Consider the following 46843-nt stretch of genomic DNA (forward strand, 5'->3'; position numbering starts at 1 on the left):
TTCGCCTCGGTGATGGGCACCGGCATCGTGGCCATCGCCGGCGCCACCCTGCCCGTCCACGTGGTCGGGTTGCGCGCGTGGGTACGGGCCACGGTGGGGTGACGTAGCCAGTGACCGCCCACCAGGACGATCAGCGCGACGAGCAGGACGGCGGCGATCACCCAGACCACTTGGGCGAATGCGCGCAACCCGACCACGTGGACGGGCAGGGTGGCGCCGGCGATGGCCACGATGCCGGTGCCCATCACCGAGGCGAACCAGTTGGGTCCGATGTTGCCCAGAACCTCGACCCGGGTCTGCGGCGACGGCGCGCCGTCCGGGTTTGCAGTGGCCATAGCTGAGAAACCCTACTGCGCGTGGCCGACCCGGGCGGGCATGCCGCTTACACTCCAACGGTGATGCATCCGGCACCCACGGCGAAGCAAGGATTGAACAAAGCCGCGGTGAGGGTCGGGATAGCCGTGCTGGTGGTGCTCGCCGTCCTGGCCGCACCGATCAAACAACGATGCGGGGCGCCGGGCCTCTCGTGCGCGACGGCGGTGGACCCCCAAGGCAACATCCACTACTACTACGAGGTGGAGCCGCTGGGCGTGTACCTCGCCGAGGTCATGACCGGCACGAACATCACCATCTTCTACGAATCCGGCGACGACCTCGTCAAAGCCCGCTAGCCGCAGTACCAGCTCGGTAACGACTTCGAGTCGGTCTGGGCGGCGGTGTGACCTAGTCGAGACCACCGCGCGACGCTTCAACTAGAAAGCGCTGGTCAGGCGAAGATTGGGTCGGAAAATTCGTGCCCGGGCGGCCGGCCGGGGCCCGGTTCGCGGGCGTTCTCGATTGGGGGCTTCACAGCAAGCTAACGCATACTTGACACCATGCTTGAAGCGACATCGCCGCAAACCGCCGGTGCGGTGCCTGGTGATGCGCTGGGTGTGGGCAGAGGTTTGTGATGGCCCGCTCGGGCGGCGCCCACCGCCGCCACCGAGCCGTCCGTCAGCACTCCCGTTTCCGCAGGGGGCTGACGCGCACCCTGGGCGCGCTGATCTCGGTGGCCGCGGTGGGGTTGACCGGGGCGGGTTACTACGTCGCGCACGGCGCGCTCGGCGGGATCACCGTCTCGAACGCTTTGCAGCCCGACGACCCGCGGTCCAGCGGCGACGACATGAACATCCTTCTGATCGGGCTGGACTCGCGTAAGGATCAGGACGGCAACGACCTACCCTGGTCGATCTTGAAGCACCTCCACGCAGGCGATTCCGACGACGGCGGCTACAACACCAACACGCTGATCCTCGTGCACGTCAGTGCCGACAACAAAGTGGTCGCCTTCTCCATCCCCCGCGACGACTGGGTGGCCTTCAACGGGGTCCCCGGATACAACCACATCAAGATCAAGGAGGCGTACGGCCTCACCAAGCAGTACGTCGCAAACAAGCTCGCCAACCAGGGCACCAGCAGCCAAAAGGAACTCGAGACCAAGGGCCGTGAAGCCGGCCGGGCGGCGACGCTGCGCGCGGTGCGCAGCCTGACCGGCGTTCCCATCGACTACTTCGCCGAGGTCAACCTGGCCGGGTTCTACGACCTGGCCCAGACGCTCGGCGGGGTGGAGGTCTGCCTCAACCATCCGGTCTACGACTCGTACTCCGGCGCGGACTTCCCGGCCGGGCGGCAGACGCTGGACGCCTCCCAGGCCCTGTCCTTCGTCCGGCAGCGCCACGGCCTGGAAAACGGGGACCTGGACCGCACCCACCGCCAACAGGCGTTCATCTCGTCGGTCATGCAGGAGTTGCAGGCCGCCGGCACCTTCACCAACCTGGACAAGCTCAAGAGCCTGATGGCGGTGGCGCGCAAGGATGTGGTGCTGTCGGCCGGTTGGGACGAGGAGATGATCCAGCGGCTCGGCTCGCTTGCCTCTAGCGGCCAGGTCGAGTTCCGGACGCTGCCGGTGGTGCGGTACGACAACATCGACGGCCAGGACGTCAACATCATCGACCCGGCCGCGATCAAGGCCGAGGTGGCGACGGCCATCGGCGCCTCGCCTGCCACCACTACGCCCGCCACCACGGCCGCCAAGCCCAGCCCGTCGACCGTCGTCGACGTGATCAATGCCGGCAGCTTGAGCGGGCTCGCGACCGAGGTATCCCACGCGCTGCAGAACCACGGCTACACCACCGGTCAGACCCGCGACCGCAACTCGGGCGAACCGACCGCGAGCACCGTCGCCTACGGCGTCGGGGCCGAGACCGACGCGCGCAACGTGGCCAAGCTGCTCGGCCTCGACGCGCCCAGTCAGCCCGATCCCAACGTCCAGCCCGGACACATTCGGGTGACCGTCGATACGAACTTCTCGGTGTCGACGGTGGACGACGGCACGTCGGACGAAACGTCAAGCACCACAACGTCCAGCAAGGCCAAGCCGTATTACTACAACGGCACCACCACGACCTACCCGACGCCCGATCAGGGGAAGCCGATCAACGGCGGCGGCGTGCCCTGCGTTAACTAGCGGCGATCGCAAGCGCGGCGAAGCCGGGCGCGGCGGGTCGCCGCCATCTGCTAGCGGCGATCGCAAGCGCGGCGAAGCCGGGCGCGGCGGGTCGCCGCCATTCAACTAGCGGCGATCGCAAGCGCGGCGAAGCCGGGCGCGGCGGGTCGCCGCCATTCAACTAGCGGCGCGGGCGCCCCCTTTTCGTCAGGCGTGGGTTCCCCCGTCGATGCGGATTTCGGTTCCGGTGATGAACGCGCCGTCCTCGGACACCAGCATGGCGATCACCCCGGCGACCACGCTCGGGTCGGCCATCCCGGTTCCGCTGGACTCGACCGTGGTCGGCAGTATCGGCATCAGCCTCGAAAACAGCGCCCAGTCAGCGTCTTTCGGGATGTACCCGCCGGTCGCGTCGGTGATCCCGGACTTGATGCTGCCGGGCGCCACGCACACGGCGCGCAAGCCGTCGCGCGCGTATTCGAGCGCCAGTGAATGAGTGAAGGCCTGGATTCCGCCCTTGCTCGCGGCGTAGGCCGCCATGTAGGGGTGGGCGAACGAGGCGGAGGTCGAACTGAAGTTGACGATCGTGCTGCGCGAGTTCCCGAGCAGCGTCGGAAGCGCTTCGCGGACAACGAGAAACGTGCCGGTCAGGTTGACACCGATGATCTGGTTCCAGAGATCCAGGGTGGTCTCGTGGGTGTGCGCCGCGCGCAGAATGCCGGCGGCATTGACCAACGAATCCAGGCCACCGAGCGTCTCGACGGCCATGCACACGCCGTCGATCACCGAGTCCTCGTTGCCGACGTCCATCGGCAGGGTGGTGAGGCGGCCGACGGTGGCGGCCTCGTCCGCCCGGGACCGGGTGGCGTCCAGGCCGGCCTCCGCGACGTCGGAGGCCACCACCGTTGCGCCCTCGTCGAGCAGCCGCAGCGCGGTCGCCTGCCCGATGCCCGACGCGGCACCGGTCACCAGGATCCGCTTGCCCTCGAGTCGCTTCATCTGCCGCTCCCGTCACTAGGCGTGCCCATCATCGTAAGGAGCGCGCCATGCCGCGCCCCGGAAAGGGCACAGTGTAGGCATGGACATCGGATTCATCGGCCTGGGGAAGATGGGCCAGGGCATGGCCACGAACCTCGTGCAGGCGGGCCACCGCGTCACCGTCTACAACCGCTCCCCCGAAAAGGTGGAACCGCTCGTCCAGGCCGGCGCGTCAGCGGCGCGCACCGTTGCCGACGCGTGCCAGGGCGAGGTCGTGTTCACGATGCTGGCCGACGACCGGGCCGTCGAGGGTGTGGCCTTCGGCGACGGCGGCGTCGTCGCTTCGCTGGCACCAGGCGCCACGCACGTCTCGTCGAGCACCATCAGCGTCGCCCTCTCGGAGCGCCTGGCGGCGGCGCACGCCGATGCCGGCCAACGGTATGCCGCTGCGCCGGTGTTCGGCCGGCCCGAGGCGGCCGCGGCCGCAAAGCTTTTCGTGGTTGCGGCAGGCGAGCCGCAGGTACTGCAGCCGCTGACCCCGTTGTTCGACGCGATCGGGCAGCGCACCTTCGTGGTGTCCGAGCAGCCGCACACCGCCAACCTGGTGAAGCTGAGCGGCAACTTCCTCATCGCGTCGGTGATCGAGAGCCTCAGTGAGGCCGTCGCGCTGGTCGCCAAGGCCGGCGTCGACAGGCAGCACTATGTGGACATCCTCACGTCGACGCTGTTCTCCGCGCCCGCCTATCAGACCTACGGCGGGCTCATCGCGCGGCGGCAATTCGAGCCGGCCGGCTTCGCCGCCCAGCTGGGCCTCAAAGACGTTCGCCTGGCCCTGGCCGCCGCGGAGCAGCTGGAAGTGCCACTGCCGGTCGCGAGCCTGCTGCGGGACCGCTTCCTCACGCTGGTGGCGACCGGCGGCGGGCACTTGGACTGGTCGGCGCTCGCCACGCTCGCCGACCGGGACGCAGGCCTGGTGTCAGACGACCCCGCGTAACCCGTCGGCTCCGAACGCGGGTTCCAGCATCGCCGAATAGTCGGGGCCGCGGCGCAGCATCAGCCCGCCGTCCACGTTGATGACCTGCCCGGTGATGTAGCAGGCGGCATCGCTGAGCAGGAACATCGCCAGGTTGGCGACGTCCTCGACCTCACCGGGGCGGGGCAGCGGCGTGCACGCGCGGTAGTCCTCGCTCACCTCCGGCAGGGCGAACACCGGAGCCACCAGATCCGTGCGGATCAGGCCCGGCCGGATGCTGTTGACCCGCACCCAGGACGGGCCGAGCTCGTCGGCGGCCAACTGCATCATGTGGTCAACGGCCGACTTGCTGACCCCGTAGGCACCGAACCAACGGTGGGTGTTGCTGGCCGCGATAGAGGAGATGCCGACGAACGAGCCGCCGCCACCGCGGACCAGCTCCCTTGCGACGTGCTTGAGCACGTACATGGTGCCGTTCACGTTGAGGTCGACGGTGCGCCGCCAGCCCTCCGAGTCGATCTGGGTGATCGGCCCGATCGTCTCCGAACCCCCCGCGCAATGCACCGCCCCGTGCAGTTGACCGTGCCAGGCCGTCGCGGCGTCCACCGCTCGGGCCGCCTCCTCCTCGTTGGTGACGTCGGTCGGCTCGTAGCGGATCGAACCGCTGCCTGGAAGCGCTTCGATCTCGCTGACGGCCCCCGCCAGCCGGTCGGGGTTGCGGCCGACGATCATCACCGAGGCGCCCGCCGCGACCAGGCCGGCGGCGACGCCCTTGCCGATACCGCTGCCACCGCCGGTGACCAGATACGTCCGGTTTTCGAATGAAAGCTGCACGCGACGCCCTCTCGAACTGGAACAGGTTCTCGATATCGAACCACGCGGAAAACTCGCCGTTCCGACGGGTGCTCGTCACACCGGCCCCAATGGCCCCCGATCAGAAGCGATCGACGATTTGCCCGCCTCCGCGCGACAACCGGTCGGTCCTGCCGGAGCAGCCGACGAAAGCTACGGCGTATCGCGCCGGGCGACCTGCGTCGGCTTGGCGTTGCGCCAGTCCTCGACGTCGGGCGGCAGGCCGACCGCGTACCTGTTCTCGTTGTGGGCCGCCCAGTGCGCATGGCCTAGCTCGTGGATGTGGAACGCGTGCCGCAGCGCCTCGGTGAAGCCCATCGCGTCAGAGGCGGCGTTGACCGAGTCCTTGACGAGCAGCGCCGCCATCGTGGGGCGGTCGGCGATGCGCCGGGCGAATTCCAGTGTCTTGTCGGCCAACTCGTCGACGGGGAACACCTTGGAGACCATGCCGAGGCGGTAGGCCTCGTCGGCGTCCAGCGAATCTCCGGTCAGCAGCAGCTCTTTGGCTTTGCGCGGGCCGAATTCCCAAGGGTGGGCGTAATACTCGACGCCCGGCATCCCCAAGCGCACCGCCACAACGTCGCTGAACTTGGCGTTGTCGGCGGCGACGATCAGGTCGCACGCCCAGATCAGCATCAGGCCCGCGGAGATCGCGTTGCCCTGCACCTGCGCGATGGTGATCTTGCGCAGGTCCCGCCAGCGGCAGGTGTTCTGGAAGAAGTAGTGCCACTCCTGCAGGTAGATCTTCTCCACGATCGGATCGCGGGTTCCGCCGTTGATGCGGAAGCTCGGCAGTTGGCTGCGCTCGGCGATCGCCAGCTCGGAGCCGAGGTCGTGGCCCGCGGAGAAGTTGCGACCGCGCGCCGCCAGGATCACCACGCGCACGGTGTCGTCGGCCTCGGCGCGCAGGAACGCCTCGTCGAGCTGGATCAGCAGGCCTCGGCTTTGCGCGTTGTGCGCTTCGGGCCGGTTGAGCCAGATCCGCGCGATGCGGCCCTCGTCGAGGGTCTCGTAGCTCACCAACTCGTCAGCCTCGGAGTTGCCCGTCTGGGAACCGGCTTGCTCTGAGAGTGTCATTCGGCCCACCTCACTCGTTGTCAGGTCCGACATCGTTACACATTACGGCCAGTGTGTAAGTGCGCCCCGGTTGGGTGGGCCGTCGGGATCCGAACATCAAGTCCTCGCCCACCTGCCCATCCTCCCATCACCTACAGTTAAGTCATGGCTACGAAATCTGACCCTGGCGAGATCGGCGACGTGGAACCGGTTGCCGACAGCACCGCCAGCCAGGCCAGGCGAGTCGTCGCGGCATACGCGAACGACGCCGACGAGTGCCGCGTCTTCCTGTCCATGCTCGGCATTGGGCCCGCAAAACTCGACGCGTAGATGGCTCCCGGGGACGGGCACGACTCAACCTTCGGGAATTCCGACTTCGTGGTGGTCGCCAACCGGCTGCCGGTAGACCAGGAGCGGCTTTCCGACGGCACCCGGGCGTGGAAGCGCAGCCCCGGCGGTCTGGTGACCGCGCTGGAGCCGCTGCTGCGCCGCAGGCGGGGCGCGTGGGTCGGCTGGGCGGGCGTCGCCGAAGAGGAGACCGACTTCGACGACGAGCCCATCGTCCAGGAGGACCTGGAACTGCGCCCGGTGCGGTTGAGCGCCGACGACATCGCCCAGTACTACGAGGGGTTCTCGAACGCCACGCTGTGGCCGCTGTACCACGACGTCATCGTCAAGCCGATCTACCACCGGGAATGGTGGGAACGCTACGTCGAGGTCAACCGGCGCTTCGCCGAGGCCACCTCGCGCGCCGCCGCCGAGGGCGCGACGGTGTGGGTCCAGGATTACCAGCTGCAACTGGTCCCCAAAATGCTGCGGCAGCTGCGGCCCGATCTGACCATCGGCTTCTTCCTGCACATCCCCTTCCCGCCGGTGGAGCTGTTCATGCAGTTGCCCTGGCGCACCGAGATCATCGAGGGACTGCTCGGCGCGGACCTGGTGGGCTTCCACCTGGCCGGTGGCGCCCAGAACTTCCTGTTTTTGTCCCGGCGGCTGATCGGCGTCAACACCTCCCGCGGCTCGGTCGGGGTGCGCTCGCGGTTCGGGGAGGTCGAGCTCGGGTCGCGCGTCGTCCGGGTGGGCGCATTCCCGATCTCCATCGATTCCGGTTCGCTCGACCAGGCCGCCCGCGACCGCGACGTCAGGCGCCGCGCCCGGGAGATCCGCGCCGAGCTGGGCAACCCCCGCAAGGTGCTGCTCGGGGTCGACCGGCTCGACTACACCAAGGGCATCGATGTGCGGCTGAAGGCCTTCTCCGAGCTGCTCGCGGAGGGCCGCGCGAAGCGCGATGACACCGTGCTGGTCCAGCTGGCCACACCGAGCCGCGAACGCGTGGAGAGCTACCAGATCCTGCGCAACGACATCGAACGCCAGGTGGGCCACATCAACGGCGAATACGCCGAGGTCGGCCATCCGGTCGTGCACTACCTGCACCGTCCGGTCCCCCGCAATGAGTTGATCGCCTTCTTCGTGGCCGCCGACGTCATGCTGGTCACCCCCCTGCGCGACGGCATGAACCTGGTGGCCAAGGAGTACGTCGCCTGCCGCAGCGACCTCGGCGGTGCCCTGGTCCTGTCCGAGTTCACCGGCGCGGCCGCCGAGCTCCGGCAGGCCTACCTGGTCAATCCGCACGACCTCGACGGCGTCAAGGATGCGATCGAGGCGGCGCTCAACCAGAACGTCGAGGAGGGCAGGCGCCGGATGCGGTCGATGCGGCGCCAGGTGCTGGCCCACGACGTCGACCGGTGGGCGCGGTCGTTCCTCGACGCGTTGGCGAACCCACAGGACGGCGAGTGAGCGGCGCAAACCCATGGTGTTGCCGCGCAAACGCTGTGATACTCGATGGATCGGTGCAGGGGAAGGGTCCGGAAGGGAGGGCATCGTGAAGCTCCGTCGCGGACTGGCCGCCGGCGCCGGCATCGTCTCGGCAGTCGCCATTGGAATTGCGCTGGAGTCCGGCGACCCGGCGCACGCGGTGGGACCGCCGCCGGATGGCAACTACAACTACAACGAGGCCGGGGTCTCCGGGGTGACCTGGACGATATCGGCGTTGTGCGATCAGCCGTCCGGAACCCGAAACATGAACGACTATTCGGACCCGATCGTGTTTGCGATGAACTGCGCGCTGAACATCGTGAGTTCGACGGCCGAGCAGATCAATCCCGCGGACAAACTGCAGAACTTTAGCGGCAGGGCCCGGATGACCAGCATGCTGTGGACCTTCAAAGTCGAGAAGTCAGACGGCGTTTCGTGTCCGGGCGGCGGCACCGCGCCGTCGACCGAAACGTATGCGTTCAGCGACGAGAACATGAGCGGCACCCACACCAGCATGCACGGCGCCGTCTGCGGGATGCAGCCGGGAATGACGAAAACGCCGTTCTCGCTGCAGATGACCGGCCCGCCGCCGAGCCCGATCGAACGTTATCCGTTGTACTGCAACGGGATTGCGATGTGCTACTAGATCGGCGTGATGTAGGCGATCAGCCATTGCTTGCCGATCTTCTTGAAGTCCACCCGCAACCGGCTGCCGTCGTATAGCGGCTGGCGCGTCTTGTCGGTCACGGTGCGATTCATGTAGACCATCAGCGATGCCGATTCGCGTTTGGCGGACATGACGCCCACGCCCACCACGCTGGCCTGGACGACCACCTCACGCTTCTTGGCCTCCGGAATGATTTGCGCGTTGGCGCTTTTCCGGAATTCCTGGCGGTAGTCCGGGGTGAGCAGCGGGTACGCGTCGCTGAGGCTGCGTTCCACCGTCTGATAGTCGTAGGCGAAGACCTCGGGAATCTCCTTGGTGGCCAAGCCGGGTAGCACCGCCCGCGCCGCCTCCTCGCCGCGCGTCTGCACCCGCCCCCAGTAGAACCAGCCGGCCGCCGCGGACAACCCGACGAACACCACGATCAGAAGGTAGCCCGCGACGACGAGCAGCCAGCGCCGCCACCGCATCAATTGCCCCCGTTGGGATACTTCAGGTCGTAGCCCGTCATCCGTCCCTGCTCGTCCTCGTGCACGATGACCCGCAGGCGATAGGGCATGGACGGCTTGTTCACGCCGTCGATGTCGGCGACGGTCACCCGCACCGAAACGAGCACGGACGCGTTGTCGGTGACGTTGTCGACGCCCTCGAGGGCGGCGCCGTTGATGACGGCCTCCGACGTCGCGTTGGTGGAGCGGAATATGCCCTTGAGATTCTCGATGTTGTTGTTGGCGCCCAGCATTCCGCGCAGCGGTCCGCTGGTGCCGTTGTAGAAACGGTTGACGCTCTCGTCGATGTTGTCCTGCTTGTAGCTGAACATGTTGACCACCGTCTGCGTCGCGGTGTCGACGAACCGTTGGTCGCGCGTCTGCTGGGCGCTGGCGTGCCGTTGCTGGACGACGAGCACGGCCAGGCAGCCGGCCAACGCGCCGATGGCCAACAACGCGGCCGCGAACGAGATCCATGCCACCAGCGCGCGGTGCGGCTGCCGCCGCGGTGGCGGCTTGAGGGACTTGAGGGTCTTGACCGGCTTGGCCGGCTGCACCGGCGCCGCCTCGACCTGCACCGTCGCCGACTCGGTCGATTCGGCTTTCGCCGGGCCGGCCGCACGGGACGCCCGACGACGCGCACGCGCAGTGGTCGTTGGCTCGACTGCCACTACATCGGCCTCGGATCAAGCATCAGGTCCACCCAATTCTCGGCGCTCGACGCGCCGCTAGCACCGGCCGCGAAAATACCAGTGCCGCCGGCGGGGTCCTTGAATGCGCCGGTCTTTTCGTCGTAGGTGGCGTACGCCGGCCCGCTGGCCTGCGGTTGACCGCCGGGCGGCGGTCCCCACGGCTTCTCCGGTCCCGGGCCCGCAGGCGGGGGGTTGATCCCTTCCGGCGGGGCCGGCGGTGGCAGCCACTTGGGGTACGGCAGCTGCGGCGGCACGGGCGGGACCCCGGGCGGCTGCCACGACGTGAACGGCGGTGGCGGCCCGTTGTCGTTGGGCGGTGGCGGGTCGTATGCCGGTTGCTTGTTGGGCAACGGCCCCGGCCCCGGCACCACGCCCGGTGGCGGCGGCCCGACGATCGGCGTGCCCGGATCCGGCTCAGCGCCGGGCGGGATATAGGGGAACTTGTTGGGCGGCAACACGTTCAGCCCGTTCGTCACCGGGGTGTCGTACGGCACCGGCGGACCGCGCCACGGGTTGCGGCCGATGGGCACGTAACCCTTGGGGTCGCGGCAAAGCTGCACGGTCGGCGCCCGCTTGCCGGGGAATTCCTGGCAGGGGTAGTTGCGCGCGCCGCGCACGGTACTCGGGTCGTTCTGGGCGACCTTGCAGTACATGTCCCTCGGCAACTCGCGCACCGTCTCGTCGGCCGGCGTGCGCATCAACGGGGGTGGGAGGAAGCCGACGGCGCACGGCGGCGGGTCGTTGAGGTCGAGTTTGAAGTCCAGCTTGGCGCCCTCGTCCTGGGGCGCACCGCCGGCGGCCGTCGTGATCGCGGCGAACAGCGCCGGCAGCACGACCAGCAGCTGCTCGATCGACTTGTGGTAGATCACGCCCACCCGGCCAAGGTTGGCCAGGCTGGCCGCCAGCGCGGGGAAGGACGGCCGGATACCGGAGAACGCCGTGCTGGCCTCGTCGGTTGCCCCCGGTGCGGTGGCCAGCGTCGAACGCAGCTCCGGGTCGGCCTGCCGCACCTCCGACGTGAACCGCGCCAGCCCGTCGGAGAGCGATTTGATGTCGGCCCCGGCCCGGATCTGTGCTTCCAGGAACGGGCCCGCCTGGTCGATCAACTGCGACGCTTGCGGGTAGTTCGCGTTGGCCTCGTCGACCAACAACCGGGCGGACTCGAACAGGCGGGCCAGCTCGGGTCCCGACCCGTTGGTCGCGGTGAACGTCTCGTGCAGCAGCTCGCGCAACCGGGTGTCGCCGAGGCTGTTGGTCAGCGCCTCCGCCCGCTTCAGCAGGTCTGCGACGTCCTGGCCGATCCGGGTGTTCTGCCGCTCGATGCGGAAGCCGTTGCGCAACTTGGTCGTCGCCGGTGTGCCGGGTGGCACCAGGTCGATGTACTGCTCACCGACGGCCGACACGCTCTTGACGGTGGCGGTGACGTTCGACGGGATGGGCGTCCCGCTGTTCAGCCGCATGCCGGCGGTGACACCGCTGGGATTGAGCCCCACCGACTCGACGCGGCCGACCGCGACACCGCGGTACGTGACGTTGGCGTTCTTGTACAGACCGCCGCCGGCGACGAAATCGGCCGTCCCCGCATACGTTCCGAGCCCGAACGTTGACGGCAATCGCAGGTAGAACACCGCCATCACGGTCAGGGTGATGGCTGTGATCACCGCGAAGATCCACAGCTGGATCCTGGTGAGTTTGTCGTGCATCTACGTCCGCCCCTTACTGTCCTGAAGCCGTGCCGGGCGGAATCTTGAACGGGTCGGCCGCCTGTCCGGACAGGTTGGCCATCTCGCCGACCAAAAAGTCCGGCGGATTGAGGATCTCGTTCATGTGGGCCATGTTCGGGTCGAAATATGCGGTGGTGAAGAAGGTTTCACCGAGGCGGCGCAGGGTGAGGTCGAAGGTGGTGAACACGTTCAGGTAGTCGCCGCGCACCGCGTTCTTGATACCGAAGTTGGGGAAGGGGAACGTCAGCAGGAGCTGCAGCGAGGTGACGAAGTTCTTCCGGTTGTCGTTGAGCGCTTTGGCGGCCGCGTACAGGTCCTTGAGGTCGGCCGCAAAGTCCACCTTGGTCTTGGCGAGGATGTGCGAGGTGACGTTCGCCAACTTGTGCAGCGCGGAGAACGCCTCGACGATGTGGTCGCGGTTCTTGTTGAGCACCCGGATCGCGTCGGGCAACGTGTCCAGCGCGCGGCCCAGGTTGTCCTTGTCCCGGGCCAGGCTGGCCGAGAATCGATTCAGGCCGTCGACCGCGTCGATGATGTCATTGACCTGCCGGTTGAGGCCGGCGGTCAGTTCCGCCAGCCGGGGCACCAGGTCGACGAATTGGTCCTGCCGGCCCGCGACGGCCTGGTAGGTCTCGTCGGTGATCTCTTCCAGCGCACCGACATTGCCCTTGTTCACCACGACACCAAGGGCCGACAGCACCTCTTCGGTGGTGGGGTAGCGGCCGGTGTTGGACTCGGAGATCTTGGATCCGTCTTTCAGGCGGCCGACGGCCGGTTTGTCCTTCGGGCGCGCCAGGTCGACGTGCATCGAACCCAACAGCGACGTCTGCGCGATCGTCGCCGTCGAGTTGGCCGGCAGGACGACGTTCTTGTCCAACCCCAATTTCACGGCCGCATAGAAGGAACCGTCCGGGCGCTGCACGGCCTCGATGCCGGAGACACTGCCGACCGTGACGTCGTCCACCATGACCGGCGAGTTCTGCGGCAGCGTCGCCACGTCGGGCAGATCGACGGTGATCGAGTATGCGCCGCTGCCGTGCCCGGCGGTGCCCGGCATCGACACCGAGTTCAACCCGTTGAACTGACAGCCGGCCAGCAGCGCGCTGCCCGCCGCCAAAGCGCCGCCGCGCAACAACATTCGGTTCATCTAGCCGCCCCCCTGGTCGCCCTGCGGCGGCGCCTGGCCCGGCGGCGGTCCGGGTAGGGGCCCGAATGCGCTCCCGGGAGCCGGGCCGGGCGCGGGGCCGGCGTTGCCCAAGGCCGGGCCGGGAGCCGGACCGCTCTGCGGTGCCGTCGGAACCAGCAGGGCCTGCAGGTCCGCCGGATTCTGAGCGGCGGGCGGGGTCTTGGCACCGTTGGCCGGGATCCAGGTCAGTTCGGGCACCGGGGTGGCCGACTTCGCCTGGGTTTCCGGGGTGTCATAGATGATCTGGCCCTTGTAGGCGGTGATCGTGTTGAGCGGGTGGAACATCAGCGGCGGGTAGTTCACGGTGAGCCGACGCAGCACCGGGCCGAGCCGCTCACGGCAGAGCTCGGCGCGCCGGAAGTAGTCGGGAGCGCGCGGGCCGGCCGCCGTTTCGAAGGAGCCACCGCAGATGAACTGCACCGGGTTGGCGAATTCCGGGATCGACAACAGGCCGTTGAGCGTGCCCTGCGCCGGGTCGTAGATGTTGTAGAAGTTCGCGATGCCGGGGCCTGCGACGTGCAGCACCTGCTCGATGTTGTCGCTCTGGTCGCTCAGCGTCTTGGCAAAGTCGTTGAGGTTGTTGACGGTATCGATGATGGTCGAATTGTTCTCGTGCAGGAAACCCCGGATGTCGGACAGCGCCTTATTGAGCGTGCCCAGGGTGGTGTCGAGGTGACGCGAGCTGTCGGCGAGCACCTGGGACACCGAGGCGACGTTTCCGGCGAACTGCACGATCTGTTCGTTGCTGGCCGACAGCGCGTTGACCAGAACCTGGAGGTTCTTGACCGTCCCGAAAATGTCGCTGCGTGAATCACCCAGCCGCCCAGCGGCTTGCGAGAGTTCGCGCAAGGCGTTGTGGAAAGACTCGCCGTTGCCGTTGAAGGTGTCCGCGGCCTGGTTGATCGCCCGGCCCAACGGACCCTGCATCGATCCCGTGGTCGGCCCGAGCTGAACAGCCAGCTTCGTCAGCGACTCTTTGACCTCGTCCCATTCCACCGGGACCCCGGTGCGGCCCAGGCCGATGCTGCCGCCGTCGGGCAGCACCGCCCCGCCGGTGTACGCCGGTGTCAACTGAATGAAGCGGGCCGACACCAGGTTCGGCGACATGATGATCGCCTGGGCGTCCTTCGGGATCTTCACGCCCTTGGACACCGACATGGTGATCTTGACGTCGGAGGGCCGCGGCTCGATCGTGTCGACCTGACCCACCGGAACACCGAGGACGCGGACCTGGTCGCCGGGGTAGAGGCCGACGGCGGACGTGAAATAGCCGACGATGCTTCGCGTATTGCCGGTCGACGACAGTACATACACGCCACCCACCAGCACCGCGATAAGCGCGATCGCGGTGGTGTAGCGCAGCCCCCGGCTGCCGGCGAGGCGCTTGATCATGGCGACTTCGGCCTGATGATCCAGCGCTCTTGGATGAGTCCGCGCAGGTAGTCCGCGAGGCTGGCCGGCATCTTGCCCGGTTGGTAGAAGAAGTCGAACATTGTCGCGATCAACGGCGCGGGGATCACACCGTAGACGTTGACGTTGAATCCGGGTCCGGACCCGACGACCTCGCCGAGCTCGGTGGCGTAGGTGGGTAGCCGTTTGAGGGCCTCGGTGATGTAGTCGCGGCGCTCGTTGAGGTTGCTCAGCACATCGTTGAGCTTGCTCAGGGCCGGGCCGAACTCCTTGCGGTTGTCGGCGACGAACCCGGAGATCTGCGCCGACAGGCCCTGGATCCCCGAAATGAGCTGCCCGATGGCGGCCCGCCGCTCGTCGAGCGCTGCGAACAACTCGTTGCCGTCGTCGACCAGCTTGTTGACTTGGTCGGCGCGCTGGGACAGCACGCCGGTCACCGACTTCGCATGCGCGAGAAGGCTTTGCAGCGCCTCGTCGCGGCGGTTCAGGGTGCGCGACAGCGTCGTCACACCGTCGAGCGCGCCGCGCAGCTGGGGGGTGGCGTCGTGCAGCGTGTCGGTCAACACGTTCAACGCCTGCTCGAACTGGGGCTTGTTCAGGTTGTTGGCGTTCTGGCCCAGATCCTCCAGCGCGCCGGCCAGGGTGTACGGCGTGGTCGTGCGACTGAGCGGGATCGTGGTCCCCTTGCCGCTGCCGGCCGGGGTCACCGCGATGGAACGCTCCCCGAGAATGGTGTCGGTGCGGATCGCGGCCAGCGACTGATCACCAACGGCGACATGGCGATCCACACTGAAGCTGATCTTGGCGCTGTCTCCGGCGAGGCCGACCGAGGTCACCTTGCCCACCTTGAAGCCCGAGACGTACACCGCGTTGCCGGGGTTGATGCCACCGGCGTCGGAGAAATAGGCGTCGTAGACCTTGCCTTGAGGCCAGAACGGCAATCCCGCGTAACCGAATGCGATGAGCACGACGCACACGACCAGCACCACGCCGAAAATGCCGGTGCGAAGCGGATCGCGCTCACGCTTTGCGTTACTTGGCAAAAGCGCACCTCCCCTTGCTGGGATCCACCTGGCCGCCGAGCGGCAGCAAGATGTCGCTACCGGCCGGGCCGTTGATCTTGATCGTCACGGAGCAGAAGTAAATGTTGAAGAACGAACCGTAGGCACCCAGCGCCGCCAGCCGCAGATAGTCCTCGCCCAACTGCTCGACGTCGTTGTTCACCTCGGCCTTGCGGTTGTCCAGTTCGGTCGCCAGCGGGCGGGTGTTCTCCAGGATGCCCTGCAGCGGCCGGCGTGAATTCTTCAGCAGCTCGGTCAGATCCGTCGTCGTGGAGGCCAGCGGCGGGATGGCGCCCGCGATGTCGTCTTTGTTCTTGGCCAGTCCGCTGATCAACTGCTGCAACTGGTCGACACTGGCCGAGAACTGAGCACTGCGCTGATCGACGGTCTTGAGGACCGTGTTGAGGTTTTCGATCACGTCACCGATGAGTTGGTCACGCTGGCCCAGCGCCGACGAGAACGCACTGGTGTCGGCGAGCACGTTGGACAACGCGCCGCCCTGCCCCTGCAGCAGCTCGATGACGGCGCTGCTGATCGTGTTGACCTTGTCCGCGTCCAGCCCCTTGAGCACGGGCCGCAGGCCGCCGAGCAGCGCGTCGAGATCCAGCGCCGGCTGGGTGTGCTGGGTGTTGATCGTCCCGCCCGGCGGCAGCTTGCGCAGCTCCCCGGGCCCGGACGTGATCTCCAAATACCGGTCACCGACCAGGTTTTCGTACCGGATCACCGCGCGCGTGGACGAATAGAGCGTATAACGCTTGTCGAGCCCGAACGTCACGTCGATGGTGTTGTCCTGGTTCAGTTTCACACCCGACACCGCGCCGACCGGCACGCCGGCGATGCGCACCTTCTGCCCCGCCTTCAGACGTGACACATCGGTGAACGTTGCGTGGTAGGTGCTTTCGGGGCCGAACCGGAAGTCGCCGAAGACCACCACCAGTCCCGCGGACACGATCAGCATGGCCACCGCGAAGATGCTGACCTTGATCATCATCGAGCGGTGCGTCGGCATGGCCCCGGCCGGCATCAGAAATCGTCCCGTTCCGCGAAGGCGCCGTGGAACAGGAACTGCAGTGTGGAGGGCGCGTCGAACTGCAGTTCCGTGAACGGCTCGTACGGGATGTTGGCGTTGTCGGTGACCAGGAACGGGGCGCGGTAGAACGACCCGCCGGTCTGCTTGGTCGGAATGTCCGGCAGCCCGCGGCAGTTCGGGCCACCGGACGCGTTGACGATCGGCAGGGACTCCGGGAACGTGTACGACGGCGCGCCGAGCACGAAGCTCGAGGACGTGAACAGGCCCGCCTTGCGGACACCGAGCAGCGGCGCGAATTCCTTGATGCCGCGCTCGATCCCGGCGAACAGGCAGCCGAATTCGGGTGAATAATCGGCCGCGACCTTCAGCGGGGCCCGCAGCCGGTTGATCGCGTCGATGAAGTTCTGTTCGGCCGGCGCCAGCGTCTCGTAGGCGTTATTGGCCAGACCGATCGTGGCCAACAACGTGTCGTTGAGGTTGTTCTGCTGGTCGACGACGGTCTTGTTGATCGTCGGCAGGTTGTCGAAGACGGTGTTGAGATCCGGGGCGGCGTCGGCGTAGGTGTTGGCGACCACCGCCGCCTTGCGGAAGTCCTCCTGCAGTGCAGGCAGTTTCGGATTGGTTTGGCGCGTCAGCGTGTTCAGGCCCGACAAGATGCCGCCGAAGTCGTCCCCGTGACCGCGCAGGCCTTCGGACAGCGCGCTCAGCGTCCCGTTGAGTTCGACCGGGTCGATCTTGTGCAGCAGGTCGATCAGCGACTGGAACAGGGTGTTGACTTCCAGCTGCACCGCCGATGCCGCCACGTGCGCGTTCGGGCGCAGCGACGTCGGCGAAGGGTTTTGCGGCGGAAGGAATTCCACCGCCTTGGCGCCGAAGATGGTGTTCCCCGCGATGTGCACCATCGCGTTGGAGGGGATGAAATGCATGTCGTCGCTGTTGATCCCGAGCGTTAACCGGGCCTGGTCATCGGCGTAGTCGATCGCCTCGACCTTGCCGATCTGGATGCCGCGGTATTTGACCTTGGCGCCCTTCTCCATCACCAGACCGGCCCGCGGCGCCGACACCGTCACCGTGTCGATCGAGGCGAAAGCCGCGGAGTAGGACAGGTAAGTGACGAGCGCGAACGCCACCAACAGGCTGGCAAGCACCGCGGCTGCCAGCCGGACGGAGGTACGTCGCGTATCTGTTTCTGCCATGTCCCTTTAAGCGGTCCTGTTACCCGGAGAGGTTGAAATTACCGGACGCGCCGTAAACGGCGAGTGAGATGCACAAAGTGATGACGACGACGACGATCAGCGACGTTCGCACGGCCTGGCCGACCGCGATGCCGACGCCGACCGGACCGCCGTGCGCGTTGTAGCCGTAGTAGGTATGGACCAGCATCACCGCGATGGACATCACGATCGCCTGCAGGAACGACCACAACAGGTCCGACGGGATGAGGAACGTATTGAAGTAGTGGTCGTAAAGACCCTTGGACTGCCCGTTGATGTACACCGTGGTGAAGCGGGCGGCGAAGAACGCGGCGAGTACGGACAGCGAATACAGCGGGATGATCGCGATGAGGCCGGCGATCAATCGGGTGGACACCAGATAGGACACCGATTCCACCGCCATGCATTCGACGGCGTCGATCTCCTCCGACACCCGCATGGCGCCCAACTGCGCGGTGGCACCGGCGCCGATGGTGGCCGCCAGCGCGATGCCGGCGATGACCGGCGCAACGACGCGGACGTTGAGGAAAGCCGACAGGAAGCCGGTCAGCGCCTCGATGCCGATGTTGCCCAGCGAGGAGTAACCCTGCACGGCGATGACCCCGCCGGAGGCGAGTGTCAGGAAGGCGGCGACGCCCACGGTGCCGCCGATCATGACGAGCGCCCCCGCACCCATTGTCATTTCGGCGATCAGGCGGACCGTCTCTTTGCGGTACTTGGTGATCGCGTGGGGAATGTGACGCACCGTCTGGCCATAGAACAAGGCCTGCTCACCGAAGTCGTCGACCGGCTCCTGCAACCGGGAGGCGAGGTTGCGCAGCCGGTAGGTGACGTCGTAGCTCATCGGGTACTCACTTCGCCGAGATCCGCACGCCGATGGCGGTCATCACCACGTTGATGACGAACAGACAGATGAACGCGTACACGACCGTCTCGTTGACGGCATTGCCGACGCCCTTGGGTCCGCCCTTGACGGTCAGGCCGCGGTAACAACCGACCAGCCCGGCCATCACGCCGAACAGCAACGCCTTGACCTCGGCGAGAACCAGCTCGCGCAGCCCGGTCAACACGGTCAACCCGTTGATGAACGCACCCGGGTTGACGCCCTGCAGGAAAACGGAGAACACGTAGCCACCGGACAGGCCGATGGCGCACACCAGCCCGTTCAGCAGCAGGGCCACCACCGTGGACGCCAGCACCCGGGGCACGACGAGCCGCTGGATCGGGTCGATGCCGAGCACCCGCATCGCGTCGATCTCTTCGCGGATGGTCCGCGCACCGAGGTCGGCGCAGATCGCGGTCGCACCGGCGCCCGCCACGACGAGCACGGTCACCACCGGCCCCAGCTGCGTGATGGTGCCGAATGCCGTTCCGGCGCCGGACAAGTCGGCGGCCCCGATTTCGCGCAGCAGGATGTTGAGCGTGAACGCCACCAGCACGGTGAAGGGGATGGACACCAGCAGGGTGGGAACCAGGGACACCCGCGCGATCATCCAGGTCTGTTCCAAGAACTCGCCCATTTGGAACGGCCGGCGAAAAGTCTGCCGGCCGGTGTCGATCATCATTTCGAAGAACCCGCCGACAGCGCGAGCGGGAACCGCAAGTTGTTCCCTCAACTTGGCTACCCCCCTCGGCTGCTCGCGGCGAAGTCTGTGCGTCGCCTTAGCGGTGTCTTCCGTCGCATGCGGCTCGATGTGAGCCGGATCATATTAACTCAGAACAAGATTAAGGTGTCAATGAAAAGCATTTCTTTGTCCAAAACGTTAATTACCCAGGTCAGACACCGTTACATTTTCCAGAATTGACACACGTTCTACCCACTGTTTCCCCCCCAGGAAGTAACCTCACACGGTTATTGCTCCATCAGCCCGACCGCGGAAAAGTTGCGCTCGGGATCCCGCCCAGCAAAGTACTCTTGCAGCGTCGCGCTCAGTTGCCCGGGCTCCCAGGCCGGTCCCTCTGCGCTGAATCGATGCTCCGCCGTGGGCGCGGCAACCAGGGTCACCTGCGGCCCGTACACGATGAACACCTGCCCGTTGACTTCCGCGGCCGCCGGAGATGACAGGAACTTGACCAGGCTGACCACGTGCTCGGGCGACAGCGGGTCGATGCCACCCGCCTCCACTTCCGGCGCCGCACCGAAGACGTCGGCCGTCATCGCGGTGCGGGCGCGCGGACAGATCGCGTTGGCGCACACGCCGTAGCGGCCCAGCGCCCGCGCGGCCGTCAGGGTGAGCGAGATGATGCCGGCCTTGGCCGCGCCGTAGTTGGCCTGACCCACCGGGCCGACCAGCCCCGCCTCGGACGCGGTGTTGACCAGCCGGCCGAACACGGTTCCACCCGCGTCCTTGGCCTTCGACCGCCAGTAGGTGGCGGCGTTGCGGGTCAGCAGGAAGTGGCCGCGCAGATGCACCGCGATGACCAGATCCCACTCCTCGTCGGACATGTTGAACAGCATCCGGTCGCGGGTGATGCCCGCGTTGTTGACGACGATGTCGAGCCCACCGAGACCGTCGGCCTGGGCGACCAACTCGTCGGCGGTTGCGCGTTCGCTGATGTCGCCGGCCACCGCGACGGCCTTGGAGCCGGCCGAGTTGATCTCGTCGATGACGTCGGAGGCGTCCAGGGCGGTGGCGATGTCGTTGACGACGACGGTCGCGCCGAGCCGGGCCAGGCCGAGGGCCTCCGCCCTGCCGAGTCCCGCGGCGGCACCCGTCACCACCGCGACCTTTCCGGAGAGATCGGTCGCGTTCGCGCTGCTAGTCAATTTATGAATACCTCTAGTTTCTCAGGCCGCAGTGGGGCTCGAATTAATCGCCGCGCAACAGCGCGGCACGCGGGCATTCGGCAATCGCCTGCTCGGCCAGCTGCTCCTGATCGGCGGGGATCGGGTCCAGCTTCACGACGGCGTAATCCTCGTCGTCCAGGTCGAAGATATCCGGCGCGATTCCCAAGCACACAGCGTTACCTTCACACCGGTCGTGGTCGACGATCACCCGCACAGCACCCTCCTTGCACCTGGCCTTCACCTGAGGACATGCCCCATCAGTATGTAGGACCACCATAGGGCCCGGATACCGCTAGGGAAACGGTCGCTGGAATCTCAGACTAGAACGTGTTACAACCGGGAAGACGAACGGGTAGTCGTCGGCCGAGTAACGTCGGCTAATCGAGGCGAATCACGTTAACAAAGGACGGCTGGGATGCGCATCAGTTACACCCCTGAACAGGAGGAGCTGCGTCGCGAACTGCGGTCGTACTTCACCAAGCTCATGACGCCGGAGCGTCGCGAGGCGCTGACCTCCTCGGGCGGCGGCGAGGTCGGGACCGGCACCGCATACCGCGACACCGTCGCGCAGATGGGCAAGGACGGCTGGCTGACGCTGAACTGGCCCAAGGAGTACGGCGGCCAGGACCGCTCGCCAATGGATTCGCTGATCTTCACCGATGAGGCCGCGATCGCCGGCGTGCCCGTGCCGTTCCTGACGATCAACAGCGTGGCGCCGACGATCATGGCGTTCGGCACCGAGGAGCAGAAGAAGTTCTTCCTCCCCAAGATCGCGGCCGGCGAACTGCACTTCTCCATCGGCTATTCGGAGCCCGGCGCCGGCACGGACCTGGCCAACCTGCGCACCACCGCGGTCCGCGACGGCGACGACTACGTGATCAACGGCCAGAAGATGTGGACCAGCCTGATCGCGTACGCCGACTGGGTCTGGCTCGCGGTGCGCACGAACCCCGAGGCCAAAAAGCACCGCGGCATCTCGATGCTGACCGTGCCGACCACCGCCGAAGGCTTCTCGTGGACGCCGGTACACACCATGGCCGGTGTGGACACCAGCGCCACCTATTACTCCGACGTGCGGGTGCCGGTGACCAACCTGATCGGCGAGGAGAACGGCGGCTGGAAGCTCGTCACCAACCAGCTCAACCACGAACGCGTCGCCCTGGTCTCGGCGCAGCCGATCTTCCTCGCCCTGCAGGAGGTTCGGGAGTGGGCCCAGAACACCAAGGATTCCAGCGGCGCCCGGCTGATCGACTCCGAGTGGGTGCAGATCAACCTGGCCCGCGTGCACGCCAAGGCCGAGGTGCTGAAGCTCATCAACTGGGAGTTGGCGTCGTCGGACGGCGAATCGCTCAACCCGGCCGACGCGTCGGCGGCCAAGGTGTACGGCACCGAGTTGGCCACCGAGGCCTACCGGCTGCTGATGGAGGTGCTGGGGACCGTCGCCACCATGCGCCAGAATTCGCCCGGGGCGCTGCTGCGCGGCCGGGTCGAGCGGATGCACCGCGCGTGCCTGATCCTGACCTTCGGCGGCGGCACCAACGAAGTGCAGCGCGACATCATCGGCATGGTCGCGCTGGGACTGCCCCGAAACCGCTGAGCCCCACTCCCTAAGGACGAACAACGATGGACTTTTCGACAACCGAAGCGGCCACCGATCTCGGCGGCCTGGTCGACACGATCGTGGACTCGGTTTGCACGCCCGAGCACCACCGTGAACTCGACAAGCTCGATCAACGGTTCGACCGCGCGCTGTGGGGCAAGCTCGTCGACGCCGGCATCCTGACCAGCGCCTCGGCCACCTCGGTGGGCGGCGACGGATTCGGGGTGCTCGAGCAGGTCGCGATCTTGGTGGCGCTGGGTCACCAGTTGGCGGCCGTGCCATACCTGGAGTCGGTGATGCTCGGCGCCGGCGCGTTGGCTCGGTTCGGCACCGAAGAGCTGCAACAGGATTGGGGTGCTCCCGCGGTCGGCGGGGAGAAGATCCTCACCGCCGCGCTCCTGGGCGAGATGGGTGAGGGCCCGGTGCAGGCCAGCCGCGCCGGTGACGGCTACCGCCTCACCGGCACCCGCACCCAGGTCGGCTTCGGACCGGTGGCCGACGCGTTTCTCGTTCCGGCCGAGACCGATTCCGGCACCGCCGTTTTCCTGGTCGCCGCCGGCGATCCCGGGGTTTCGGTGACCGCATTGGAGACCACCGGCCTGGGCAGCGTCGGACACCTGGCGCTGGACGGCGCGGACGTGGCCGGTGCCCGGATGGTCGGCGGCGCCGAGGTTGTCGTCTGGCTCGACACGCTCGCGGCGCTGGGGCGCAGCGCCTTCCAGCTGGGCGTGCTCGAACGCGGACTGCAGCTCACCGCCGAATACGCCAGGGAGCGGGAACAATTCGATCGCCCGATCGGCAGCTTCCAAGCGGTGTCGCAGCGGCTGGCCGACGGCTATATCGACATCAAGGGCTTGCGGCTCACCCTCACCCAGGCGGCCTGGCGGGTCTCGGAGGACGTTCCCGCCGAGATCGACGTGGCCAGCGCCGCGTTCTGGGCCGCCGACGCCGGGCACCGGGTGGCGCACACCATCGTGCACGTGCACGGCGGCGTCGGCGTGGACACCGATCACCCGGTGCACCGCTACTTCCTGGCCGCCAAGGAGGCCGAATTCGCGCTGGGTGGTGCCACCGGTCAGCTGCGCCGGATCGGCCGCGAGCTGGCGGAAACCCCTGCCTGAATTCGTGCTTCCCCCCGATCCGACGGTCACCAAACTGCTGGCGCCGCTGGCAGAAATCGATGACCGGGGCATCTACTTCGAAGACACGTACACCACCTGGCGGGATCACCTGCGCCACGGCGCCGCCATCGCGGCGGCGCTGCGGGACCGCCTCGACCCGGCGAAGCCGCCACACATCGGCGTGCTGTTCGAGAACACCCCGTTCTTCTCGGCGATGCTGACGGCGGCCGGCATGTCCGGGATCGTGCCGGTGGGGCTCAACCCGGTGCGCCGCGGCGACGCGCTGGCCCGCGACATCGCCCATGCCGACTGCCAGGTGGTGCTGGCCGACTCGGCTTCGGCAGCCGCGCTGGGCGACATCGACCACGTGAACGTGGACTCCGCCGAGTGGGCCGACGAGGTGGCCGCACATCGCGATGCCGAATCGCACTTCCAATCCGCAACGGCCGCAGACCTGTTCATGCTGATTTTCACATCGGGCACCAGCGGCGAACCCAAGGCGGTGAAGTGCAGCCACGGAAAGGTGGCGATCGCGGGCATCACGATGACCCAGCGCTTCGACCTCGGCCGCGACGACGTCTGTTATGTGTCGATGCCGCTCTTCCATTCCAACGCGGTGCTGGTCGGCTGGTCCGTCGCGGTCGCGTGCCAGGGCTCACTTGCGTTGCGGCGCAAGTTCTCCGCCTCCAACTTCCTGGTCGACGTCCGCCGTTTCGGCGCCACCTATGCCAACTACGTCGGCAAGCCCCTGTCCTATGTACTGGCCACGCCCGAGCGGCCCGACGATGCGGACAATCCGCTGCGAGCGGTGTACGGGAACGAGGGCGTGCCCCGCGATGTCGAACGCTTCGCACGCCGGTTCGGGTGCGTCGTGCAGGACGGATTCGGTTCCACCGAAGGCGGTGTGGCGATCGCGCGCACCCCGGACACCCCGGATGGTGCGTTGGGCCCGCTTCCCGCGGGCGTCGACATCGTCGACCCCGATACCGGTGAACCCTGCCCCGTGGGCGTGGTCGGCGAGCTGGTCAACACGGCCGGCGCGGGCCGCTTCGAGGGTTACTACAACGACGAGGCCGCCGAGGCCGAGCGGATGGCGGGCGGGGTCTACCACAGCGGCGACCTCGCCTACCGCGACGACGCCGGCTACGCATACTTCGCGGGGCGGCTGGGTGACTGGATGCGCGTCGACGGTGAGAACCTCGGCGCCGCTCCGATCGAGCGGGTGCTGCTGCGGCATCCCGACGTGACCGAGGTGGCCGTGTACGCGGTGCCCGACCCGGTGGTCGGGGACCAGGTGATGGCCGCGCTGGTGATGGCCAACGGGACCGAGTTCGACGCCGACAAGTTCCGCGCCTTCCTGGCGGAGCAGCCCGACTTGGGACCCAAGCAATGGCCGTCCTACGTGCGGGTCAGCGCGGAATTGCCGCGCACGGTGACCTTCAAGGTGCTCAAGCGCCAGTTGGCGGCGCAGGGCGTCGACTGCGACGATCCGGTGGTGCGGATCCAGCCGCAAACGGGAAGGGGAACGTCGGCAGATGCCGAAAATTCGTGAGTTGATCGCCGGGTCGGCCCTCCTCGCGTCGCTCGGCGGCGCGGCGCTAGGTTTCGGCGCCGGGTGCGCCGCCGCCGACCCGGTGCCACCGCCCCCTCCCCTGCCTCCGCCACCCCCTCTGGTTTACGCGCCGCAGACGCCGGAACGGGCCCCGTGGGAACCGCCGCCGCAGGAACCGGGACTCCCGCTGCCGCCGCTGCCGCCTGGCTAGCGACGCGCCGTCCGCCGTGGCGCGCTGTGCGATGGGTACGTCGACGATAATGCTTGACTGCACGGAGACGCCGGGATCGAAGGAGACGCGATGGTTGGTCCGATCAGCGCATGACTTCGCGACCCTTGGAGACCGCGCTCGAAGCGAGCTTCGATCAGCTGTCGGCCGCGGTGCCGGCGGAGGTCGGCATAGCTATCGCCCGGCCGGACCGCACGTATTCGCTGGGCCGATGGTGGTCGGGTGTCGCGTGGTCGACGATCAAGGTGCCGTTGGCGATCGCCGCGCTGCGCAGCGATTGGTTGCGGGCGAAGGATCTGGCCGTCAAGGCCATCACCGAGTCCGACAATCACGCGTCGGAGCAACTGTGGTCCGGTTTGGGCGATCCGGCGGAAGCGGCGCGCCGGGTGCAGGGCGTGATCGCCGAGGGCGGTGACACCGCCACGGTCGTGGAATCGCGCCGGCTCCGGCGTGGCTATACCGCGTTCGGCCAGACGCAGTGGACTTTGCAGCGGCAAGCCCGGTTCGCCGCCGAGCTGCCGTCGATCCCCGGTTCGTCCGACGTCATCGACCTGATGCAGCGCCTCAGCAGTGGCCATCGCTGGGGCCTGGCCGCCAAAGGCTTTGCGGCCAAAGGCGGTTGGGGGCCGGGGATGCACGGCGACTACCTGGTGCGGCAGTTCGGGATCGTGCCCACGCCGACGGGACACTGGGGTATGGCCCTGGCCGCCAGGGTCCACGACGGGGTGTTGGAGACGGGCGTCGATGTCCTCAACACGATGTCGGAGTGGGTCCTCGGCCGACTTCCGGGGCTAGCCCGTTATTGACGGCACCACGGCGTCGATCAGGTGCGGCCCGGGTTCGCTCATCGCGTTCCGCAGCGCGTCGGCGAGTTCCTCGGCGGTGCTGACGCGGCGCGCGGGCACCCCCATTCCCTCGCTGATCTTGACGAAATCCATTGTCGGCCTTGACAGGTCGAGCAGGTCGAGCGCCTTGGGCCCGGGGGCCGATCCGGCCCCCACCCGCGCCAGCTCGATCCGCAGGATGTCATAGGCGCTGTTGTCGTAGATCACGGTGGTCACGTCGAGGTTTTCGCGCGCCTGAGTCCACAACCCGGAGATCGTGTACATCGCGGAGCCGTCGGATTCCAGGCAGAACACCGGCCGATCGGGGGCGGCGACGGCGGCGCCGACGGCGGCCGGGATGCCGTACCCGATCGCGCCGCCGGTCAACGTCAGCCAATCGTGGGCCGGCGCCCCCGCGGTGGCCTGGGCGAGCAGCACGCCGGAGGTGTTCGACTCGTCGACGACGATCGCTCCCTCCGGCAGCAGCGCCCCGATCACGTCGGCCGCCGACGCGGACGTCAGGGCACCCGTCGGCAGCTGAGGCCGCGCCGCAACGGCAACGGGCGCAACGGTTCCGGGCGCCAGCTCGTCGGCCACCGCGGCGAGCGCCTCGGCGGCACCGCTGTGTCCGGCGAGCAGGTGAACCTCGCAGCCGGCCGGGACGAGGTCACTGGGCATGCCCGGGTAGGCGAAGAAGGACACCGGCGACTTGGCACCGGCCAGCACCAGATGCTTGGCGCCGTCCAGCTGGGCGGTGGCGGCCTCGGCGAAATAGGCCAGCCGCTCGACGGCGGGAACGCCCGCGCCGCGCTCCAGCCGCGCCGGGAACGTCTCGCACAACACCCGCGCGCCGGTCGCCTGCGCGATGCGCGCGGCGGCGGCAAGGCCCGGTCCGCGGGTGGCGTCGCCGCCGATCATCACCACCGTGGGTTCCCCCGAGCGCAGCACCTCGATCACCTCGAACGCCAACCGCGGTTCGGCCCCCGCCGGCTCCGCAGGAGTCGTCCCGGCCGGTTGCGCCCCGTCCGACCATGACGCGTCGGCGGGCAGGATCAGCGTCGAGATCAGCGAGCCCGCCCGGCTCGCGGCGATCGCCTCCGCCGCATCGGACGCGACGTCCGCGGCGCGTTCGGTGCGACGTACCCACCCGGAGACGGTTCCGGCGAGCGCGTCGATGTCGGATTCCAGTGGGGCGTCGTACTTTTTGTGGTACGTGGCGTGGTCGCCGACGACCACGACCATCGGCACCTGAGCGCGCCGGGCGTTGTGCAGGTTGGCCAGGCCGTTACCCAGGCCGGGGCCCAGGTGCAGCAGCACGGCCGCCGGCCGGCCGGCGATGCGGGCGTAGCCGTCGGCCGCCCCGGTGGCGACGCCCTCGAACAGCGCCAGCACGCCGCGCATTTGCGGGACGGTGTCCAGCGCGGCGACGAAGTGCATCTCCGAGGTGCCCGGGTTGGCGAAGCACACGTCGACGCCGCCGTCGACCAGAGTGTTGATCAGGGCCTGGGCACCGTTCACGTGTCTGCCTCCAGTTTGAAAACGCGCTCGGCGTTGCCGTGCAAGAACTCTCGGCGGCCCTCGTCGGCCAGGTCGAGTTCGGCCAGCCCGGCCAGGGCGTGCGCGTGGGTCATCATCGGGTAGTTACTGCCGAACAGGACTTTGCTTTGTCCGGTACCGGTTTTCATGAACCGGATCAGCTCGTCCGGAAGCCGCTTGATCGTGTACGCCGAGGTGTCGATGTAGACGTTCTCGTGTTTGCGGGCGACCGCGACCATCTCCTCGGTCCACGGATAGCCGACGTGCCCGCACACGATCACCAGCTCGGGGAAGTCGAGGGCGACCTGGTCGATGTAGGGAATCGGGCGGCCCGTCTCCGAGGGCCGTAGCGGACCGGTGTGGCCCACCTGGGTGCAGAACGGTACCCCCAGCTCCACGCATTCGGCGAACAGCGGGTAGTACCGGCGGTCGGTGGGCGGTGCGTTCCACAACCACGGCACCACCCGCAGGCCCAGGAATCCGTCCCTAACGCGGCGGCGCAGTTCGCGGACCGCTTCCATCGGGCGGTCGAGATCGACCGCGGCCAGCCCGCCAAACCGATTCGGGTGCATGCTGACCCACTCGGCGACCTCGTCGTTGGAGATCAGGTCCTGGCCGCCGGGGCCGCGCCACGCGCTGAGCAATCCGAAGCGCACGCCGGCGGCGTCCATAGTCGCGATGCTCGCCTCGATCGGGACGTCGGCGTCGGGGATGGCGTCGCCGGTCCACCGCCGCAGGGATGCCAGCATGTCGCTGCGCAGGAACCGCGCAGTGGGGTGCTGCATCCACACATCGACCGTCATCGCGATCAACAGTAGACGCCGGCGCTACAGGGCCAGCGCGGCGCGGGCGCAAGCGTGCGTCCGCTGAGCGTGCCCGCCGCCGAACAGCACGACGTGCGCCAAAAGCGGGAAAAGCTGGTGTAGCCCGATGCGGTTGCGCCAGCCGGCCCGCAGGGGCCGCGCCCGCTCGTAGCCGTCGACGATGGTGTCGTAGTGCGGGCAGCCGAACAGCGCGAGCATCGCCAGGTCGCTCTCGCGGTGGCCGGCGTGCGCGGCCGGGTCGATCAGCACCACCCCGTCGGGCGTCCACATCACGTTGCCGCCCCACAGGTCGCCATGCAACCGGGCGGGCCGGTCATCGTCGTCGAAATCGCCGGCGCGGCACCGCCTGACGACGGAGTCGATCGCGTCGCGGGTGGCGGCGTCGAGCCGCGCCGCCGCCAGGTCGGCCATCGGCGCCAGCCGCTCCTCGGCGTAGAACTCGCCCCAGCGGCTGTGCCGCCGCAGCGACATCGGCAGCGGCTGGGAAAGCGGCCCGAAGAACCCGGGCCCGTCCCATCCTTCGGGCCCCGCTCCGAACGCGGGGGCGCCGGCATCATGCGTGACGGCCAACCGGCCACCGAACGCGCGCGCCGCCTCGGGCGTCGGCGTCACCGAGTCAAGCCGCCCCAGGGTCAGGCTCGTCGGATCGACGGAAACCACTTGGGCGCAGGGCACGCCGCCGTCGACGCCGGCCAGCCACCGCAGCCCGGCGGCCTCCCACCCGAAGTAGCCGCTGGGGGCGGCGGGGTGTTGCTTGACGAAGTGGGTCAAGCGGTTACGTGCGCGGCGTGCACGTCGTCGGCGGGCCGCGCCTCGGTTTGCTCCTTGGCCCAGCGGTAGTCGGGCTTGCCCGCGGGCGAACGCTTGACCTCGTCGACCAGCCAAAGGCTGCGCGGCACCTTGTATCCCGCGATCTCGGAGCGCACGAAGCGGTCCAGTTCGGCGAGCGTCGGGCGGGCGCCCGGTCGCGCCTGCACGACGGCGGCCACGTGCTGGCCGTACCGGGGGTCGGGCACGCCGACCACCAGGGCGTCGAAGACGTCGGGGTGGCCCTTGAGCGCCGCCTCGACCTCCTCGGGGTAGATCTTCTCGCCGCCGCTGTTGATCGACACCGAGCCGCGACCCAGCATGGTGACGGTGCCGTCCTCCTCGACGAGCGCCCAGTCGCCCGGGATCGCGTAGCGCACCCCGTTGATGGTCTTGAACGTCTCGGCCGTCTTCTTCTCGTCCTTGTAGTAGCCGACCGGGATGTTGCCCTTCTTGGCGATGAACCCGCGCACCCCGGAGCCCGGCTTGACCTCGTTGCCGTCCTCGTCGAGCACCACCGTGCGGTGGTCGATGGTCACGCGCGGGCCGCCACTGTGCGGGGCGTCTTTCGCCACGATGCTGGTGCCGCCGAATCCGGTCTCCGACGAGCCGATGGAGTCGGTGATGACCCGGTTGGGCAACAACTCGAGCAGGCGCTCCTTGATGCTCGGCGAGAACAACGCCGCGGTGCTGCCCAGCATGAACAGCGACGACAGGTCGTAGTCGTTTTTCCTGTCGAGCGCATCGAGCAATGGCCGGGCCATCGCGTCGCCGGTGAAGAACAGCATGTTCACCTTATGATCGTGGATCGTGCGCCAGACCTCGTCGGCGTTGAATTCCGGTGCCAGCACGGTGGTTTGGCCCGAAAAGACCGACCGCCAGGTGGCCGACTGGGTGGCACCGTGGATCATCGGCGGAACCGGATAGTTGATCATCGGGGGGTTGGCGGCCGCGGCCTTGGCCAGGTCGTATTCGTCCTTGACGAATTCGCCTGTGGCGAAGTCGGTTCCACCGAGCAGCACCCGGTAGATGTCCTCGTGACGCCACATCACGCCCTTCGGGAATCCGGTGGTGCCACCGGTGTAAAGGAGGTAGATGTCGTCGGCGCTGCGCTCGCCGAAGTCGCGCTCGGGCGAGCTGTCCGCGATCGCCGAGTGGAACTCGACGCCGCCGTAGCGCGTGTAGTCGTTGTCGCTGCCGTCCTCGACCACGAGGATGGTCTTGACGTTCGGGGTGTCCGGCAGCACGTTGGCGACCCGGTCGGAGTACTGGCGCTCGTGGACCAGGGCGACCATGTCGGAGTTGTCGAACAGGTAACGCAACTCCCCCTCGACGTAGCGGTAGTTGACGTTGACGATGATGGCGCCGGCCTTGACGATGCCGAGCATCGCGATGACGATCTCGATGCGGTTTCGGCAATACAGCCCGACCTTGTCGTCCTTCTTGATGCCCTGGTCGATCAGGTAGTGGGCGAAGCGGTTGGCCTTCTCCTCCAGCTGGGCGTAGGTGAGCTTCTCGTCGCCGCAGATCAGGGCGACACGGTCCGGCACAGCGTCGATGGCGTGCTCTGCGAGATCGGCAATATTCAGGGCCACGGCCACTAAATTAGAACGTGTTACATTTCTTGACAAGCTCGTGCCCCTCATCGACGGAAAGGCGGTAGCTGTGTCCGAGGCTCCAGCAAACGACCAAGCGGGACATGACGCGCTCGTCGAACAGCGCGGTCACACCCTGATCGTGACGTTGAACCGGCCGCACGCCCGCAACGCCCTGAGCACCGAAATGATGGAAATCATGGTGCAGGCCTGGGACCGCGTCGACAACGACCCGGACATCCGCTGCTGCATCCTGACCGGGGCCGGTGGCTACTTCTGCGCCGGCATGGACCTCAAAGCGGCAACCAAGAAACCGCCGGGTGAGTCGTTCAAGGATGGCAGCTACGACCCGTCGCGAATCGACGCTTTGCTGAAGGGTCGCCGGCTGACCAAACCGCTCATCGCGGCCGTCGAGGGCCCCGCGATCGCCGGCGGCACCGAGATCCTGCAGGGTACCGACATCCGCATCGCCGGCGAGAGTGCCAAGTTCGGCATCTCGGAGGCCAAGTGGAGCCTGTACCCGATGGGCGGGTCGGCCGTGCGCCTGGTGCGGCAGATCCCCTACACGGTCGCCTGTGACCTGCTGCTGACCGGCCGGCACATCACCGCCGGCGAGGCCAAGGAGATGGGCCTGATCGGGCATGTCGTGCCGGACGGGCAGGCGCTGTCCAAGGCGCTCGAGATCGCCGACATCATCGAGAACAACGGCCCCCTGGCCGTGCAGGCGATTCTGCGGGCGATCCGCGAGACCGAGGGCATGCACGAGAACGAGGCCTTCAAGATCGACACCCAGATCGGCATCAAGGTGTTCCTGTCCGACGACGCCAAGGAAGGCCCCCGGGCGTTCGCCGAGAAGCGCAAGCCCAACTTCCAGAACAAGTAGACCCCTCGGGCGCCCCTTCCCCGCCGAACGTGAAGCCATTGCGATCTTCCGGCCGGATTTTCGCAATGGCTTCACACTGGACGACCCGTCGGTGCCCCTCGGCATACTCCGCGGGATGGGAAAGCCATTTCTCGGTAGCGAGGCGGTCGCGTCCGGGCTGGTGACGCCGTACGCCTTACGCACCGGCAGGTTCGTGGCGATGCACCGCGACGTGTACGTGCCCCGCGATGCGGAGGTCACCGCCGTGGTGCGTGCCGAGGCGGCGTGGTTGTGGTCACGGCGGCGCGGGGTCCTCGCCGGCCGGTCGGCCGCGGCGCTACACGGCGCCAAATGGGTCGATGCCCAGGCGCCGGCCGAACTCATCTACCAGAATCGCCACGCGCCAACACATGTCCGCACCTGGGCTGACCGCATCGAAGACGACGAAAGCACGACGATCCAGGGCATGTCAGTAACGACCCCGGCGCGCACGGCATTCGACCTAGCCTGTCGCAATCCGGTCGGTACGGCCGTCGCTGCGCTCGACGCCCTGGCTCGGGCAACCCGACTAAAGGTCGCCGATGCCGAATTAATTGCGGAACGCTACAAGGGCCACCGGAACATCCGGCGGGCCAGGCGCGCGCTCGAGCTTGTCGATGCCGGTGCGCAGTCACCCCGGGAAACGTGGCTGCGACTGACGGTCATCGAAGCCGGATACCCTCCACCGCAGACCCAGATTCCCGTCTGCGGCGAACATGGCGAGCTTGTCGCGGTTATCGACCTTGGTTGGGAAGACGTCAAAATCGCCCTCGAGTACGAGGGTGACCACCATCGGACGGATCGCAGGCAATTCCGCAGGGATATCGCTCGATTCGAAGCGCTGCAGGACGTGGGCTGGATAGCCATTCGGGTCACGTCGGCAGACACACAAGGCGGCATCCTGGCGCGGGTGGCCGACGCATGGCGCCGCCGAGCGTGAAGCTGTCGCGAGTTTTGCGCCGTTTTCTCGCAACAGTTGCACGCTCGGCGACGAGCCAAGGCGCCTACCCCAGCGGTGCGCTCGGCGTGAACGCGACCGGCATCTTCTCCAGGCCGGAGACGAAGTTGGCCGGCCGCAGGGGCAGGTCGGCCTCCGAGGCCAGCCGCATGTCCGGCAGGCGCTGCAGCAGCCGGGTCTGCATGATGGACAGCTCCAGCCGGGCTAGCTGGTTCCCGAGGCAGAAGTGCGTCCCGAAGCCGAAGGCGAGGTGGTTGTTCGGATAACGCGCGATGTCGAATGATTCCGGATCGTCGAACACCTTCTCGTCGAAGTTCGCCGACTCGAACAGCAGGATCATCTTCTCGCCCTGGCGCAGCTGGGTGCCGTGGAACTCGGTGTCGGCGGTGATGGTGCGTGCCATGTTCTTCACCGGCGCGGTCCAGCGCAACATCTCCTCGATCGCGTTGGGCAGCAGGCTCAGGTCGCCCGCCAGGCGCCGGTGCTGATCCGGGTGCAGCAGCAGCTGCCGGGTCCCGCCGGACAGCGTGTGGCGCGTGGTCTCGTCGCCGCCGATCAACAGCAGCAGCACCTCGGTGACGATCTGGTGGTCCTCGAGCCGTGAGCCCTCGACCTCCGCGTGCACCAGGACACTCACCAGGTCGTCGGTCGGCTCGGACTTGCGGGCCTCGATCATGCCCATCATGTACTGGCTGTAGGCCGCGAAAGCGTCCATGGTGACCTGGAAATCGGACTCCGCCGCGGTGCTGCTCAAGAAGCTGACCAGGTCGTCGGACCACTTGAGGAACATCTTGCGCTCCTCGGGACGCACGCCGAGCATGTCGCCGATCACGGCCATCGGCAGGGGCGCGGCAAGGTCCCAGACGAAGTCGCATTCGCCGCGTTCGCACACCGCGTCGATCAGCGTGTCACACAGCGAAACGATCTTGGCTTCAAGGTCTTTCACGCGCTTGCGGGTGAAGCCGGAGTTGACGAGCTTGCGGCGCAGCAGATGTTGCGGATCGTCCATCTCGATCATCATCTCGACGCCGTCTTGGTCGGGGCGGATGCCGCCGGCGTTGGAGAACAGCTCGGGGTTGCGTTCGGCCTCGATCACGGCCTGATAGGTCGACGCGGCGGCCAATCCCTTGCGGTCCCGGAAGACCGGCTCGTGCTCGCGCATCCATCGGTAGACGGACCGCGAATCGCCCGCGTAGAAGGCACCGTCGGTCAGATCCACATCGGGTCTGGTCATCGTCATGAGATCTCCTGGGCATCACCGAAGGTCATTTGGACGTTCTGAGCGGAACTGGACACCAAAGCGCGTTTTGGAAGGCCTAGCGACGCAAGCTCTTTCGCATACGGGTGATCACCCAGCCGGATCCGCACGCCGCCGAACCGGGTGTGCACACCATCCAGCGTGTGTTCGAAGGCGGTCTCGCGGGTGACGCCGTCGCGGTGTGAGTAACTGGTCTGCGCCTGCTGGCGGGGGGTCAGCCGGAACGGCAGGCCGGGGCGAAAATCCATGCCGATCACCGGCTGGCCGTCGATGCTGAGGTCGAAACCGAACCGGCGCCCCTCCCGAACGGTGAAGTCGCCCATCACCTTCGGGTAACCCCAGATCTTGGTGCCCGCCTCCAAGGTGAACGCCTGGTCGACGGGCAGGTGATGGATGAAGGCGCCGGCCGACTGCAGCGCTCGTAGCCCGCTGGCCTTCGAGCCGGGCGGGTTGACCATGACGCTGGTGCCGAACTCGTGATACTGGCCCAGGTCGCCGTCGAGGTAATGCATCAGCATCAGGACCACGATCGCGCGACCGGGCAGGTAGCGGCAGACCTGCAGGCCGCTGTAGTCGATCATCTGCTGCGCGGCGTCGGCGTCGACGGAGAACATCGCCATGTGCTGATTTGCCTGGCGGATCCGCACCGGCATGGTCAGTACCGTGCCCGCGATGGTGTGCTGCGAGGCTGTCATCGGGCCACACTAGAACGCGTTCTAATCCCCTGGCAAGGATCGGCTAGATCAGCGTGGCGAGCTCCCTGATCTGCGCCTCATTGCGTCCGTTGACCACCATCATGGTGACGCCGGCGGCTTCCCAGACCTTGACCTGCTCACGGACGTAGTTGATATCACCGACGATCGCGGCGTCGTCGATCACCTCGTCGGGGATGATCTCGGCGGCCTTGTCCTTCTGGTTGCTGCGGAACAGCTTGGTGACCTCGTCGACCACCTCGGCGTAGCCCATCCGCCGGTAGACGTCGGCGTGGAAGTTGGTGTCCTCGGCGCCCATCCCACCCATGTAGAGCGCGATGTAGGGCTTCATGGCCGCGAACGCCGCGGGGCGGTCGTCGGTGATGACGATGTTGGCGGTCGCGCAGATCTCGAAGTCGTCGCGGCTGCGGCGCGCCCCGGGCCGCGCGAACCCTTCGTCGAGCCATTCGTTGTAGGTGTCCGCCATCCGCGGCGTGTAGAAGATCGGCAGCCAGCCGTCGCAGATCTCGGCGGCCAGGGCCACGTTCTTCGGCCCCTCGGCGCCCAGCATGATCGGGATGTCGGGGCGCAGCGGGTGGGTGATGGGCTTGAGGGGCTTGCCCAGCCCGGTCGTCTGCTCGCCGGTCAGCGGCAACGGGTAGTGGGGGCCGTCGCTGGTGACCGGCTTCTCGCGGGCCCACACCTGCCTCATGATGTCGACGTATTCACGGGTACGGGCCAGCGGCTTGGGGAACGGCCGGCCGTACCAGCCCTCGACCACCTGCGGGCCCGAGACGCCGAGGCCGATGATGTGCCGGCCCCCGGACAGATGGTCGAGCGTCAGCGCGGCCATTGCGGTCGCCGTCGGGGTCCGCGCGGACAGCTGAATCACCGAGGTGCCCAGTCGCAGCCGGTGTGTCGAAGAGCCCAGCCACGCCAGCGGCGTGTAGGCATCCGATCCCCACGCTTCGGCCGTGAAGACGGCGTCGAATCCGGTTTCCTCGGCGGCGGCGACGAGCTCCGCGTGGTTCTCCGGCGGCTGAGCGCCCCAATACCCGAGCTGCAATCCCAGCTTCATAGTCACTGAACCCTTCCGAGGACCCGATGTTGAAACAGTTCTTAGAACCTGTTCTACTCGATGGCGTGACAGCCAGTTCGAGCAGCCCGACCTTGACGGATCCCACTGAGCCACCGCTCTCCGCGCCGCTGACGTTGTCTTTCGACTACACCCGTTCGGTCGGCCCCACGCTGAGCAAGTTCTTCACCGCACTGCGTGAGCGCCACGTCCTGGGAGTGCGCGGATCCGATGGCCGGGTACACGTGCCGCCGGCGGAATACGACCCGGTCACCTACGAGCCGCTGGGCGAGATGGTGCCGGTGTCCAGCGTCGGCACCGTCGTTTCCTGGACGTGGCAACCGGATCCGGTGGAGGGTCAGCCCCTGGACCGTCCGTTCGCCTGGGCGCTGATCAAGCTCGACGGCGCGGACACCCCGCTGATGCACGCCGTGGACGCCGGCAGCCCAGGAGCCATCACGACGGGCTCCCGGGTCCATGTGCACTGGGCCGACGAGCCGGTGGGCACCATCACCGACATCGCGTACTTCGAGCTCGGTGAGGAAGCCGAGCCGGTGTCCGAACAGCCGGCGGGCGAACAAGATCCGGTGACCATGATCGTCACGCCGATCTCGCTGACGATTCAGCACACCGCCTCCCACGAGGAAAGCGCCTACCTGCGGGCCATCGCGCAGGGCAAGCTGCTGGGCGCGCGTACCGGCGAGAAGGGCAAGGTTTATTTCCCGCCGCACGGCGCGGACCCGGCCACCGGCCAACCCACCACCGAATTCGTGGAGCTGCCCGACAAGGGCACCGTCACGACGTTCGCGATCATCAACATCCCGTTCCAGGGTCAGCGCATCAAACCGCCCTACGTGGCGGCCTACGTGCTGCTCGACGGTGCCGACATTCCCTTCCTGCATCTGGTCGCCGACATCGACGCGCACGAGGTGCGGATGGGTATGCGCGTCGAGGCGGTGTGGAAACCCCGCGAGGAGTGGGGCTTTGGCATCGACAACATCGAGTACTTCCGGCCGACAGGGGAACCCGACGCCGACTACGACACCTACAAGCACCACCTGTAAAGGGCACACCTACCACATGAGCGCTCGCAACGTTGCGGTCGTCGGCTTCGCCCACGCCCCACACGTACGCCGCACAGACGGCACCACCAACGGCGTCGAGATGTTGATGCCGTGCTTCGCCCAGCTCTACGAGGACCTGGGTATCACGAAGGCCGACATCGGCTTCTGGTGCTCGGGATCCTCCGATTACCTCGCCGGGCGGGCATTCTCGTTCATCTCGGCGATCGACTCGATCGGCGCAGTGCCGCCGATCAACGAATCGCACGTCGAGATGGACGCGGCGTGGGCCCTCTACGAGGCCTACATCAAGATCCTGACCGGCGAGGTCGACACCGCGCTGGTGTACGGGTTCGGCAAGTCCTCGGCCGGAATTCTGCGCCAGATCCTGTCCCGGCAGACCGATCCCTATACCGTCGCGCCGCTGTGGCCGGACTCGATCTCGATGGCCGGGCTGCAGGCCCGCATGGGGCTCGACAACGGCAAGTGGACCGAAGAGCAGATGGCGCGCGTCGCGTTCGACTCCTTCGCCAACGCGCGCCGGGTCGACAAGGTGGAGGGGTCGATCAGCGTGGCCGAGCTGCTCGAGCGGCCGTTCTTCGCCGAGCCGCTGCGGCGCCACGACATCGCGCCCATCACCGACGGCGCCGCCGCGATCGTGCTCGCGGCCGACGATCGGGCGCGCGAGCTGCGCGAGAACCCCGCCTGGATAACGGGAATCGAGCACCGCATCGAAACCCCGGCCCTCGGCGCGCGCGACCTCACCGAGTCCCCGTCGACCAAGGCCGCGGCCCAGGCGGCCACGGGCGGCCGAACCGACAACCTGGACGTCGCGGAGATCTGCGCGCCGTTCACCCACCAGCACCTGATCCTCGAGCAAGCCATCCGGATACCGGGGCCGACCAAGGTCAACCCGTCCGGTGGAGCGCTGGCCGCCAACCCCATGTTCGTCGCCGGCCTCGAGCGTATCGGCTTTGCCGCCCAACACATCTGGAACGGATCGGCCAAGCGGGTGCTCGCGCACGCCACCAGCGGGCCCGCGTTGCAACAGAACCTGGTCGCGGTCATGGAAGGAAAGAACTGATGGCCGGAGCGGGAGCATACCTGGCCGCGGTACTGGGTACCGGGCAGACCAAGTACGTGGCCAAGCGCAAGGACGTTTCGATGAACGGCATGGTGCGCGAGGCGATCGACCGCGCGCTGGAAGATTCGGGTTCGACGTTCGACGACATCGACGCCGTCGTCGTCGGCAAGGCGCCCGACTTCTTCGAGGGCGTGATGATGCCCGAGCTGTTCATGGCCGACGCCGTCGGCGCCACCGGCAAGCCGCTGATCCGGGTGCACACCGCGGGTTCGGTCGGCGGGTCCACCGCGGTGGTGGCCGCCAGTCTGGTGCAGTCCGGCAAGTACCGCCGCGTGCTGGCCATGGCCTGGGAGAAGCAGTCGGAATCAAATGCCATGTGGGCGTTGTCGATTCCGGTCCCCTTCATCAAGCCCGTCGGCGCAGGCGCGGGCGGTTATTTCGCCCCGCACGTGCGGTCCTACATCCGCCGTTCCGGCGCACCGTTGAACATCGGCGCGATGGTTGCCGTCAAGGACCGGCTGAACGGGGCCCGCAATCCGCTGGCGCACCTGCATCAGCCCGACATCACCGTCGAGAAGGTGATGGAGTCGCCGATGTTGTGGGACCCGATCCGCTACGACGAGACCTGCCCGTCCTCGGACGGTGCCGCCGCGGTGGTGATCGGCAACGAGGAGGCCGCCGAAGCCCGTCTGGCCCAAGGACAGCCGGTCGCGTGGATCCACGCGACCGCGCTGCGCACCGAGCCGCTGCAATTCTCGGGACGCGACCAGGTCAGCCCCCAGGCCGGGCGGGACGCCGCCGCGGCGCTGTGGAAGGCGGCGGGCATCACGAGCCCGATCGACGAGATCGACGCCGCGGAAATTTACGTGCCCTTCTCGTGGTTCGAGCCGATGTGGTTGGAAAACCTCGGCTTTGCGCCCGAGGGTGAGGGCTGGAAGCTCACCGAAGCCGGCGAGACGGCGATCGGGGGGCGGCTACCGGTCAACCCGTCGGGCGGCGTGCTGTCGTCGAACCCGATCGGCGCGTCCGGCCTGATTCGGTTCGCCGAGGCGGCGATTCAGGTGATGGGCAAGGGCGGGGATCACCAAGTCCCCAACGCGCGTAAGGCGTTGGGGCACGCCTACGGCGGTGGCTCGCAGTACTACTCCATGTGGGTGGTCGGCGCGGACAAACCCACGCCCGAAAAAGTCGGCTCGTGACCGAGAACCCCGCGCACGAGGCGGGCCGCCGCTCGCGCGAGGCGGTCATCGCCAGGGACAAAGAGGCGTGGCTGGCGGTGTTCGCCGACGACGCGATCGTCGAGGATCCGATCGGGCCGTCGGCCTTCGACCCGGAAGGCAAAGGACACCGGGGCCGCGACGCGATCTCGGCCTTCTGGGACAAAGCGATCGCGCCCACCACCAAGATCGAGTTCGTCTTCCGCGACACCTACCAATGCGGCAACGAGGAAGCCAACGTCGGCCACATCCTGATCACCCATGGCGACTATCAGGTGACCGCGGAGGGCGTCTTCACCTACAAGGCGAACGACGAGGGCCAGATGACCGCCCTGCGCGCCTACTGGGAGATGGACCGCGCGGCCGCGTCGGCCCGGAAGGTCTAGAGCGGCTCGAGCCCGGCCAGGTGCCGCTGAGCCAGTTCGCGGTAGGCCTGCGGATTCACCTTGACCCACATCTCCGCGCCCGTTCCGGCGACGGGTCCCTTGATCTGCGCCGGTGCGCCCACCGCCAGCATGCCGGCCGGAATCTGGGTGCCGGCCGTCACCAATGAATGGGCCGCGATCAGGCTGCGCGCGCCGATGACCGCGCCGTCGAGGACGGTCGCGTGGTTGGCGATCAGGGCCTCGGCCCCGACATGCACCCCGTGGATGCAGCACATGTGCGCCACCGTGGCGCCGGGCCCGATGTCGACCGGGATGCCGGGCGGCGCGTGCAGCACCGACCCGTCCTGCACGTTCGCGCCCTCGCGCACCACGATCGGCCCGTAGTCGCCGCGCAGCACGGTGTTGAACCACACCGATGCACCGGCTTCGACGACGACCTCGCCGATCAGGGTGGCGGTCGGCGCCACGAAAGCGGTGGGATCGACCCGCGGCGCCCGGCCCTCGAAAGCAAACAGCGGCATCGTCTAGATATACCCCGAGCGGGAATCCGCCGCGCATATGCCGTGGCCAGACTCGCCGTCGTTGCGCGCCGCCACCGCAAAACTGTAACGTGTTCTAGTTAGAGGGCCAGCGAGTTGGAGGTGACAGGTGACTACCGACGCCAAGGCGGTCGGCATCCGGGAGATCGATCCCGGTGCTCTGCCGACAAGGTACGCCCGGGGCTGGCATTGCCTGGGCGTCGCGAAGGACTTCCAGGACGGCAAGCCGCACTCGATCGAGGCGTTCGGCACCAAGCTGGTGGTCTTCGCCGACTCACACGGGAACCTGAACGTGCTGGACGGCTACTGCCGGCACATGGGTGGTGACCTCTCTGAGGGCACCATCAAAGGCGACGAGGTGGCCTGCCCGTTCCACGACTGGCGCTGGGGCGGTGACGGCCGCTGCAAGCTCGTGCCATACGCCAAGCGCACACCCAAGACGGCGCGCACCCGCTCGTGGACGACCGACGTGCGCGGCGGCCTGTTGTTCGTCTGGCACGACCACGAACAGAATCCGCCGGACCCCGCGGTCCGGATCCCCGACATCCCGGAAGCCGCCAGCAACGAGTGGACGGAATGGCGGTGGAACCGCATCCTCATCGAGGGCTCGAACTGCCGCGACATCATCGACAACGTCACCGACATGGCGCACTTCTTCTACATCCATTTCGGGTTGCCGACGTACTTCAAGAACGTCTTCGAGGGTCACATCGCGTCGCAATACCTGCACAACGTGGGCCGTCCGGACGTCAACGACCTGGGTACCTCCTACGGTGAGGCGCACCTCGACTCGGAGGCGTCGTACTTCGGGCCATCGTTCATGATCAACTGGCTGCACAACAGCTACGGCGGCTACAAGGCGGAGTCGATCCTGATCAACTGCCACTACCCGGTGACCCAGAACTCGTTCGTGTTGCAGTGGGGCGTCATCGTCGAAAAGCCCAAGGGCATGGACGAAGCGATGACCGAGAAGCTGTCGCGGGTATTCACCGAAGGCGTCAGCAAGGGCTTCCTGCAGGACGTCGAGATCTGGAAGCACAAGACCCGCATCGACAACCCCCTGCTGGTCGAGGAAGACGGCGCCGTCTACCAGCTGCGCCGCTGGTATCAGCAGTTCTACGTCGACGTGGCCGACATCCAGCCGGAAATGGTGGAGCGCTTCGAGATCGAGGTGGACACCACGCGCGCCAACGAATACTGGAACGCCGAGGTCGAAGAGAACCTCAAGGCGGCCAACGACGAAGTGCCCGTGGAGCAACACTGATTCCATGACCCAGGATCAACCGGCAGTCCCCGACGTCGACCGGCTAGCCCGGTCGATGCTGATGCTGCACGGTGACCATCACGACCACGAGGAAGCGCCGGCCCGCAACGGCGGCTCCGGATCCTGGTCGAAGTCAAGGGATTTCGCCAACGATCCGCAGCGTGCCGCCGCCGTCGCCGAAGCCAGTCGCGCCGACCGGGAGCGCTACCTTCGCTCGGGCCTGCTGCCGGTGGATTGCCGGTTCTGCCACGTCACGGTCACCGTCCGGAAACTGGGCCCGGGCCACACCGCCGTGCAATGGAACACCGAGGCCTGGCAGCGGTGCGCCCACTTCACCGAGGTGCGCAACTCCGGTGGCGACACCGCGCGCACCCGTTCCTGCCCGAAGTTGAGCGACAGCATCGAGCATGCGGTCGCGGAGGGTTACCTGGGCGAGCCCGAGGATCCGGACGCCGACTGAATCACTGCCCTTGGGGCAGTTTGGTTATCGCTTCGAACGCCTCTAGGAATACCGCGGCGATGTCGCCCTCGCGGGCGCCGGCCATCGGCTTCTTCTGCAGGAGGACACGCTGCACGCCGATGCCCAATAGCAGGGCGGTGACCATGTCCGCGCGAATCCTGGGCCGGTCCGCCGTTATCCGCTTGGCCAGGTTGTGGGTGAGGCCCGCATCGAGCTGCTCGTTGAGACGCGCCACGACCGAAGGGTCGCCGCTGGACCTCAGCAGGGCGAACAACGGGGCGTCGACATCGCCGCGCGCGCCCAGCACCCGGGCGATCAATCGCTCCGCCAGCACATCGTCCGCGGCGCCGAGAAGTTCCTCCACATTCTCCGAAACCTCCGTTGCTTCCGCGAAGAGCCTTTCCTTCGACCCGAAATAGCGGCGGACCAAAGTGACATCCACACCGGCTTTCGACGCCACCTCGCGCAGGCCAATGGCGTTGTAGCCCCGCGCAAGGAAGAGCTCGCGGGCGGATTCCAGCAGGCGGATTCTGGTGGCACCGGCGTCGCGGCGCCGTGGTGGCACGTCGTCCATCTGTCCTCCTTTGTCTACAACCGTAGACATATCCGCCCCGGCGGCGCTACGCTGAGGGCATATGTCTACGACTGTGGACATATGCCGGTGAGTTGAGGGAGGTTCTCATGGCCGGGGTGATGCTTGTCAAACAGCGGGTCGCCAGTGTCGATCAATGGAACGACGTGTTTCGCGAACCCCGACTCGATGCAACCCGGCGCCGGCATGGGCTGGTCGTGACCGGTACCTACATCGACGGCGACGACCCCACCACCGTCATCGTCGTCATGAAGATGGAAAACATCGATGCGGCAAGGCGATTCGCGGCCTCGTCCGAGCTTGCCAGGGCGCGCGAGCACGCGGGCGCGATCGGTCCACCAGACGGCGTTTGGCTGGGGGCCCGGCCGGTCGACGACTGATTCACAGCCCGGCGAAGCGCTCCTTGACGGTTTCGACGGTCAGCCCGTAATCCGCCAGCGAGTAACGATGTTTCGGCGCCCGCTCGCCGGACTGGCTGTCGGCGTGCGTCTGCTCCATCGCCGCCCTCGCCTCGTCGGTCAGCGTCATCCCGAACTGCCGATAGATGTCGGCCACCGTGCCGATCGGGTCGGCGATCAGTTCCTTGTAGTCGACGTCGTAGAACTGGGCCGGCGAATACTTGGCGCGGGCGGTGTTGAAGCGTTCCAACCCCCGCGACCAGGTATCCATTGCGTCGGCGCCGATCTGGGCCCCGTCAAACTTCGTCGACCATCCCTCGGCGGTGTGCTGAGCCAGCGAGCACATGGAGGCCATGATCGTCTCGACCGGCCGATGGGTCTGAATCACCAGCGCGTCGGGGTAGGTCGCCATCAAGGCGTCCAGCGCGAACAGGTGGCTGGGATTCTTGAGCACCCAACGCTTTTCGGCGTCATTGAGCCCGATCAGCTGGAGGTTCTTGCGGTGCCGCCGGTAAGACGGCGTCCAATCCTGCTCCGACAGCCACTGCGCGTAACTGGGCAGGTGCGCCAAGGTCTCGTAGGACACCGAATGCAGCGACTGGCGAAGCAGCTGCCAGCATTCCTCGAGCTCGTATGCGGCCATGAAGTGCAGGCCCGTGTAACCGGGATTCTCTCGGTGGTGCCGGTTGAATTGCTCGTCCAGTTGGCGATAAAGCGGGTGTGATTCCCAGGTTTCACGCGGCGGCCGCGGTTGCGGGAATTCGGCCAGCCACATGTGCAGGCCCTGATGCGCGGGGTCGGCGCCCAGCAGCCGGTGCAGCGCCGTGGTGCCGGTGCGCACCAGGCCGGTGACGAAGATCGGGCGTTCGATCACGACGTCGGCGTGCTGCGGGTACTGCTTCCACGACGCCTCGGACAGCAGCCGGGCCACCAGGGCTCCGCGCAGGAAAAATCGATTCATCTTGCTGCCCAACACCGTAAGGCCGGCTTCTCGCCGGTAGGAGTCCAGCAGCACCTCGAGCGCCTCGAGGTAGTTGTCGTCGTTGGCGCCGAAGTCGTCCAGCCCGGTCAGCTTGCTGGCCGATGCGTGCAGTTCGTCGACGGTGCCGATATCGGTGCGATCAGCTCCCATGTCGCCATCTCCTCCTCATCCCCTCGCTCTGCATCGTCGATGGCGGCATTACGTGTGGTACTCCCCGCAGTTGACGTCCAGCGTCTGCCCGGTGATGCCGCTGGACAGGTCGCTGGCCAAGAACAGGATCGCCGAGGCCACCTCGTCTTCGGTCGGCAGGCGCTTCAGGTCGGAGTTCGCCGCGGTGGCCGCGTAGATCTGGTCCACCGTGGTGCCGTATTTGCCCGCCTGATGTTCGAAGTAGGCCTGCAGGGTGTCACCCCAGATATAGCCGGGGGCAACGGAATTGACGCGGATCCCCTTCTCGCCGAGCTCGGTGGCCAGGGACTGTGACATCGACAGCAGCGCCGACTTGGCCATCTTGTAGGCGCCGTACTTGGCCTGGGAGTGCCGCAGCACCATGGAGTTGACGTTGACGATCGACCCGTGCGACTTCTCCAACGCGGGCGTGAAGGCCTGGATGAGCCGCAACGCGCCCAGGGCGCTGAGCTCGATCGCATCACGGATGTGCTGAAAACTGGTGCCGGCCAACGGCTTCATCGATGGCACGCGGAACGCGTTGTTGATCAACACGTCGACCTTGCCGTAGGTGGCCATGGTCGTCTCGACGAGGTAGTTGACCTCGTCGTCGTCGGTGATGTCGCAGCGCACGGCCAGCGCCTTGTGCCCGGCGTCGTTGACCTCCTTGGCGACGCTTTCCAGCCGTTCCACGGTCCTCGCCGCGAGGACCAGGTCGGCACCGTCCTGGGAGAACCGGTGCGCCAGGGTGGTGCCGAGTCCCGGCCCGACGCCGCTGATGACGACGACCTTTTCGTTGAGCAATCCTGACATGGTCACCCCAGCATCCTGGCCGCAATTTGTTGTTGGCGCAGCGCTATTCGCGCACGCCATTCGTCGTCGGAGATCTTATTGTGCTCGAAGTACGGCAACGTGGCGGGTACGGCGTCGAAGTCGACCAACTCCACGGTGGGCCCGTCCGCCTCGGTGAGCTGACGCGACACCCGCTGCCAACGGAACTGCAGGAAGCCCCGCCGATGCGCCAGCGTCTCGACCCAGTTGGTCACTCCCGGATTCTGGTCGGCGACGACGATGCGCACCTTGCCGTCCGGATCCGCTTGCGCCTGAGTGTTGTTCAGCGACGTCTGGTGGTTGATGTAATCCAGGGAGATGTACCACAGGCTGCCCAGCTGGAAGCCGAGGTAGGGCGCATCGGAAATTGGGATGGTGATCACCAGCGCCTGATCGGGCCGCAGGTCGTAGTGGCCGACCGACGAATACTGGGTCGCGAGTCCGCCCGGCGTGAGCCGGGGCGCAACCATGGTGTTCACCGGAAGGTCGAGATAGAACCACTGCGGGAATTGCAGCCACGTCTTCACCCGGTTGACGAGCTGCTTTCCCGCTGTGGCATAACGCTTTTCGATCGTCTCGCGGCTCAGCGGCGGGGGCGCGGTGCCCGCGGTGTCGAGCCGGGAAATCGCCAGCGTGCCGCGCTGTGCCGACCAGTCCCCATAGACCTCGCGGATGACCAACTGGCCGTTGCTGGTGGGCCGCACCCGCCACTCGAAACTGCCGTCGGCCGCGATCTCGAGTTCGCGGTCGTCGAACGCCGCCTGGCTGGCCGGCACGTTGTCGTCGGTGTATTCACCCCCGAGCAGCTGGAAGCTCAGGTCGGTCGTGGTGCCGCGCCGGCCGGTGACGACGTAGTCGTGATTGGCGTGTACCCGGGTGCCGAAGTAGAGGGTGTCGGGGTTGTCGAGGCCCATCTTGGTGAACGGCCCGGTTCCGGACTGCAGGAACGGGTGGTCCCGTTCGTAGTCGAAGGCGAGGTGGATACAGGCCGAAACGCAGCCCGCCAGATACTGCAGCCCTTCCAGGAGGTCTGCCTCGGTCTCGATGAAGGGCGCGTCGGCGACCAGTTTCTCGGCTTCGGCGATCGCGGCGGTGAGAGGATCAGAGAACACGCATAGACGCTAGAACGTGTTCTACTTTTTCGTCAATGGCGAACGTTCCCGCGCGTCCGCCCTAGCGTTCACCGACGAGGCCGACTCACTACGGTGCGCACTGCTGCGACAGGTCGATCAGATGCTGCCGCACGTCCGGATGCCGGTTGAGGTAGTCGATGACGTTGGGGCCGCCGCCTTCCGCCTCCGACTTGGCCTGAAGCTGCGCGTGGAGATCGGGATGCCGCTGCAGGTACTGGTCGATGGAGTTACCCACGGTCTGATCGCATTGGGGCGCGGCGCCGGCGACCGGGAGCGCGATCACGCTCGCGGCGGTGACGGCCAGCAAACTCCCGGCGAGCACGCCGTACGGTCCGCGGCCACGAGTGTTCCTGGATGTCACGGTCATGCGCGCCAGGTTACTCCGGATAGCTTTGCGTGGCCTGTGCATGCGCAGGCTACTTGGCGGCGGCACCGCTTTCTTGCTCGCGCTTGATCTCCAGCGCGATGTCGATGAGTTGGTCTTCTTGACCGCCGATGAGCTTGCGCTGACCGGCGCGGTGCAGCAACTGGTGGGCGGGCACGCCGTAGCGCTCGGACTGGCGGATCGCGTGCTTGAGGAAGCTCGAGTAGACACCGGAGTAGCCCATGATCAGGGCGTTGCGGTCCAGCAGGCACTCGGCCGGCATGGCCGGGGCGACCACCTCTTCGGCGGCGTCGGCGATGTCGAAGAAGTCGATCCCGGTCTTGACGCCGATCTTGTCGAACACGCCGATGAGCGCCTCGACGGGCGCGTTGCCCGCCCCGGCACCGAACCGGCGACACGAGCCGTCGATCTGCTTGGCGCCCGCGCGGACGGCCTCGACACTGTTGGCCACCCCGAGCCCCAGGTTTTCGTGGCCGTGGAAGCCCACCTGGGCGTCGTCGCCGAGCTCGGCGACCAGGGCCGCGACCCGGTCGCGCACCCCTTCGAGGACCAGCGCGCCGGCCGAGTCGACCACGTAGACGCACTGGCACCCGGCGTCGGCCATGATGCGGGCCTGGGCGGCCAGCTTCTCCGGCGGAATCGTGTGGCTCATCATGAGGAACCCGACGGTTTCCAGGCCGAGTTCGCGGGCCAGGCCGAAGTGCTGAATGGATACGTCGGCCTCGGTGCAGTGGGTGGCGATCCGACAGATCGACCCGCCGTTGTTCTGGGCCTCCTTGATGTCCTCCTTGGTGCCGACCCCGGGCAGCATCAGGAAGGCGATCTTGGCGTCCTTGGCCGTCTCGGCGGCAAGCTTGATCAGCTCTTGCTCGGGCGTCTTGGAGAAGCCGTAGTTGAAGCTGGAGCCGCCCAGCCCGTCGCCGTGGGTGACCTCGATGACGGGCACCCCCGCGGT

48 protein-coding genes and 1 pseudogene are annotated in these 46843 nt (G+C 67.1%); 19 read left to right on the forward strand and 30 right to left on the reverse strand.

Annotation, left to right across the window (positions count from 1 at the left end):
* Positions 1-335, reverse strand: a pseudogene (locus A5691_RS04130) (C4-dicarboxylate ABC transporter); the annotation flags it as partial.
* A 63-nt stretch (positions 336-398) separates the two neighbouring features.
* Here A5691_RS04130 and A5691_RS04135 point away from each other — a divergent pair.
* Positions 399-671, forward strand: a complete 273-nt coding sequence (locus tag A5691_RS04135) for a hypothetical protein (protein WP_197499181.1) — start codon at positions 399-401, stop codon at positions 669-671.
* 278 nt (positions 672-949) lie between these two features.
* Positions 950-2506, forward strand: a complete 1557-nt coding sequence (locus tag A5691_RS04140; RefSeq protein WP_068015986.1) for an LCP family protein — start codon at positions 950-952, stop codon at positions 2504-2506.
* Positions 2507-2692: 186 nt separating this feature from the next.
* Here the strand turns inward: A5691_RS04140 and A5691_RS04145 are convergent, their stop codons facing one another.
* Positions 2693-3484, reverse strand: a complete 792-nt coding sequence (locus A5691_RS04145; protein WP_067888728.1) for an SDR family NAD(P)-dependent oxidoreductase — start codon at positions 3482-3484, stop codon at positions 2693-2695.
* A gap of 79 nt (positions 3485-3563) precedes the next feature.
* Between A5691_RS04145 and A5691_RS04150 the strand changes: the two genes are divergently transcribed.
* A complete protein-coding gene (locus A5691_RS04150; RefSeq protein WP_067888725.1) occupies positions 3564-4457 on the forward strand; it encodes an NAD(P)-dependent oxidoreductase in 894 nt (297 codons plus the stop codon).
* Here the strand turns inward: A5691_RS04150 and A5691_RS04155 are convergent.
* Together A5691_RS04155 and A5691_RS04160 are read right to left on the reverse strand one after the other, a co-directional pair.
* On the reverse strand, positions 4440-5270 hold the full coding sequence (locus A5691_RS04155) for an SDR family oxidoreductase (RefSeq protein ID WP_067760361.1): 831 nt from the start codon (positions 5268-5270) through the stop codon (positions 4440-4442). The genes A5691_RS04150 and A5691_RS04155 overlap by 18 nt on opposite strands.
* Before the next feature lie 171 nt (positions 5271-5441).
* Positions 5442-6365 carry an enoyl-CoA hydratase gene (locus tag A5691_RS04160; RefSeq protein ID WP_067760363.1) on the reverse strand — a complete coding sequence of 308 codons (924 nt, stop codon included), beginning with the start codon at positions 6363-6365 and terminating at the stop codon, positions 5442-5444.
* Between the two features lie 144 nt (positions 6366-6509).
* On the opposite strand from A5691_RS04160, the gene A5691_RS27830 reads away from it, so the two are divergent.
* The 3 genes from A5691_RS27830 to A5691_RS04170 all read left to right on the forward strand — a co-directional run bounded on the left by A5691_RS27830 (position 6510) and on the right by A5691_RS04170 (position 8805).
* Entirely contained in the window at positions 6510-6674 is a 165-nt protein-coding gene (locus tag A5691_RS27830) for a hypothetical protein (protein WP_102419489.1), read from the forward strand.
* Positions 6675-8141: a trehalose-6-phosphate synthase gene (locus A5691_RS04165; RefSeq protein WP_067760364.1), complete on the forward strand. Its 1467-nt coding sequence runs from the start codon at positions 6675-6677 to the stop codon at positions 8139-8141.
* A gap of 85 nt (positions 8142-8226) precedes the next feature.
* Positions 8227-8805, forward strand: a complete 579-nt coding sequence (locus A5691_RS04170; protein WP_067784345.1) for a hypothetical protein — start codon at positions 8227-8229, stop codon at positions 8803-8805.
* Here the strand turns inward: A5691_RS04170 and A5691_RS04175 are convergent.
* The 12 genes from A5691_RS04175 to A5691_RS04230 all read right to left on the reverse strand — a co-directional run bounded on the left by A5691_RS04175 (position 8802) and on the right by A5691_RS04230 (position 20630).
* Entirely contained in the window at positions 8802-9293 is a 492-nt protein-coding gene (locus A5691_RS04175) for a mammalian cell entry protein (RefSeq protein WP_067760369.1), read from the reverse strand. The genes A5691_RS04170 and A5691_RS04175 overlap by 4 nt on opposite strands.
* Positions 9293-9982: a mammalian cell entry protein gene (locus tag A5691_RS04180; protein WP_067888722.1), complete on the reverse strand. Its 690-nt coding sequence runs from the start codon at positions 9980-9982 to the stop codon at positions 9293-9295. Before A5691_RS04180 ends, A5691_RS04175 begins: the two co-directional genes overlap by 1 nt.
* The gene (locus tag A5691_RS04185; RefSeq protein ID WP_067760373.1) at positions 9982-11706 is read right to left on the reverse strand and encodes a virulence factor Mce family protein; all 1725 of its coding nucleotides are present in this window, start codon (positions 11704-11706) and stop codon (positions 9982-9984) included. Before A5691_RS04185 ends, A5691_RS04180 begins: the two co-directional genes overlap by 1 nt.
* Before the next feature lie 13 nt (positions 11707-11719).
* Entirely contained in the window at positions 11720-12874 is a 1155-nt protein-coding gene (locus A5691_RS04190; protein WP_067888720.1) for a virulence factor Mce family protein, read from the reverse strand.
* Positions 12875-14305 carry a virulence factor Mce family protein gene (locus tag A5691_RS04195; protein WP_067888717.1) on the reverse strand — a complete coding sequence of 477 codons (1431 nt, stop codon included), beginning with the start codon at positions 14303-14305 and terminating at the stop codon, positions 12875-12877.
* Positions 14302-15366 carry a virulence factor Mce family protein gene (locus tag A5691_RS04200; protein WP_067760379.1) on the reverse strand — a complete coding sequence of 355 codons (1065 nt, stop codon included), beginning with the start codon at positions 15364-15366 and terminating at the stop codon, positions 14302-14304. Before A5691_RS04200 ends, A5691_RS04195 begins: the two co-directional genes overlap by 4 nt.
* A complete protein-coding gene (locus A5691_RS04205) occupies positions 15356-16408 on the reverse strand; it encodes a virulence factor Mce family protein (protein WP_067760381.1) in 1053 nt (350 codons plus the stop codon). Before A5691_RS04205 ends, A5691_RS04200 begins: the two co-directional genes overlap by 11 nt.
* Complete coding sequence (locus tag A5691_RS04210) at positions 16408-17610, reverse strand: MCE family protein (RefSeq protein WP_067760383.1); 1203 nt, start codon at positions 17608-17610, stop codon at positions 16408-16410. Before A5691_RS04210 ends, A5691_RS04205 begins: the two co-directional genes overlap by 1 nt.
* 19 nt (positions 17611-17629) lie before the next feature.
* Positions 17630-18472 (reverse strand): ABC transporter permease, encoded by an 843-nt coding sequence (locus A5691_RS04215; RefSeq protein ID WP_067760385.1) that lies wholly within the window; start codon positions 18470-18472, stop codon positions 17630-17632.
* A 7-nt stretch (positions 18473-18479) separates the two neighbouring features.
* Positions 18480-19244, reverse strand: coding sequence for an ABC transporter permease (locus tag A5691_RS04220; RefSeq protein WP_067280820.1), 765 nt, complete (start codon positions 19242-19244; stop codon positions 18480-18482).
* A gap of 236 nt (positions 19245-19480) precedes the next feature.
* Positions 19481-20395 (reverse strand): 3-oxoacyl-ACP reductase, encoded by a 915-nt coding sequence (locus A5691_RS04225; RefSeq protein WP_067760387.1) that lies wholly within the window; start codon positions 20393-20395, stop codon positions 19481-19483.
* A 43-nt stretch (positions 20396-20438) separates the two neighbouring features.
* Positions 20439-20630, reverse strand: coding sequence for a ferredoxin (locus tag A5691_RS04230; protein WP_067280870.1), 192 nt, complete (start codon positions 20628-20630; stop codon positions 20439-20441).
* Positions 20631-20831: 201 nt separating this feature from the next.
* On the opposite strand from A5691_RS04230, the gene A5691_RS04235 reads away from it, so the two are divergent.
* The 4 genes from A5691_RS04235 to A5691_RS04250 all read left to right on the forward strand — a co-directional run bounded on the left by A5691_RS04235 (position 20832) and on the right by A5691_RS04250 (position 25724).
* Positions 20832-22013: an acyl-CoA dehydrogenase gene (locus tag A5691_RS04235; RefSeq protein WP_068015982.1), complete on the forward strand. Its 1182-nt coding sequence runs from the start codon at positions 20832-20834 to the stop codon at positions 22011-22013.
* Positions 22014-22039: 26 nt separating this feature from the next.
* Positions 22040-23137 carry an acyl-CoA dehydrogenase family protein gene (locus A5691_RS04240; protein ID WP_067888714.1) on the forward strand — a complete coding sequence of 366 codons (1098 nt, stop codon included), beginning with the start codon at positions 22040-22042 and terminating at the stop codon, positions 23135-23137.
* A gap of 4 nt (positions 23138-23141) precedes the next feature.
* On the forward strand, positions 23142-24689 hold the full coding sequence (gene fadD17 / locus A5691_RS04245; RefSeq protein WP_067888735.1) for a long-chain-fatty-acid--CoA ligase FadD17: 1548 nt from the start codon (positions 23142-23144) through the stop codon (positions 24687-24689).
* Positions 24690-25010: 321 nt separating this feature from the next.
* Complete coding sequence (locus tag A5691_RS04250; protein ID WP_067888711.1) at positions 25011-25724, forward strand: serine hydrolase; 714 nt, start codon at positions 25011-25013, stop codon at positions 25722-25724.
* Here the strand turns inward: A5691_RS04250 and A5691_RS04255 are convergent.
* Genes A5691_RS04255 through A5691_RS04270 form a run of 4 tightly spaced genes read right to left on the reverse strand, consistent with a single transcriptional unit; the run spans position 25710 to position 30510 of the window.
* Positions 25710-27260: an acetolactate synthase large subunit gene (locus A5691_RS04255; protein WP_067888708.1), complete on the reverse strand. Its 1551-nt coding sequence runs from the start codon at positions 27258-27260 to the stop codon at positions 25710-25712. The genes A5691_RS04250 and A5691_RS04255 overlap by 15 nt on opposite strands.
* Positions 27257-28081, reverse strand: a complete 825-nt coding sequence (locus A5691_RS04260) for an amidohydrolase family protein (RefSeq protein ID WP_067758851.1) — start codon at positions 28079-28081, stop codon at positions 27257-27259. The genes A5691_RS04255 and A5691_RS04260 overlap by 4 nt, the downstream gene beginning before the upstream one ends.
* A gap of 24 nt (positions 28082-28105) precedes the next feature.
* Complete coding sequence (locus A5691_RS04265) at positions 28106-28873, reverse strand: fructosamine kinase family protein (RefSeq protein WP_067758854.1); 768 nt, start codon at positions 28871-28873, stop codon at positions 28106-28108.
* Positions 28870-30510 (reverse strand): acyl-CoA synthetase, encoded by a 1641-nt coding sequence (locus A5691_RS04270; protein WP_067758857.1) that lies wholly within the window; start codon positions 30508-30510, stop codon positions 28870-28872. The genes A5691_RS04265 and A5691_RS04270 overlap by 4 nt, the downstream gene beginning before the upstream one ends.
* 64 nt (positions 30511-30574) lie before the next feature.
* Between A5691_RS04270 and A5691_RS04275 the strand changes: the two genes are divergently transcribed.
* Together A5691_RS04275 and A5691_RS04280 are read left to right on the forward strand one after the other, a co-directional pair.
* A complete protein-coding gene (locus tag A5691_RS04275; RefSeq protein ID WP_067758860.1) occupies positions 30575-31387 on the forward strand; it encodes a crotonase/enoyl-CoA hydratase family protein in 813 nt (270 codons plus the stop codon).
* Positions 31388-31502: 115 nt separating this feature from the next.
* Positions 31503-32345 (forward strand): hypothetical protein, encoded by an 843-nt coding sequence (locus A5691_RS04280; protein ID WP_068015979.1) that lies wholly within the window; start codon positions 31503-31505, stop codon positions 32343-32345.
* 64 nt (positions 32346-32409) lie between these two features.
* Here the strand turns inward: A5691_RS04280 and A5691_RS04285 are convergent, their stop codons facing one another.
* The 3 genes from A5691_RS04285 to A5691_RS04295 are packed head-to-tail and all read right to left on the reverse strand — an operon-like array spanning position 32410 to position 35391.
* Positions 32410-33597 carry a cytochrome P450 gene (locus A5691_RS04285; RefSeq protein ID WP_156670123.1) on the reverse strand — a complete coding sequence of 396 codons (1188 nt, stop codon included), beginning with the start codon at positions 33595-33597 and terminating at the stop codon, positions 32410-32412.
* A 2-nt stretch (positions 33598-33599) separates the two neighbouring features.
* Positions 33600-34316 carry an acetoacetate decarboxylase family protein gene (locus tag A5691_RS04290; protein ID WP_067755615.1) on the reverse strand — a complete coding sequence of 239 codons (717 nt, stop codon included), beginning with the start codon at positions 34314-34316 and terminating at the stop codon, positions 33600-33602.
* Positions 34317-34359: 43 nt separating this feature from the next.
* Positions 34360-35391: an LLM class F420-dependent oxidoreductase gene (locus tag A5691_RS04295; RefSeq protein ID WP_067755619.1), complete on the reverse strand. Its 1032-nt coding sequence runs from the start codon at positions 35389-35391 to the stop codon at positions 34360-34362.
* Positions 35392-35456: 65 nt separating this feature from the next.
* On the opposite strand from A5691_RS04295, the gene A5691_RS04300 reads away from it, so the two are divergent.
* The 4 genes from A5691_RS04300 to A5691_RS04315 are packed head-to-tail and all read left to right on the forward strand — an operon-like array spanning position 35457 to position 39136.
* Entirely contained in the window at positions 35457-36452 is a 996-nt protein-coding gene (locus A5691_RS04300) for a Zn-ribbon domain-containing OB-fold protein (RefSeq protein ID WP_067890797.1), read from the forward strand.
* A gap of 16 nt (positions 36453-36468) precedes the next feature.
* Positions 36469-37533: a thiolase domain-containing protein gene (locus A5691_RS04305; RefSeq protein ID WP_067755635.1), complete on the forward strand. Its 1065-nt coding sequence runs from the start codon at positions 36469-36471 to the stop codon at positions 37531-37533.
* Positions 37533-38732 carry a thiolase domain-containing protein gene (locus A5691_RS04310; RefSeq protein WP_067755639.1) on the forward strand — a complete coding sequence of 400 codons (1200 nt, stop codon included), beginning with the start codon at positions 37533-37535 and terminating at the stop codon, positions 38730-38732. The genes A5691_RS04305 and A5691_RS04310 overlap by 1 nt, the downstream gene beginning before the upstream one ends.
* Positions 38729-39136: a nuclear transport factor 2 family protein gene (locus A5691_RS04315; RefSeq protein WP_067755643.1), complete on the forward strand. Its 408-nt coding sequence runs from the start codon at positions 38729-38731 to the stop codon at positions 39134-39136. Before A5691_RS04310 ends, A5691_RS04315 begins: the two co-directional genes overlap by 4 nt.
* Here the strand turns inward: A5691_RS04315 and A5691_RS04320 are convergent.
* A complete protein-coding gene (locus A5691_RS04320) occupies positions 39133-39657 on the reverse strand; it encodes a gamma carbonic anhydrase family protein (protein ID WP_067755647.1) in 525 nt (174 codons plus the stop codon). The genes A5691_RS04315 and A5691_RS04320 overlap by 4 nt on opposite strands.
* A 127-nt stretch (positions 39658-39784) precedes the next feature.
* Between A5691_RS04320 and A5691_RS04325 the strand changes: the two genes are divergently transcribed.
* Both A5691_RS04325 and A5691_RS04330 read left to right on the forward strand, forming a co-directional pair.
* On the forward strand, positions 39785-40939 hold the full coding sequence (locus A5691_RS04325) for a Rieske 2Fe-2S domain-containing protein (protein ID WP_067888516.1): 1155 nt from the start codon (positions 39785-39787) through the stop codon (positions 40937-40939).
* A gap of 4 nt (positions 40940-40943) precedes the next feature.
* Complete coding sequence (locus A5691_RS04330; protein WP_067888519.1) at positions 40944-41399, forward strand: hypothetical protein; 456 nt, start codon at positions 40944-40946, stop codon at positions 41397-41399.
* Between the two features lies 1 nt (position 41400).
* Here A5691_RS04330 and A5691_RS04335 read toward each other — a convergent pair whose 3' ends face one another.
* Positions 41401-41973 (reverse strand): TetR/AcrR family transcriptional regulator, encoded by a 573-nt coding sequence (locus tag A5691_RS04335; protein ID WP_068266438.1) that lies wholly within the window; start codon positions 41971-41973, stop codon positions 41401-41403.
* A 107-nt stretch (positions 41974-42080) separates the two neighbouring features.
* On the opposite strand from A5691_RS04335, the gene A5691_RS04340 reads away from it, so the two are divergent.
* Complete coding sequence (locus A5691_RS04340; protein ID WP_231968943.1) at positions 42081-42371, forward strand: hypothetical protein; 291 nt, start codon at positions 42081-42083, stop codon at positions 42369-42371.
* A gap of 1 nt (position 42372) precedes the next feature.
* Here A5691_RS04340 and A5691_RS04345 read toward each other — a convergent pair whose 3' ends face one another.
* The 5 genes from A5691_RS04345 to dmpG form a co-directional block, all read right to left on the reverse strand.
* The gene (locus tag A5691_RS04345) at positions 42373-43521 is read right to left on the reverse strand and encodes a sulfotransferase (RefSeq protein ID WP_067888523.1); all 1149 of its coding nucleotides are present in this window, start codon (positions 43519-43521) and stop codon (positions 42373-42375) included.
* Positions 43522-43569: 48 nt separating this feature from the next.
* Positions 43570-44352 carry an SDR family oxidoreductase gene (locus tag A5691_RS04350; RefSeq protein WP_067755663.1) on the reverse strand — a complete coding sequence of 261 codons (783 nt, stop codon included), beginning with the start codon at positions 44350-44352 and terminating at the stop codon, positions 43570-43572.
* Between the two features lie 2 nt (positions 44353-44354).
* Positions 44355-45482 carry a hypothetical protein gene (locus A5691_RS04355; protein WP_068015977.1) on the reverse strand — a complete coding sequence of 376 codons (1128 nt, stop codon included), beginning with the start codon at positions 45480-45482 and terminating at the stop codon, positions 44355-44357.
* Between the two features lie 88 nt (positions 45483-45570).
* Positions 45571-45870 (reverse strand): hypothetical protein, encoded by a 300-nt coding sequence (locus tag A5691_RS04360; protein WP_067755669.1) that lies wholly within the window; start codon positions 45868-45870, stop codon positions 45571-45573.
* A 49-nt stretch (positions 45871-45919) separates the two neighbouring features.
* Positions 45920-46843, reverse strand: a 924-nt coding sequence (dmpG, locus tag A5691_RS04365; protein ID WP_068015974.1) for a 4-hydroxy-2-oxovalerate aldolase, incomplete at its 5' end; no start/stop codon positions are given.

It is taken from the genome of Mycobacterium sp. E183, from assembly GCF_001667735.1.
Lineage (GTDB): Bacteria > Actinomycetota > Actinomycetes > Mycobacteriales > Mycobacteriaceae > Mycobacterium.

What these genes read in the sequence shown, in the direction of transcription:
- A5691_RS04135 (WP_197499181.1), top strand. Translation starts at nt 399, where the DNA reads ATGCATCCGGCACCCACGGCGAAGCAAGGATTGAACAAAGCCGCGGTG.
- A5691_RS04140 (WP_068015986.1), top strand. Translation starts at nt 950, where the DNA reads ATGGCCCGCTCGGGCGGCGCCCACCGCCGCCACCGAGCCGTCCGTCAG.
- A5691_RS04145 (WP_067888728.1), bottom strand. Translation starts at nt 3,484, where the DNA reads ATGAAGCGACTCGAGGGCAAGCGGATCCTGGTGACCGGTGCCGCGTCG.
- A5691_RS04150 (WP_067888725.1), top strand. Translation starts at nt 3,564, where the DNA reads ATGGACATCGGATTCATCGGCCTGGGGAAGATGGGCCAGGGCATGGCC.
- A5691_RS04160 (WP_067760363.1), bottom strand. Translation starts at nt 6,365, where the DNA reads ATGACACTCTCAGAGCAAGCCGGTTCCCAGACGGGCAACTCCGAGGCT.
- A5691_RS27830 (WP_102419489.1), top strand. Translation starts at nt 6,510, where the DNA reads ATGGCTACGAAATCTGACCCTGGCGAGATCGGCGACGTGGAACCGGTT.
- A5691_RS04165 (WP_067760364.1), top strand. Translation starts at nt 6,675, where the DNA reads ATGGCTCCCGGGGACGGGCACGACTCAACCTTCGGGAATTCCGACTTC.
- A5691_RS04175 (WP_067760369.1), bottom strand. Translation starts at nt 9,293, where the DNA reads ATGCGGTGGCGGCGCTGGCTGCTCGTCGTCGCGGGCTACCTTCTGATC.
- A5691_RS04185 (WP_067760373.1), bottom strand. Translation starts at nt 11,706, where the DNA reads ATGCACGACAAACTCACCAGGATCCAGCTGTGGATCTTCGCGGTGATC.
- A5691_RS04190 (WP_067888720.1), bottom strand. Translation starts at nt 12,874, where the DNA reads ATGAACCGAATGTTGTTGCGCGGCGGCGCTTTGGCGGCGGGCAGCGCG.
- A5691_RS04195 (WP_067888717.1), bottom strand. Translation starts at nt 14,305, where the DNA reads ATGATCAAGCGCCTCGCCGGCAGCCGGGGGCTGCGCTACACCACCGCG.
- A5691_RS04205 (WP_067760381.1), bottom strand. Translation starts at nt 16,408, where the DNA reads ATGCCGGCCGGGGCCATGCCGACGCACCGCTCGATGATGATCAAGGTC.
- A5691_RS04210 (WP_067760383.1), bottom strand. Translation starts at nt 17,610, where the DNA reads ATGGCAGAAACAGATACGCGACGTACCTCCGTCCGGCTGGCAGCCGCG.
- A5691_RS04215 (WP_067760385.1), bottom strand. Translation starts at nt 18,472, where the DNA reads ATGAGCTACGACGTCACCTACCGGCTGCGCAACCTCGCCTCCCGGTTG.
- A5691_RS04235 (WP_068015982.1), top strand. Translation starts at nt 20,832, where the DNA reads ATGCGCATCAGTTACACCCCTGAACAGGAGGAGCTGCGTCGCGAACTG.
- A5691_RS04240 (WP_067888714.1), top strand. Translation starts at nt 22,040, where the DNA reads ATGGACTTTTCGACAACCGAAGCGGCCACCGATCTCGGCGGCCTGGTC.
- A5691_RS04250 (WP_067888711.1), top strand. Translation starts at nt 25,011, where the DNA reads ATGACTTCGCGACCCTTGGAGACCGCGCTCGAAGCGAGCTTCGATCAG.
- A5691_RS04260 (WP_067758851.1), bottom strand. Translation starts at nt 28,081, where the DNA reads ATGACGGTCGATGTGTGGATGCAGCACCCCACTGCGCGGTTCCTGCGC.
- A5691_RS04280 (WP_068015979.1), top strand. Translation starts at nt 31,503, where the DNA reads ATGGGAAAGCCATTTCTCGGTAGCGAGGCGGTCGCGTCCGGGCTGGTG.
- A5691_RS04285 (WP_156670123.1), bottom strand. Translation starts at nt 33,597, where the DNA reads ATGACCAGACCCGATGTGGATCTGACCGACGGTGCCTTCTACGCGGGC.
- A5691_RS04290 (WP_067755615.1), bottom strand. Translation starts at nt 34,316, where the DNA reads ATGACAGCCTCGCAGCACACCATCGCGGGCACGGTACTGACCATGCCG.
- A5691_RS04295 (WP_067755619.1), bottom strand. Translation starts at nt 35,391, where the DNA reads ATGAAGCTGGGATTGCAGCTCGGGTATTGGGGCGCTCAGCCGCCGGAG.
- A5691_RS04305 (WP_067755635.1), top strand. Translation starts at nt 36,469, where the DNA reads ATGAGCGCTCGCAACGTTGCGGTCGTCGGCTTCGCCCACGCCCCACAC.
- A5691_RS04310 (WP_067755639.1), top strand. Translation starts at nt 37,533, where the DNA reads ATGGCCGGAGCGGGAGCATACCTGGCCGCGGTACTGGGTACCGGGCAG.
- A5691_RS04320 (WP_067755647.1), bottom strand. Translation starts at nt 39,657, where the DNA reads ATGCCGCTGTTTGCTTTCGAGGGCCGGGCGCCGCGGGTCGATCCCACC.
- A5691_RS04330 (WP_067888519.1), top strand. Translation starts at nt 40,944, where the DNA reads ATGACCCAGGATCAACCGGCAGTCCCCGACGTCGACCGGCTAGCCCGG.
- A5691_RS04335 (WP_068266438.1), bottom strand. Translation starts at nt 41,973, where the DNA reads ATGGACGACGTGCCACCACGGCGCCGCGACGCCGGTGCCACCAGAATC.
- A5691_RS04340 (WP_231968943.1), top strand. Translation starts at nt 42,081, where the DNA reads ATGGCCGGGGTGATGCTTGTCAAACAGCGGGTCGCCAGTGTCGATCAA.
- A5691_RS04345 (WP_067888523.1), bottom strand. Translation starts at nt 43,521, where the DNA reads ATGGGAGCTGATCGCACCGATATCGGCACCGTCGACGAACTGCACGCA.
- A5691_RS04350 (WP_067755663.1), bottom strand. Translation starts at nt 44,352, where the DNA reads ATGTCAGGATTGCTCAACGAAAAGGTCGTCGTCATCAGCGGCGTCGGG.
- A5691_RS04360 (WP_067755669.1), bottom strand. Translation starts at nt 45,870, where the DNA reads ATGACCGTGACATCCAGGAACACTCGTGGCCGCGGACCGTACGGCGTG.